General features: G+C 67.3%; 44 protein-coding genes and 1 pseudogene (1 of these 45 cut by a window edge). 23 read left to right on the top strand and 22 right to left on the bottom strand.

What is annotated here, in order from left to right; translation table 11 throughout:
* Together ACFPN1_RS14950 and ACFPN1_RS14945 are read left to right on the top strand one after the other, a co-directional pair.
* Positions 1–178, top strand: partial view of a hypothetical protein gene (locus ACFPN1_RS14950; RefSeq protein WP_386755971.1) — the 3' portion only. Its footprint begins 317 nt before the window's first position; only the last 178 of its 495 coding nucleotides appear in the window; its start codon lies beyond the left edge, outside the window; its stop codon occupies positions 176–178.
* A 258-nt stretch (positions 179–436) separates the two neighbouring features.
* Positions 437–1,780 (top strand): hypothetical protein, encoded by a 1,344-nt coding sequence (locus tag ACFPN1_RS14945; RefSeq protein ID WP_386755970.1) that lies wholly within the window; start codon positions 437–439, stop codon positions 1,778–1,780.
* A 368-nt stretch (positions 1,781–2,148) separates the two neighbouring features.
* Here the strand turns inward: ACFPN1_RS14945 and ACFPN1_RS14940 are convergent, their stop codons facing one another.
* From ACFPN1_RS14940 to ACFPN1_RS14895, 10 genes are all read right to left on the bottom strand, one after another.
* Positions 2,149–3,120 carry a hypothetical protein gene (locus ACFPN1_RS14940; RefSeq protein WP_386755969.1) on the bottom strand — a complete coding sequence of 324 codons (972 nt, stop codon included), beginning with the start codon at positions 3,118–3,120 and terminating at the stop codon, positions 2,149–2,151.
* 198 nt (positions 3,121–3,318) lie between these two features.
* A complete protein-coding gene (locus ACFPN1_RS14935; protein WP_386755967.1) occupies positions 3,319–4,227 on the bottom strand; it encodes a restriction endonuclease in 909 nt (302 codons plus the stop codon).
* A gap of 157 nt (positions 4,228–4,384) precedes the next feature.
* Entirely contained in the window at positions 4,385–7,078 is a 2,694-nt protein-coding gene (gene aceE / locus ACFPN1_RS14930) for a pyruvate dehydrogenase (acetyl-transferring), homodimeric type (RefSeq protein ID WP_386755966.1), read from the bottom strand.
* 211 nt (positions 7,079–7,289) lie between these two features.
* Positions 7,290–7,799: a DUF305 domain-containing protein gene (locus tag ACFPN1_RS14925; RefSeq protein ID WP_386755964.1), complete on the bottom strand. Its 510-nt coding sequence runs from the start codon at positions 7,797–7,799 to the stop codon at positions 7,290–7,292.
* A gap of 92 nt (positions 7,800–7,891) precedes the next feature.
* Positions 7,892–10,201, bottom strand: coding sequence for a heavy metal translocating P-type ATPase (locus ACFPN1_RS14920; RefSeq protein ID WP_417498531.1), 2,310 nt, complete (start codon positions 10,199–10,201; stop codon positions 7,892–7,894).
* A 307-nt stretch (positions 10,202–10,508) separates the two neighbouring features.
* The gene (locus tag ACFPN1_RS14915) at positions 10,509–11,444 is read right to left on the bottom strand and encodes a copper resistance protein B (protein WP_386755963.1); all 936 of its coding nucleotides are present in this window, start codon (positions 11,442–11,444) and stop codon (positions 10,509–10,511) included.
* Positions 11,441–13,336: a copper resistance system multicopper oxidase gene (locus ACFPN1_RS14910; RefSeq protein WP_386755962.1), complete on the bottom strand. Its 1,896-nt coding sequence runs from the start codon at positions 13,334–13,336 to the stop codon at positions 11,441–11,443. The genes ACFPN1_RS14915 and ACFPN1_RS14910 overlap by 4 nt, the downstream gene beginning before the upstream one ends.
* A gap of 113 nt (positions 13,337–13,449) precedes the next feature.
* Positions 13,450–13,905 (bottom strand): CopL family metal-binding regulatory protein, encoded by a 456-nt coding sequence (locus tag ACFPN1_RS14905; RefSeq protein ID WP_386755960.1) that lies wholly within the window; start codon positions 13,903–13,905, stop codon positions 13,450–13,452.
* 181 nt (positions 13,906–14,086) lie between these two features.
* Positions 14,087–14,989: a polysaccharide pyruvyl transferase family protein gene (locus ACFPN1_RS14900; RefSeq protein WP_386755959.1), complete on the bottom strand. Its 903-nt coding sequence runs from the start codon at positions 14,987–14,989 to the stop codon at positions 14,087–14,089.
* A 509-nt stretch (positions 14,990–15,498) separates the two neighbouring features.
* Entirely contained in the window at positions 15,499–17,772 is a 2,274-nt protein-coding gene (locus ACFPN1_RS14895) for an NADP-dependent malic enzyme (RefSeq protein ID WP_386755958.1), read from the bottom strand.
* 650 nt (positions 17,773–18,422) lie between these two features.
* Here ACFPN1_RS14895 and ACFPN1_RS14890 point away from each other — a divergent pair.
* From ACFPN1_RS14890 to ACFPN1_RS14875, 4 genes are read left to right on the top strand one after another with little or no spacing between them, the layout of a single operon-like run.
* Positions 18,423–18,833, top strand: coding sequence for a GntR family transcriptional regulator (locus ACFPN1_RS14890; protein ID WP_386755956.1), 411 nt, complete (start codon positions 18,423–18,425; stop codon positions 18,831–18,833).
* 7 nt (positions 18,834–18,840) lie between these two features.
* Entirely contained in the window at positions 18,841–19,761 is a 921-nt protein-coding gene (locus ACFPN1_RS14885) for an ABC transporter ATP-binding protein (RefSeq protein ID WP_386755955.1), read from the top strand.
* 17 nt (positions 19,762–19,778) lie between these two features.
* Positions 19,779–21,599, top strand: a complete 1,821-nt coding sequence (locus ACFPN1_RS14880) for a hypothetical protein (protein ID WP_386755954.1) — start codon at positions 19,779–19,781, stop codon at positions 21,597–21,599.
* A 20-nt stretch (positions 21,600–21,619) separates the two neighbouring features.
* Positions 21,620–23,749 carry a S9 family peptidase gene (locus tag ACFPN1_RS14875; RefSeq protein WP_386755952.1) on the top strand — a complete coding sequence of 710 codons (2,130 nt, stop codon included), beginning with the start codon at positions 21,620–21,622 and terminating at the stop codon, positions 23,747–23,749.
* Here the strand turns inward: ACFPN1_RS14875 and ACFPN1_RS14870 are convergent.
* Together ACFPN1_RS14870 and rsgA are read right to left on the bottom strand one after the other, a co-directional pair.
* Positions 23,746–25,008, bottom strand: a complete 1,263-nt coding sequence (locus ACFPN1_RS14870) for a flavohemoglobin expression-modulating QEGLA motif protein (protein WP_386755951.1) — start codon at positions 25,006–25,008, stop codon at positions 23,746–23,748. The two genes, ACFPN1_RS14875 and ACFPN1_RS14870, sit on opposite strands and share 4 nt — an antisense overlap.
* Before the next feature lie 451 nt (positions 25,009–25,459).
* Complete coding sequence (gene rsgA / locus ACFPN1_RS14865; protein ID WP_386755950.1) at positions 25,460–26,584, bottom strand: ribosome small subunit-dependent GTPase A; 1,125 nt, start codon at positions 26,582–26,584, stop codon at positions 25,460–25,462.
* Between the two features lie 167 nt (positions 26,585–26,751).
* Between rsgA and ACFPN1_RS14860 the strand changes: the two genes are divergently transcribed.
* From ACFPN1_RS14860 to ACFPN1_RS14850, 3 genes are all read left to right on the top strand, one after another.
* Positions 26,752–28,002, top strand: coding sequence for an aminotransferase class I/II-fold pyridoxal phosphate-dependent enzyme (locus tag ACFPN1_RS14860; RefSeq protein ID WP_386755948.1), 1,251 nt, complete (start codon positions 26,752–26,754; stop codon positions 28,000–28,002).
* Between the two features lie 322 nt (positions 28,003–28,324).
* Complete coding sequence (locus ACFPN1_RS14855; protein WP_386755947.1) at positions 28,325–28,951, top strand: SGNH/GDSL hydrolase family protein; 627 nt, start codon at positions 28,325–28,327, stop codon at positions 28,949–28,951.
* Positions 28,952–28,977: 26 nt separating this feature from the next.
* On the top strand, positions 28,978–29,649 hold the full coding sequence (locus ACFPN1_RS14850; RefSeq protein ID WP_386755996.1) for a methyltransferase domain-containing protein: 672 nt from the start codon (positions 28,978–28,980) through the stop codon (positions 29,647–29,649).
* Positions 29,650–30,712: 1,063 nt separating this feature from the next.
* Here ACFPN1_RS14850 and ACFPN1_RS14845 read toward each other — a convergent pair.
* A pseudogene (locus ACFPN1_RS14845) lies at positions 30,713–31,456 on the bottom strand (polysaccharide deacetylase family protein); the annotation flags it as partial.
* 158 nt (positions 31,457–31,614) lie between these two features.
* Here ACFPN1_RS14845 and grxD point away from each other — a divergent pair.
* Complete coding sequence (grxD, locus tag ACFPN1_RS14840) at positions 31,615–32,544, top strand: Grx4 family monothiol glutaredoxin (RefSeq protein ID WP_386755946.1); 930 nt, start codon at positions 31,615–31,617, stop codon at positions 32,542–32,544.
* A gap of 150 nt (positions 32,545–32,694) precedes the next feature.
* Here the strand turns inward: grxD and ACFPN1_RS14835 are convergent, their stop codons facing one another.
* The 3 genes from ACFPN1_RS14835 to ACFPN1_RS14825 all read right to left on the bottom strand — a co-directional run bounded on the left by ACFPN1_RS14835 (position 32,695) and on the right by ACFPN1_RS14825 (position 34,769).
* Complete coding sequence (locus ACFPN1_RS14835) at positions 32,695–33,270, bottom strand: DUF924 family protein (RefSeq protein WP_386755945.1); 576 nt, start codon at positions 33,268–33,270, stop codon at positions 32,695–32,697.
* Positions 33,245–33,844: a lysozyme inhibitor LprI family protein gene (locus tag ACFPN1_RS14830; RefSeq protein WP_386755943.1), complete on the bottom strand. Its 600-nt coding sequence runs from the start codon at positions 33,842–33,844 to the stop codon at positions 33,245–33,247. Before ACFPN1_RS14830 ends, ACFPN1_RS14835 begins: the two co-directional genes overlap by 26 nt.
* Positions 33,845–33,992: 148 nt before the next feature.
* Positions 33,993–34,769, bottom strand: coding sequence for an AMP nucleosidase (locus ACFPN1_RS14825; protein ID WP_386755942.1), 777 nt, complete (start codon positions 34,767–34,769; stop codon positions 33,993–33,995).
* Positions 34,770–34,936: 167 nt separating this feature from the next.
* Between ACFPN1_RS14825 and ACFPN1_RS14820 the strand changes: the two genes are divergently transcribed.
* Together ACFPN1_RS14820 and ACFPN1_RS14815 are read left to right on the top strand one after the other, a co-directional pair.
* On the top strand, positions 34,937–36,346 hold the full coding sequence (locus ACFPN1_RS14820; protein ID WP_386755941.1) for an amidohydrolase: 1,410 nt from the start codon (positions 34,937–34,939) through the stop codon (positions 36,344–36,346).
* A 62-nt stretch (positions 36,347–36,408) separates the two neighbouring features.
* Positions 36,409–37,713 carry an amidohydrolase family protein gene (locus ACFPN1_RS14815; protein WP_386755994.1) on the top strand — a complete coding sequence of 435 codons (1,305 nt, stop codon included), beginning with the start codon at positions 36,409–36,411 and terminating at the stop codon, positions 37,711–37,713.
* A gap of 1,626 nt (positions 37,714–39,339) precedes the next feature.
* On the opposite strand, the gene ACFPN1_RS14810 is transcribed toward ACFPN1_RS14815, so the two are convergent.
* Entirely contained in the window at positions 39,340–41,043 is a 1,704-nt protein-coding gene (locus ACFPN1_RS14810; RefSeq protein WP_386755940.1) for a GGDEF domain-containing protein, read from the bottom strand.
* A gap of 105 nt (positions 41,044–41,148) precedes the next feature.
* On the opposite strand from ACFPN1_RS14810, the gene ACFPN1_RS14805 reads away from it, so the two are divergent.
* From ACFPN1_RS14805 to ACFPN1_RS14790, 4 genes are all read left to right on the top strand, one after another.
* Positions 41,149–41,544 carry a DUF1761 domain-containing protein gene (locus ACFPN1_RS14805; protein ID WP_386755938.1) on the top strand — a complete coding sequence of 132 codons (396 nt, stop codon included), beginning with the start codon at positions 41,149–41,151 and terminating at the stop codon, positions 41,542–41,544.
* 23 nt (positions 41,545–41,567) lie between these two features.
* Positions 41,568–42,182, top strand: coding sequence for a 2-hydroxychromene-2-carboxylate isomerase (locus tag ACFPN1_RS14800; RefSeq protein WP_386755993.1), 615 nt, complete (start codon positions 41,568–41,570; stop codon positions 42,180–42,182).
* A 98-nt stretch (positions 42,183–42,280) separates the two neighbouring features.
* Positions 42,281–43,228, top strand: coding sequence for a DegV family protein (locus ACFPN1_RS14795; protein WP_386755937.1), 948 nt, complete (start codon positions 42,281–42,283; stop codon positions 43,226–43,228).
* 101 nt (positions 43,229–43,329) lie between these two features.
* Positions 43,330–43,674 carry a hypothetical protein gene (locus tag ACFPN1_RS14790; RefSeq protein ID WP_386755936.1) on the top strand — a complete coding sequence of 115 codons (345 nt, stop codon included), beginning with the start codon at positions 43,330–43,332 and terminating at the stop codon, positions 43,672–43,674.
* Between the two features lie 8 nt (positions 43,675–43,682).
* On the opposite strand, the gene ACFPN1_RS14785 is transcribed toward ACFPN1_RS14790, so the two are convergent.
* Positions 43,683–44,318, bottom strand: a complete 636-nt coding sequence (locus ACFPN1_RS14785; protein ID WP_386755934.1) for a LuxR family transcriptional regulator — start codon at positions 44,316–44,318, stop codon at positions 43,683–43,685.
* Positions 44,319–44,472: 154 nt separating this feature from the next.
* On the opposite strand from ACFPN1_RS14785, the gene ACFPN1_RS14780 reads away from it, so the two are divergent.
* Complete coding sequence (locus ACFPN1_RS14780) at positions 44,473–45,147, top strand: Dph6-related ATP pyrophosphatase (RefSeq protein WP_386755933.1); 675 nt, start codon at positions 44,473–44,475, stop codon at positions 45,145–45,147.
* Positions 45,148–45,163: 16 nt separating this feature from the next.
* Here ACFPN1_RS14780 and ACFPN1_RS14775 read toward each other — a convergent pair whose 3' ends face one another.
* Positions 45,164–45,577, bottom strand: coding sequence for a hypothetical protein (locus ACFPN1_RS14775; protein WP_386755932.1), 414 nt, complete (start codon positions 45,575–45,577; stop codon positions 45,164–45,166).
* Between the two features lie 170 nt (positions 45,578–45,747).
* Between ACFPN1_RS14775 and ACFPN1_RS14770 the strand changes: the two genes are divergently transcribed.
* On the top strand, positions 45,748–46,503 hold the full coding sequence (locus ACFPN1_RS14770) for a tetratricopeptide repeat protein (RefSeq protein ID WP_386755930.1): 756 nt from the start codon (positions 45,748–45,750) through the stop codon (positions 46,501–46,503).
* A 264-nt stretch (positions 46,504–46,767) separates the two neighbouring features.
* Here the strand turns inward: ACFPN1_RS14770 and ACFPN1_RS14765 are convergent, their stop codons facing one another.
* Positions 46,768–48,135, bottom strand: a complete 1,368-nt coding sequence (locus tag ACFPN1_RS14765; RefSeq protein WP_386755929.1) for a glutamate--cysteine ligase — start codon at positions 48,133–48,135, stop codon at positions 46,768–46,770.
* A gap of 294 nt (positions 48,136–48,429) precedes the next feature.
* Here ACFPN1_RS14765 and ACFPN1_RS14760 point away from each other — a divergent pair, with 294 nt between their 5' ends.
* Positions 48,430–50,292, top strand: a complete 1,863-nt coding sequence (locus ACFPN1_RS14760) for a glycoside hydrolase family 13 protein (RefSeq protein WP_386755928.1) — start codon at positions 48,430–48,432, stop codon at positions 50,290–50,292.
* An 80-nt stretch (positions 50,293–50,372) separates the two neighbouring features.
* On the opposite strand, the gene yihA is transcribed toward ACFPN1_RS14760, so the two are convergent.
* Positions 50,373–51,002 (bottom strand): ribosome biogenesis GTP-binding protein YihA/YsxC, encoded by a 630-nt coding sequence (yihA, locus tag ACFPN1_RS14755; protein ID WP_386755926.1) that lies wholly within the window; start codon positions 51,000–51,002, stop codon positions 50,373–50,375.
* A 236-nt stretch (positions 51,003–51,238) separates the two neighbouring features.
* Between yihA and ACFPN1_RS14750 the strand changes: the two genes are divergently transcribed.
* The 4 genes from ACFPN1_RS14750 to ACFPN1_RS14735 all read left to right on the top strand — a co-directional run bounded on the left by ACFPN1_RS14750 (position 51,239) and on the right by ACFPN1_RS14735 (position 54,467).
* Positions 51,239–52,027 (top strand): c-type cytochrome, encoded by a 789-nt coding sequence (locus ACFPN1_RS14750; RefSeq protein ID WP_386755925.1) that lies wholly within the window; start codon positions 51,239–51,241, stop codon positions 52,025–52,027.
* A gap of 118 nt (positions 52,028–52,145) precedes the next feature.
* Positions 52,146–52,841 (top strand): thiol:disulfide interchange protein DsbA/DsbL, encoded by a 696-nt coding sequence (locus ACFPN1_RS14745; protein ID WP_386755992.1) that lies wholly within the window; start codon positions 52,146–52,148, stop codon positions 52,839–52,841.
* A 76-nt stretch (positions 52,842–52,917) separates the two neighbouring features.
* Positions 52,918–53,673: a thiol:disulfide interchange protein DsbA/DsbL gene (locus tag ACFPN1_RS14740; RefSeq protein WP_386755924.1), complete on the top strand. Its 756-nt coding sequence runs from the start codon at positions 52,918–52,920 to the stop codon at positions 53,671–53,673.
* Between the two features lie 53 nt (positions 53,674–53,726).
* On the top strand, positions 53,727–54,467 hold the full coding sequence (locus ACFPN1_RS14735; RefSeq protein ID WP_386755990.1) for an endonuclease/exonuclease/phosphatase family protein: 741 nt from the start codon (positions 53,727–53,729) through the stop codon (positions 54,465–54,467).
* Positions 54,468–54,583: 116 nt separating this feature from the next.
* Here the strand turns inward: ACFPN1_RS14735 and ACFPN1_RS14730 are convergent, their stop codons facing one another.
* Positions 54,584–57,532: a TonB-dependent receptor plug domain-containing protein gene (locus ACFPN1_RS14730; protein ID WP_386755989.1), complete on the bottom strand. Its 2,949-nt coding sequence runs from the start codon at positions 57,530–57,532 to the stop codon at positions 54,584–54,586.
* Positions 57,533–57,671 lie beyond the last annotated feature (139 nt).

The raw sequence follows: 57,671 nt of genomic DNA, 5'->3' as shown, positions 1-57,671 counted from the left end.
CGCGTGCACGGCCACGGCCGCCAACGGTGCGAAGCACAACTATCGCTTCGACATCGCCGGCGCGGCTGCCGCGATCGACTTCGTCAGCCGGGTCTGCGGCGGAAAGTCGAGCGACGGTGAATCGCATGTACTGGATGATTTAAGACTGAGTCCTGAAGAGCTAGCCACACTCAAATAGCCGAAAAGCCGCTGCTCTGCCCCAGCGTTCTCCGGAGAGATGGGACGGCGGGTGATTAATTCCCTTCCGTCCCCTTTTCTTCCCTAAAGTTGAGAACAATGACACCGCCACAACTCATATAGAAGGGTTTCATCTGGATTTTCATGGCCCTATGAAAATCCACCTGAGACCTTTTCCTCGATTAAGTGAACCTGATCCGTTAACTCCACCCGTCGCTAATTGCACACGCGCGACGCATCCAACGAAAAGGGGAAGAAGTTGAAGGATGCTTATGCTGAGTTTCAAACACTTCATCGTGCATGGAAGACTCTTCGTCAGAGCAAGCCGACTGAAACGGACTTCACACCGTTTGGATTGAAGGGAGGGCAAGCCGAAGACTTTGACGCGCTCTTTGATGAATGGGAGACGGCCCTTTCGAATGCCGCCTCAAAGACCAAGACTGCTGGCGCGGACGACAAGGCGTTGGAAACAATCACTGTTTCCATAATCAACCAGCTCAATGGATTGGTCTCAGCCACTCCGAGCAATGGCTATCCATGGCTTATCCAATCGGGCTTCCCTGCGAAGATTTCAGAGTTGAATGTTGCCCTGACGCCGATTCTTGATAGGCGCTTCCGCGTTCGCAAAGCGGTCATTGAAGCCGCTCAAGAGGATCTCAACAACGACATCACCAGGGTTGAAAACGCCGCCCCTCTAGCTGAGAAGTTAGTTGAACAACAGGCGACAATCAGCAAGCAAGCAGGCGATATTGCAATTGCCCTCCAAGCCACCGAAAGCGCCGAGAGCCGAGCGGCTTCCGCTGTTGCCCAGATCGCCCAACATCTCAGCACTGTCCAGCAGACTGCGCAGGATGTCGCCACTTCAAAGGCGACTTATGAGCAAACGGTAAGCGATGCCAATACTTTGCTTGGTGAGGCGAAAGCCAAGCTGGCGACAATCACGGCAGATCGCGAGAATGCCGACAAGCAGATTGTTCGTGGCGGCGAACTTGTTGCAGAAGCCAATGCAAAGATCTCCAAAGCAATCTCTGACCTCAACCGCCAAGGCTTAGCTGGCTCGTTTGATAAAAGTGCTAAGCGGCTCGGGATGGAACGAATCGGCTGGCTACTCGCCTTTGTTGCGGCAATTGTCTATTTGGTGCTGATGGCCAAAGGAACGTTTTCACAAGATGGCGGTGCTTCGGGTTCTTTCGCTGAGCTTTTAAAAGAAGTTGCCGGCACCACCGCCCCGAAACAAGTCGTTCCATTCTGGGAGCGCGTACTTCACTTCATCCCGCTTGCTGCCCCTGGGATCTGGTTAGGGTGGTTTGCCGCCCGAAACGCAAGCCTCACCGCTCGTATCCAGCAGGACTACACCTATAAGGTAGCCACGGCGCAATCGTTTGAAGCTTACAAAAAAGAGGTCGAGGCGGTTGGCGATAAGACGCTCTTCAACCAGTTGCTTGAAACTACTATCCGCAACTTCAGCGACAATCCGATCCGCATTTACGACGGGAAGGGCTTTGAGGGACATCCCTTGGAGTCTCTCAAGTCGCTTCTTGAAGACAAGCACTTCGATAAGCTCGTAAAGCTTATCGAGGCGGCGAAGCCAGGCCTCAAGTAAGGGACTATCGCCAATAGGCGCAATGCACGTCGCCCATGCGTCCCGCCTGACTGACAAGCAAAGGCGTTTGAAAGAAAGGGGTCAGGTTCATTTGCCGTCACAAGCAAATGAACCTGACACCTTTATGCCGGCGCGGCTGCCGCGATCGACTTCGTCAGCCGGGTCTGCGGCGGAAAGTCGAGCGACGGGGAATCGCATGTACTGGATGGTTTAAGACTGAGTCCTGAAGAGCTGGCCACACTCAAATAGCCGAAAGCCGCTGCTCTACCCCTGGGTTCTCCGGAGAGATGGAACGGCGGGTGATTAATTCCCTCCGTCCCCTTTAAAGGCAAGCTCACTACTTGCATCCAAGGGCACTTTGACGCTGGCTACTCATCGTCATCTAGGTACTCGTCATACTCAGGCCCCTCTAGTCCAGAGTCGTCCGCCTCATAGTTTCCGTCAACATAGATTCCAAGGCGCTTTCGCAGCTCTACATGAAAGGAAAGATAGTTCAGCTCGCCAAGGGCCAACATCAGCAGTAGATCCTTGTGTTCATCGAATCGCCTCCTGGCATCCTTCACAAGCATCGGCAAGTTCTTGCCAAAGAAGTCGCTTAAGCGCTTATCTGGATCATTTCCCACTCGAATATCGTGATACCCAAGCAAGTCTTTCTGGGCAGCCAATTTGGCCAGATCGGCTGCACTAAATGGGTAGAGCTGGTTGTATGTTTGGTGCATTAGAACGCCGCACGGCCTGAATACTTCGGAAAACGTTACATAAGGAATTCTTCTAGCGATGAGAACTGGAACCACATCCAACTCCACCGCTCTTCGCAACAGCGGCATGAGCTCATCTCTCTGCGTAGGGTAGATCCACGGCCTCACATTTTTTGCCTCGATTGCAACCCAATCGTTTGCTACCTCAGCGATGAAGTCTACGGGACCATCCGTAAATCGCCCTCCAATCGCTATGGGGGGCTCTATGCGGCTATATGGCGAGGAGTCATCGTGACTATCTAGATCTCTGAAGTCACCGAAGTACTTGTACTTCTCTCGCCGCATAGCTCGAATGATCGCGATTTCTAAAGCCTGGCCTACTCTTTTGTTCACGTGGATGTTGCTGACGGCTTCATGCACTACCAACTGTTCAGCAATGCGGGCATCTACACTCGATGCATTGGCTGTTGAGAGGAAATACCAAGGCAGCCCTCCGCGGGCCATTCTTGAAACGACCCCATCCTTCTCAAGTGCGCGGCGAGCCACGGTCAGATAGACGGGCTCAATTCTTTGATTGGTCGGCCCTGCGTCTGCGATCTTCTGCTCGAGAGTGCGGCCACTTGCGGCAGTGTGGCGCCCCAAGACACTCCGAATTCTGCGTTTGGCAAGCTCTATGCGAGCAAGCACCTTTGGATTGCGAGCCCACCGAGGTCCCTTCGCCACAAAAAGGCCCTCCTTGATTTATATGTATTTAGGAATATGGCTCCCGCCCAATGGCGGATGGCACCAGACCTACTCAACACAAAATTAACAAACCAACAGCTTCACGTAGCGGACCTCTTACAGGGCTACCTTCCTCAACGGGAACAGAATTTCCCCAAGCCTGACTATGGCGTCAACCTTAGCCTTCATAGCGTCAGCAAAGAGCACGCGTCCGCTTAGCACTAGCATCAAATCTTCGCCGGTCATCAGAATGATTCTTGGCATGTCACCCGAGTACTTCTTGATGGCCGCATCATCGAATCCATTGGCCGAAATGAAGAGTCCTCTTGTGCTCTGCGCCTTTCCGCGAATCTTGCCGTCGAATACAGAAAGCTCAGGCTGCTTTGTTGGCTTCTGCGTCCACTTAACTTCAACTAGATAGTCGAATTTCTCGTACTTGAAGTGCCCATCTATTTGTTCGCCAGAAGTTCGAAATGGTCTTCTATGCTCTATCTCACTGAGACTGAGCAACTCAAAGACAATCTGCTCTAATCTGAATCCACGTTGCTGTGGACTGAGCTCGCTCGTAGTTGTCAGCGACAGAAAATCATTGTTCAAGTCCTCGATGCGCTTTACTTGAGCGCGCTGAGACGCGACAGCCTCTTTGTAAGCCGTCTTGGCTTTTTCCTGCTCTCTTCTTCTTATCTCGGCTTCAATTGGGTCGTCCCCAACCATGCCTCTGAATTCTGCCAATAGCTTCTTGGCTTTCCGCTCGTCCAACTGATCACGATCCAGCGGACCGTTTAGGCGATAGAACCCAGATGCTATAGCGCCTATCAAAGCGGAGTTTCCCGCTCGATCTAGCTCGTCGAGCAAAGCCCGCATGAGTTCGTACTTGTTGTATGCATCGCGTGGATACTTACGATGCAGTTGTCTCGGAACGCCGCAGCTTTCGAGAAAGCTATAGAAGCCGTTCCAGTACCAGAAACAGGCTCCGCTAAGCTCCACCATCCGTTCCTTAGCTTCGAAACTTAGCTTCTTGACCATCGCATGAAACCCGAGCGGTTGATGGTTGCACGCGGCTTAGGCTGCGTGCGGCGCGTCCTTCCTACTGTTCTAACAGCCCACCCTACGGCCGCCAATCTAGTCCAATTATTGGCCGCAAAGAAAAGGGCGGCCAATTGGCCGCCCTTTTCTATGACCATCAAACCCCAACCGGATTCGGCTTCTCACTGTCAATCTTGTACTGCTTGATAGCCCTCGCCACATCCTTCCCCGTCATCTTGCCTTCCGCCGCCAGGGCCGCGATGGCGGCGTGGGCGATGTAGTAGCGGTCGACTTCGAAGTGGCGGCGCAGGTTGGCGCGGGTGTCGCTGCGGCCGAAGCCGTCGGTGCCAAGTACGGTGTACTTCATCGGCACGTATTCGCGGATCTGGTTGGCGAAGGCGCGCACGTAATCCGTCGCGGCGATGGCGGGGCCCTGGCGGCCTTCGAGCAGCTGGGTGACGTAGGGCTTGCGCGGGGTCTTGGCTTCCGGGTTCATGCGGTTGAAGCGTTCGGCATCGGCGCCGTCGCGGGCGAGTTCGGTGAAGCTGGGGCAGGACCAGATGTCGGCGGTGACGCCGAAGTCTTTGTCGAGCAGCTCGGCGGCGGCGATGGCTTCGCGCAGGATGGTGCCGGAGCCCATCAGCTGCACGCGCAGTTCGCCCTTCTTGGGCTTGCCGGCGTCCTTGAGCAGGTACATGCCCTTGATGATCCCTTCGGCCGCGCCTTCCGGCATGTCCGGGTGGGCGTAGTTCTCGTTCATCAGTGTGAGGTAGAAGTACTCGTCGCGCTGTTCGGCGAGCATGCGCTGCATGCCGTACTGGACGATGGTCGCGACTTCGAAGCCGAAGGTCGGGTCGTAGGCGCGGCAATTCGGAATCGCGCTGGCGAGCAGGTGGCTGTGGCCGTCTTCGTGCTGCAGGCCTTCGCCGTTCAACGTGGTGCGGCCGGCGGTGGCGCCGAGCAGGAAGCCGCGCGCGCGCATGTCCGCCGCCTGCCAGGCGCTGTCGCCGATGCGCTGGAAGCCGAACATCGAGTAGTAGATGTAGAACGGCAGCATCGGCAGGTCGTTGGTGCTGTAGCTGGTGGCGCAGGCCATCCAGCTGGAGAACGCGCCGCACTCGGTGATGCCTTCCTCCAGCACCTGGCCGGCGGCGTCCTCGCGGTAGTACATCAGCTGGTCGCGGTCGACCGGCTTGTACTTCTGGCCGTGCGGCGCGTAGATGCCGAGCTGGCGGAACATGCCTTCCATGCCGAAGGTGCGCGCTTCGTCGGCGACGATCGGCACGCAGCGCGGGCCGACCTGCTTGTCGCGCAGGATGATGTTGAGCGTCTGCACGAACGACATCGTGGTGCTGATCTCGCGATCGCCGCTGGACTTGAGCAGGCGGTCGAAGGTTTCCAGCGGCGGCACTTCCAGCGTCTGCGTGCTCTTGCGGCGACGCTGCGGCAGGTAGCCGCCGAGGGCCTTGCGGCGCTCGTGCATGTATTCGACTTCCGGCGAGTCCTTGCCGGGGTGGAAGAACGGCACCTGGTGATCGCTCAGCTGCGCGTCGGCGACCGGGATGTTGAAGCGGTCGCGGAAGATCTTGATCTGCTCGTCGTCGAGCTTCTTGGTCTGGTGCGTCGGGTTCAACGCTTCGCCGGCCTGGCCCATGCCGTAGCCCTTCACCGTCTTGGCGAGGATCACGGTGGGCATGCCCTTGGTCTGCATGGCGGCGTGGTAGGCGGCGTAGACCTTGTGCGGATCGTGACCGCCGCGGTTGAGGCGCCAGATGTCGTCGTCGGACATGTTGGCGACCATGGCCTTGGTCTCGGGGTACTTGCCGAAGAAATGCTCGCGCGTGTACGCGCCGCCGAAGGCCTTGCAGTTCTGGTATTCGCCGTCGACGGTTTCCATCATCAGCTTGCGCAGGATGCCCTGCGTGTCGCGGGCGAGCAGCGGATCCCAGTAGCTGCCCCAGATGTTCTTGATGACGTTCCAGCCGGCGCCGCGGAAGACGCCTTCGAGTTCCTGGATGATCTTGCCGTTGCCGCGCACCGGGCCGTCCAGGCGCTGCAGGTTGCAGTTGATGACGAAGACGAGGTTGTCGAGGCCTTCGCGGCCGGCGACGGAGATGGCGCCGAGGGATTCGGGCTCGTCGGTTTCGCCATCGCCCATGAAGCACCAGACCTTGCGGTCGGACTTGGGCATCAGGCCGCGGCCTTCGAGGTACTTCCAGTTGCGCGCCTGGTAGATGGCGCTGATCGGGCCCAGGCCCATGGAGACGGTGGGCGTCTGCCAGTAGTCGGGCATCAGCCACGGGTGCGGGTAGGAGCTGATGCCGCGGCCGTCGACTTCCATGCGGAAGTTGTCGAGCTGGTCTTCGCTGATGCGGCCTTCGAGGAAGCTGCGGGCGTAGATGCCGGGGCTGGAGTGGCCCTGGATGTAGAGGAGATCGCCCGGATGTTCATCGCTCGGGGCGCGCCAGAAGTGGTTGAAGCCGACGTCGTAGAGCGTGGCGGCCGAGGCGAACGAGGCGATGTGGCCGCCGAGGTCGCCGGGCTTGCGGTTGGCGCGCACGACCATGGCGAGCGCGTTCCAGCGGATGATCGAGCGGATGCGCCATTCCATCGCGGCGTCGCCGGGGCTCTTGGCCTCCAGGTGCGCGGGAATGGTGTTGATGTAGTCGGTGGTGGGCTGGAACGGCAGGTGCGCGCCGGCGCGGCGGGTGACTTCGACCATGCCGTCGAGCAGTTGATGGGCGCGGCCGGCGCCTTCGCGGTCGATGACCGCCTGCATGGATTCGATCCACTCGCGGGTTTCGGTGGGATCGGGGTCGTTCTGCAGCAGCTCGTTCAGCCAGTTCGTCATGGGGGCTCCGCGCGGCCCGCTGGCCGGCGCCTTGGATCGTGGGAATTAGAGCCGGGATTCTAGCAAGCGGGGCCGGCCGGGGGCCCGACAGGAAGATGACGAAGCAACTGCTTTGGCAAAGCGGGGCGGTGGCTACGATTTCAGTGGCGCGAAGCGGCCGGTGTGCGCACGGGGTGTGCGCTGGGCGGATGGGGGCGGCCGCGGGCCGCGATCACTTCAGGTGGGACTTCATCAGGTCGATTTCGGCCTGCTGGGACGCCTCGATGTCGCGGCAGAGCTGCTGCAGCCGCGGATCGGTGAGGTGGTTTTCCCGGCACATGAGCAGGGCGCCGGCGTGATGCGGAATCATCGAGCGCAGGAACTGCTGGTCGGTCACCGCCAGTTGCCGGCGGATGCCGGACCAGCACACCAGCATCACCACCAGCGCGGCGACGACGAGGGCGGCGTTGAGCGTCTTGTTGGGATACATCGCGCGCATCAGCACGAGCTCGATGATCGCCATCGGGGCCGCCATCAGGGCGGCCATGTAGATCTGGTTGACGTTGTTGAACACGTTGGCGGGCGTGTCGACCATCGCGTACATCAGCCAGTACATCGCGATGTACGAAAGCACCACCATGCCGAGCAGGCGACGGTAGTGACCGCCATGCGACGCGCCGCCAGCGTGCGGTCCGTCGTGCCCGTGCTGCGCGGTCGAATGCGACTGCTTTGAGCTCGCCATGAGATGGCCTCCCGCCTGCGATAGGAGTCCATCGTGTCGCAGTGGGTGTGGCTGGCTCGTCAAGTCCGCCAGCGACACCGCGCAACGGGGGGTCACGGATCGGGGGTGTAACGGCGGCCCTGCCCCAGCCGCAGCGCATTGCTCACCACCGACACCGAACTCAGGCTCATCGCCAGCGCCGCGATCATCGGGCTCAGCAGCAGTCCGGTCAGCGGGTACAGCACGCCCGCAGCGACCGGCACGCCCAGGGCGTTGTAGAGGAGGGCGAAGCCGAGGTTCTGCTTCATGTTGGCGACGGTGCCTTCGGAGATCGTGCGCGCCTGCACGATGCGGCGCAGGTCGCCCTTCACCAGCGTGACCTGCGCGCTCGACATCGCCACGTCGGTGCCGGTGCCCATGGCGATGCCGACGTCGGCGGCGGCAAGTGCGGGCGCGTCGTTGATGCCGTCGCCGGCCATGGCGACGCGGCGGCCTTCGGCCTGCAGGCGCTGCACCAGCGCGACCTTGTCCTGCGGACGCACTTCGCCGTGCACTTCGTCGATGCCGAGCGTGTACGCGACGGCCTCGGCCGTGGCCTGCGCGTCGCCGGACGCCATCACGATGCGCAAGCCGTCGGCGCGCAGTGCATTGAGTGCGGGCGGCGTGGTCGGCTTGATCGGATCGGCGACGGCGATCGCGCCGGCGAGGCGGCCGTCGACGGCGAGGAACATCACGCTCGCGCCCTGCCGGCGCAGGGGTTCGCTGCGCGCGAGCAGGGGCGCCGGATCGGCGCCGACTTCGGCCATGAGAGCCTGGTTGCCCATCACCAGCGCGCGTCCGCCGACGCGTCCGCGCACGCCACGGCCGGTGATCGAGTCGAAATCGTCCGCGGTTTGCAGGGTGAAGCCGCGGCGTTTCGCTTCGGCGAGGATGGCATCGGCGAGCGGGTGTTCGCTGCCCTGCTCCAGGCTGGCGGCGAGTTGCAGTACTTCGTCGGCATCGAAACCGTCGGCGGCAAGCGCGTCGCGATAGGCCGGGCGGCCTTCGGTGAGCGTGCCGGTCTTGTCGACGATCAGCGTGTCGATGCGACGCAGCTGCTCGATCGCCTCGGCATCGCGGAACAGCACGCCGGCATGCGCGGCGCGGCCGGTGGCGACCATGATCGACATCGGCGTGGCCAGGCCCAGCGCACACGGGCACGCGATGATCAGCACGGACACGGCGTTGAGCACGGCGTAGGTCCACGACGGTTCGGGACCGAACAGGCCCCAGCCGAGCAACGTCGCCACCGCGACGCCGAGCACTGCGAGCACGAACCAGAACGCGACCCGGTCGGCCATGCGCTGCATCGGCGCGCGCGAGCGCTGCGCCTGCGCGACCAGCTGCACGATCTGCGACAACACGGTGGCGGAGCCGATCTGGTCGGCGCGGATCACCAGCGCGCCGGTGCCGTTGAGCGTGGCGCCGATGACCTTCGCGCCGGCTTCCTTCTCCACCGGGATCGGTTCGCCGGTGAGCATGGATTCGTCGATGCTGGAACGGCCTTCGAGCACGGTGCCGTCGACGGGCACCTTCTCGCCGGGACGCACGCGCAGGCGGTCGCCGACGTGGACGTGGTCGAGCGGGATGTCCTCGTCGCTGCCGTCGTCACGAATGCGGCGCGCCGTCTTCGGCGCGAGGCCGAGCAGCGCCTTGATCGCGGCGGAGGTCTTCGAGCGCGCGCGCAGTTCCAGCAGCTGGCCGAGCAGCGTGAGCGAGACGATCACCGCCGCGGCCTCGAAGTACACGCCGACGCGGCCGTGTTCGCGGAATGACTCCGGAAACAGGCCGGGCGCGAGCGTCGCCACCACGCTGTAGCCGAACGCGGCGCCCACGCCGATGCCGATCAGCGTCCACATGTTGGGGCTGCGATTCCTGATCGACCGCGCGCAGCGCTCGAAGAAGGGCCAGCCGGCCCACAGCACGACCGGCGTGCTCAGGGCGAATTCGAGCCAGGTGCGCGTGTCGGTGGCAATGAAACCGATGCGATGGCCGAGCATTGCCAGCGCCAGCACGATCAGCGTGAGCGGCAGCGTCCACCAGAAGCGGCGGGTGAAGTCGCGCAGCTCCGGGTTGTCTTCGTCTTCCAGGCTGGGCATCTCCGGCTCGAGCGCCATGCCGCAGATCGGGCAGGTGCCAGGGCCCGGCTGGCGGATCTGCGGGTGCATCGGGCAGGTGTAGATGGTGCCGGCGGGGAGTGCTTGTGCAGCCGTGGGATGCGTCACTGCGGCATGCGGCGTGGCGTGTGCGGGTTGCGTGCCCGGCGCGTGCAGATAGGTCTGCGGCGCGGCGACGAACTTTTCGCGGCAGCGCGCGGAGCAGAAGTGGTACTCGGTGCCGGCGTGCGTGGCGTGGTGCGGCGTGGTCGCCGGATTCACCGTCATGCCGCAGACGGGGTCGATCGCGGTGGCGTTGTGTGCGGGTGCGGGATGGGCATGGCCGCCGGGCGATGCGTGGCCGTGGGCCTCGTGCGGTTGTCCGGCGTGCTTGTCCTCGTGCGGGCCGTGCGAATGCGGATGCATGCTCATGGGGCGTCTTCCGCGAGTGCGTTTAGTCGGAGTTGGGTCCGGCGTGTGGGTTTAGGGTTGTGGGATGGCATGTTCTGCGAGTGTGACGTGCCCTCACTGCTACAGGACTCGCGTGCGTGGAGAAGGTGGCGCGTAGCGCCCGATGAGGGGCGCGCCTTTGACCTCAGAACCACACCCGCACACCCGCAACGATGCGCGTGTCGTTGACGGCTTCCTCCTCCTCGCGGCGGAAATCCGCGGTACGGCCGAACGACCATTCGCGCACCACGCCGACGTACGGCGCGAACTGACGCGTGACTTCGTAGCGCAAGCGCAACCCGGCCTCCGCCGAACTGACGCCGGAGCCAATGCCGCGACGCGCGTCGTTCCGGCCGTAGGCGTTGAGTTCGACGAGCGGCTGCAGGATCAGGCGGTTGCTGAGCAGCAATTCGTATTCGGCTTCCACGCGCGCGGCGGTCTGACCGCCCTGCCCCACGTACGCCGTCGCTTCGAGCTCGAACTTGTACGGCGCCGTGCCCATCACACCGATCGCGGCGAAGTCCTGCGAGGCGCCGGGCTGGAAGTCGTGGCGCACGCCGGCGACGACATCCCACCAGCGCGCGATCGCGCGACCGTACAGCACTTCGAGGTCGGCGTTGTCGGTGCGGTGTTCGACGCGCTCGCCTTCGCTGCGCAGCCACAGCCTGTTGCGGTCGGTGCCGATCCAGGCCTGGCCTTCCCACTCCAGGCCACGCCCCTCGTCCGCGTCGAAGGCTTCCAGGCGATTGAACTGGACGAACGTGAAGATGCCGTTGTCGTGGACGGGATGGTCCTGCGGCGGCGGTTGCGCGGCGGCGCGGTCGGCGTCGGTGGGCACGGGGATCGGCGTGACCGGTTCGTCCGGTGCGCGCGGCATGGCGTGGTCCATGGCGGCGTGATCGACCGGCGGCGGCGGCATGTGATGCTGCGAATGATCCATCGGCACCGGTTGCGTCTGGTGCTGCGCATTCTCCGTCGGCGTCGATTGCGTCTGATGCTGCGCGTGATCCTGCGCAACGACATCGAATGACAGCAGCAGCGCGGCGGCGAGCGGAGCGCGCGCGAGGAGGTTCGTCTTCATTCGTCGACCCTCACCGTGCGCATCATTCCCGCTTCCATGTGGTAGAGCAGATGGCAGTGGTACGCCCAGCTGCCGAGTGCGTCGGCGCGCACGCGGTAGCTGCGGCGGCTGCCGGGCGGCATGTCGATGGTGTGCTTGCGGACGAGGAAGTTGCCGTGCTCGTCCTCGAGGTCGCTCCACATGCCGTGCAAGTGGATCGGGTGGGTCATCATCGTGTCGTTGACCAGCACGATGCGCAGGCGTTCGCCGTAGTTGAAGCGCAGCGGTTCGACCTCCGAGAACTTCTGGCCGTTGAAGCCCCAGGCGAAGCGTTCCATGTGGCCGGTGAGGTGCAGTTCGATGTCGCGGCCGGGATCGCGGCCGTCGGGATCGTCGAAGGTGCTCTTCAGCATCGAATAGCTCAGCACGGTGCGGCCGTTGTCGCGCAGGCCGATGCCGGGATCGTCGAGCTTCGGCACCGGTGCCATGGTCTGCATGTCGACCAGCGGGTTGCCGGTCTCGCTGGCGGGATGCGTCTGCATGCCGCCGCCTGCGTGTCCCGCGTGTGCGTTGGACGTCGTCTGCGCGTGTGCGTCGTGCTGCATGCCCGCCATCTGCATGTTGGCGCCGCAGCCGCCTTCCATGCCTTTCATCTGCGCCATGTCGTGGGCATCGCTCTTGCCCATGCTCGCGCCGCAACCGCCTTCCATGCCCTTCATGCCGGACATGGCGTGGCCCATGCCACCGTGGCCCATGTCGGCCATGGTCAGCAGCGGGCGTGGATCGACCGCCGGCACTGGTGCACGCAATCCCTCGCGCACGGCGAGCGTGCCGCTGACGTAGCCGGTGCGGCCCAGGTCCTGGGCGAAGATGGTGAAGGCGTCCTGCCCCGTCGGTTCGACGATGACGTCGAAGGTTTCGGCGGTGGCGATGCGGAATTCGTCGACGGTCACCGGGTGCACGTACTGGCCGTCGGCGGCGACCACGGTCATCTTCAGGCCGGGGATGCGCACGTCGAAATGCGTCATCGACGAGCCGTTGATGAAACGCAGGCGCACCTTCTCGCCGGAACGGAACAGCGCGGTCCAGTTGCCCAACGACGTCGTGCCGTTCATCAGGTAGGTGTAGGTGTTCGCGTTGACATCGGACAGGTCGGTCGGCGACATGCGCATCGCGCCCCACATCCTGCGGTCGTCGAGCGTGGCCGCCAGGCCGTTGCGTTGCGCGTCGCGGACGAAGTCGCCGACGGTGCGCTGGTAGTAGTTGTCGTACATCGACATCTTCTTCAGTCGCGCGAACAGCGCCGCCGGATCCAGGTCGGTCCAGTCTGAGAGCAGCACCACGTAATCGCGGTCGCAGGCGAAGGGCTCGGGCTCGAGCGGATCGATGATCAGCGGGCCGTACAGGCCGACCTGCTCCTGGAACATCGAATGGCTGTGGTACCAGTACGTACCGCCCTGCTTCACGGTGAAGCGGTAGTGGTAGGTCTCGCCGCGATGGATGCCGGCGAAGCTCAGGCCAGGCACGCCGTCCATGTTTGCGGGCAGGACGATGCCGTGCCAGTGGATCGAGGTTTCGTGGCCGTGGATCGATCCGGGCGGCAGCGCGTTGGTGACGCGCAGGTTCACCGTGGTGCCTTCGCGCCAGCGCAGCAGCGGCGCGGGAAGGGAACCGTTGACGGTGATCGCGGTGCGCGTGCGGCCGGTGAAGTTCATCGGCGTCTCGCCGATGGTGAGGTCGAACTCGGTGCCGGACAGCACATTGGGATAGCCGGCGGACTTCAGCGCCCAACCTGCTTTGGGCCACAGGCCGAGGCCGGCGATCGCGCCGCCTGCGGCGAGGCCCTGGACGAAGCGGCGGCGCGACGGCTGCGACAGTGCGCCGGCTTCGCGGCCGAATGCATCAGAGGACATGGAAACTCCGTGGATCGATGGGTCGCGACGGCGTGCGTCGCGCGGGCGTACGCAGCGACGGCGTGGTCGTCGCATGCGCAGGCGAAAGGGCGCCGGGGGCGCGAGTTGACCGCTTAGCCGATGGGAGGTCGGATCGGATGCGGCAGCGCCGGCGCGGCATGGCCGGGCGCGAGCGCGCGCACGCTGCGTTGATGATCGGGCGCGACGTCGGGAATCCGCAGCGCGGGCACGCCGACCTGGGCGATATGCACGCAGGCGCAGCGGCAGGTGCCGGATTTGCAGCAGTCGGGGGTGTGTTTGGGCTTGGTGGGTTGAGGGGTGTTTGCGGCCGGAGCGTGCTGCATCGGGATGCCGTGCATCGATGCGTCGCCCGGCATCGCGGCGGCCATTGCATCGTGGTGGCCGTGGCAGGGCATGGCCTCGGTCGCGGCGCCTTGCGCGGCTTCGGTCGCCGCTGGGTTGGTGTGTTGCGCCATCGGCAGTTGCGCCGCTGCAGCCGCCGCCGCGGTCCCGTTCAGGACGAGGCAGAGGCTGAGCAACAGGCGCAGCAGGACGGAGCCGATCGACATGGGCGTACTTTAACGGTGGTGCGCCGCGCGGAGGTTAACGGACGGGCGGGGGCAGGGCAGCTCGCTGCGTTCGCCTCCTCATTCGACCTGGTGGCGCTCGCTCCCCCTCATAGGCTCTTCGGGCATCTTCTCCCCGCGAGCAGGGAGAAGAGAAAACGCTGGCGCGCCGAGCGCCGAGCGCTCAGCCGGCAAAGGTCAGCCCGTGCTCCGCGGCGAAGCGTGCGCAGGCCTCGCGCATCCGCGCCTGTTGCCGCGCGCGCACGGCGGGATCGCTGAGCACGTACGAACCGGTTTCGCCCGCGATGTTGATCAGGTCCTGGCGCACGCGTTCGATATCCGACGCGTTGGCCGCGCGGATCGGGCGCAGGTGGTTGCGTTCGTCGGGGCCGCCGACCCAGCGGGTGAGGAAATTGCCGATCGCCTTGGCGGTGGACAGTTCGCGCTTGAGTTCGACGTGGACCTCGGCGGTGTGCAGCTTCATGCCGAGCGTGTCGAGCCAGTCCTGCCATTTGAAATCGTTGAAGCGCCGCGCCAGCACGGTCGCGCGCCACGGCACGCCGAGGGCGTCGGCGAAGATCGCGCCATGCAGCGATTCGGTCAGCACGCGTTCGCAGCTGGCGATGGCATCGGCGACCGCTTGCGGCGACTGGCGCGGATCGATCGGATACAAGCCCGCATCACGCGCCAGCGTGTCCCAGTCGAAGCTGTCGTAGCTCTTGTGGTGCGGGACCAGGCCGATGCGAGCTTGGACCGGCGCGCGTTCGCGCTGCAGCGGCGGCCACAGCACGGCGGCATCGCCGAGGCCGAGTGCGGGATCGAGGTGACACTTCTTCGCGGTGCCGGGGCCGCGCACCCAGTACACCTTCCACTCGCTGCCCAGTTGCGGCGTACCGCGGTAGCCGCAGCCGGAACCGAGCACGACCTTGGGGCCTTCGGGCTGGGTGCCGCCGAGGATGGTGCCGACGCCGTAGAGCCAGGTGTCCGGGTGCTTCGTTTCCAGGTCGGGAAACAGCGCGGGCCACAGTTCGACGTTGAGGTCGTCGCCGAAGTTGCCGTGCGGGAGTTTGCAGTATTTCAGGCGCATGGGTGGGCAAGGATCAGGGGGGTGGCCCGGGTTGCAGCCCGGGTAAGCGAAGCGCACCCGGGGTGTTTGCGACAGCAGCGTCGCTGGATGACCGGACATTCGTCCGTTGAAGGCCGCGGGGATGACGAGCAACAACAACACACAGCGGTAAGGGCAACGGCAACGGGAACGGGAACGGCAACGGCAACGGGAACGGGAACGGGAACGGGAACGGCAAAGGCAAAGGCAAAGGCAAAGTCACTGGATTCCCGCTTTCGCGGGAATGACGAGCAAAACCAACGGCAACGGCGAGAGTCACTGGATTCCCGCTTTCGCGGGAATGACGAGCAAAACCAACGGCAACGGCAATGGCGAGAGTCACTGGATTCCCGCTTTTGCGGGAATGACGAGCAAAACCAACGGCAACGGCAACAACGAGAGTCACTGGATTCCCGCTTTCGCGGGAATGACGAGCAAAAGCAAGGTGAACATCACCCGGGTGCGGCCTTCGGCCTTACCCGGGCTACGGCCTACTTCCGCGCGGCGCGGATCTGCGCGTCCACCGCGGCGATCGCGGTCATGTTGACCACGCGGCGCGGGGTCGAGGCCGGGGTGAGGATGTGCGCGGGCTTGTCCAGGCCCATCAGGATCGGGCCGATGGCGACGCCGTCGGTCATCACGCGGACCATGTTGTAGGTGATGTTGGCCGCGTCGAGGTTGGGCATCACGAACAGGTTGGCGCGGCCCCTGAGCGTGGAGTTCGGGAAGATGCGCGAGCGCAGCTCCTCGTCCCACGCGGTGTCGGCCATCATCTCGCCGTCGACCTCGAGCTTGGGCACGCGCTGGCGGATGATCTGGTAGGCCTTGCGCATCTTCGCGGCGGACACGTTGTCGTGGCTGCCGAAGTTGGAGTGCGACAGCAGCGCGACCTTGGGCTCGACGCCGAACAGCTTGAGGCGGTAGGTCGCCTGCAGCGTGGCTTCGGCGATCTGCTCGGCGGACGGATCCAGCTGCACGTGGGTGTCGAGGAAGAACCACACGCCCTGGTCGTTGATCACGCCGGTCATCGCGGCGGTGCCGGTCACGCCCTTCTCGAAGTCGAACACGCTGCGCAGGTAGCCGAGCTTCTTGTGGAAGCGGCCAACCAGGCCGCAGATCATCGCATCGGCTTCGCCGCGCTCGACCATCAGCGTCGCGATCAGCGTCGGGCGCGAACGCAGCAGGTTCTTCGCCGCCGCCGGGGTGACGCCGCGGCGCTCGGTGATGGCGTGGTACTGCTGCCAGTACTCGTCGAACCGCGGATCGGAATTGATGTTGGTGAGTTCGAAGTCGACACCCGCCTTCATGCGCAGGCCCAGGCGCGCGATGCGCTGCTCGATGACTTCGGGGCGGCCGATCAGGATCGGGAACGCGAGCTGCTCGTCGATCACCGTCTGCACCGCGCGCAGCACGGTTTCCTCTTCGCCTTCGGCATAGACCACGCGCTTGCGGTCGGCGCGGGCGCGGTCGTACACCGGCTTCATCAGCAGGCCCGTGCGATAGATGAACTGGCCGAGCTTCTCCTCGTACGCCTTCATGTCGAGGATCGGGCGCGTGGCCATGCCCGAATCCATCGCCGCGCGCGCCACCGCCGGCGCGAGCATGGTGAGCAGGCGCGGATCGAACGGGCGCGGGATCAGGTACTCGGGGCCGAAGCTGGGGATCTCTCCGCCGTAGGCACCGGCCAGGTCCGAGGATTCCATGCGCGCCAGCTGCGCGATCGCGCGCACGCAGGCGAGCTTCATCGCCTCGTTGATTTCCGTCGCGCCCACGTCGAGCGCGCCGCGGAAGATGTAGGGGAAGCACAGCGCGTTGTTGACCTGGTTCGGATAGTCCGAACGGCCGGTGGCGATGATGCAGTCCGGGCGCACCTTCTTGGCGTCTTCCGGAAGAATTTCCGGATACGGATTGGCGAGCGCGAGGATGATCGGCTTGTCGGCCATCGTCGCGACCATCTCCGGCTTGAGCACGCCGCCGGCGGACAGGCCGAGGAACACGTCGGCGCCGGCGACGATGTCGGCCAGCGTGCGCTTGTCGGTGTCGCGCGCGTAGCGCTGCTTGTCCGGATCCATGTGGCCGCGGCCGGTGTAGAGCACGCCTTCGCGGTCGAAGGCCAGGATGTTCTCCGGCTTCATGCCCAGCGCGACGAGCATGTCGAGGCAGGCGATGCCGGCCGCGCCGGCGCCGGCGGTGGCCAGCTTCACCTCGCCGATCTTCTTGCCGACCACTTCCAGCGCGTTGAGCACGGCGGCGCCAACAATGATCGCGGTACCGTGCTGGTCGTCGTGGAACACCGGGATGTTCATCCGCTCGCGCAGCTTGCGTTCGACGATGAAGCACTCCGGCGCCTTGATGTCCTCGAGGTTGATGCCCCCGAAGGTGGGCTCCAGGCTGGCGATGATCTCGACCAGCTTGTCGGGGTCCTTTTCGTCGACCTCGATGTCGAACACGTCGATGCCGGCGAACTTCTGGAACAGCACGCCCTTGCCTTCCATGACCGGCTTGCCGGCCAGCGGACCGATGTCGCCCAGGCCGAGCACGGCGGTGCCGTTGGAGATCACCGCGACCAGGTTGCCGCGCGCGGTGTAGTCGGAGGCGAGCCTGGGGTCGTTGGCGATTTCCTCGCAGGCATAGGCGACGCCCGGCGAATACGCGAGCGCGAGGTCGCGCTGGGTGACCATCGGCTTGGTGGCGGTGACCTTGATCTTCCCGCGCGGTTCCAGGCGGTGGTAGTCGAGGGCGGCTTGCTTCAGGTCGTCGGACATCGCTCGGCGGGAATTCGGCAGGGTTTGGGATTGTAGCCGCCCGGTTCGGGCGGTTTCGTGGCTGCGGCCGCGTTGCGCGAAGCCGGACGCCGGGTTTGCTGCTGGTCGCTTGACGAGCTGTTCTCCCCCTTCCCGCCGCTGGGCGAGCTGCTCCCCCTCTCCCCATCGCAGGGCGATGACGAGCTGCCCCTCTCCCCGTCGCAGGGCGAGCTGCGCCCCTCTCCCGCCGCTGGCGAGCTGCTCCCCACTCCCCGCCGATGGCGAGCTGCCCCCTCTCCCGCCGATGACGAGCTGCCCCCCTCTCCCCGTCGCAGGGCGGCGGGGAGAGGGTGCCCGAAGGGCGGGTGAGGGGGCGAGCGCAGCGAGCGCTTTCGCGGTCGCCTGATTCGCAAGGAGCGACGTCCTGCTCGCTGCGCTCGCGCCCCTCATCACCCCTTCGGGGAGCTTCTCCCCGCGACGCGGGGAGAAGCCAACGGCAACAGGCAACGGCAACAGGCAACAGGCAACGGCAACAGGCAACGGCAACGGCACTCGCAATCGTGGGTTTCGTCGCGCCCTGTCCCGGTTTCGTCGCCACGGGCCTTGACGCCGGCGCGATGTTCATACTGTACTAGTTCACATAGTACAGCTAGCCCGCACAGGAGTCCCGCATGGCCCGCACCCAGGCCCTGATGATCCAGATCGCCACCGGCGATTCCCGACCGATCAGTCGCCAGATCGTCGATGCGATCCGGATGAAGATCGCCACCGCCGAGCTGCAGCCCGGCGCGCAGCTGCCCAGCGTGCGCGGCCTCGCCCAGCAGCTGACGATCAATCCCAACACCGTCGCCAAGGCCTATGCCGAACTCACCAGCGACGGCTGGCTCGAGTCGCGCCAGGGCCTGGGCCTGTACGTGGCCACGCCGCGCCAGCGCCTGAGCGATGCCGAGCGCGAACGCCGCCTCGACGACGCGATCCAGCGCTTCGTCCATGAAGTGGTCGCCCTCGATTACCCCCCCGCGCAGGCGCACGAACGCCTGGGCCGCGAACTGCGCGCGCTGACGCCGAAGAAGACCGCCTGAGGTTTCCATGTCCGACCATTCCGACTACGTCATCGAGACCGTCGGGCTGAGCAAGCGCTACGGCCGCAAGCTCGCCCTCGACCAGCTCGATCTGCGCATTCCGCGCGGCCGCATCCACGCGATCGTCGGCGCCAACGGCGCGGGCAAGTCGACGCTGTTCCGCGTGCTGCTCGGCTTCCTGCCGCCGAGCGCGGGCACCGCGCGCATCCTCGGCCGCGACAGCGCGGCGCTGACGCCCGCCGATCGCGCGCGCATCGGTTTCGTCAACGAGGAACACACCCTGCCCGGCTGGCTGCGCGTGTCCGCGGTGATCGCCGCGCAGCGACGCCTGTACCCGCGCTGGGACCAGCGCGCGTTCGACGAGGTGATCAGCCACTACCACGTGCTGCCGGAGCAGAAGGTCGGTCAGCTCTCGCGCGGCGAACGCGCCGGACTGAACCTGGCGCTGGCGCTGGCGCAGCGGCCGGAACTGCTGGTGCTCGACGAGCCGACGCTGGGCCTGGATGTCGTGGCCAAGCGCGCGTTCCTGGAATCGCTGATGTACAGCAACGCGGCCGACGACTGCACGGTGATCTATTGCTCGCACCAGATGGAGGAGATCGAGCGCGTCGCCGACAACCTGATCATCCTCGAGCGCGGCCGGCTCAAGCACATGTCGGCGCCCGACGACTTCTGCGCGCGCGTCACCCACTGGGTCGCCGACATCCCGTTCAAGGGGCCCGAGCCGCAGCGCATTCCGGGGCTGCTGCAACTGCAGCGCCTGGACGGGTTGCACCACTACCTGGTGCTGGACCAGGACGCGCAGTTCGAACAGTTCCTGCGCGCCTGCGGCGCGCGCTCGGTGCAGAGCATGCCGGTGAGCCTGGACCGTGCGGTCAACAGCTTCCTGGCGAAGAACCACGCGGCGCCCGCGGGCACGCAGGCCTGAGACGAAGGGGAATCACGATGATCGAATTGTTCAAGGCCGAGCTGCTGCGCTTCCGCACCTGGTGCCTCGCCGCCGCGGCGCTGCACGCCGTCGTGCTCGGTTTCCTCAGCCGCCTGGTCGACCTGGCGCAGCAGCCGATGCAGGTCTACCAGATCTTCGCCTCGGTCTACGCGGTGGCTGGCGCTCTGCTGGGGCTGTACCAGATGGGCAGCTACCGCCGGCCCAACCACTGGCTCAACCTGCTGCATCGCCCGTTGCACCGGCTGCGCATCGCCGCATCGCTATGCGGCGCGGGCGGCGTGGTGCTGCTGGTCGCGATCGCGTTGCCGATCGCGCTGATCGCGCTGTACCAGGAAGCGCTGACCGCGCGTGTGGTCGACCTGCGCCACTGGCTGATGCCGCTGGCCAGCCTGCTCATCGCCGCGTGCGGCTATCTCGCCGGGGCCTACGCGATGCTCGCGGGACGCCGCTACGCCTGGACCGTCGCGGTGCTGCCGGCACTGCTGATGATGGCGCGGGCGCAGGGACCGGCGGCGCTCGCATTGCAGGCGACGGTGCTGTTGGCGCTGGCCGGACTGTTGGCGATCGCGTTCAAGCCGGATCTCGATGCGCCGCCGCGGCGCACGGCCGCGGTCATCGTGGCGGCGCTGCCGGTGCAGGTCGGCCTGTACTTCCTGGTGTGGATGCTGGGCTTCGGCGTCGAGTTCGGCTGGACGATGGCGGGCACGCATCCGCTCGACACGCCGGTGCCGCCGGCCGGCGGCGCCATCGAAGCGAACCAGGCCGAGGGCAAGGATCTGCTGCTCGCCGGCATCGCCGCCAGCCGCGATCGCGATGCGCCGCTGTGGCGCGAGCAGATCGCCCTGTCGGACGTGACCACGCGCTGGCCGTTGCGCAACCTGCCGCGACGCAACGAGCTGGGCAACATCGCGCCGATGGAACTGGACGACACCGGGCACCGCGTGCGCTGGGTGTTCAGTCATGACCGCATGCGCTTCATCGGCTACAGCCTGCTCGACCGGCGCGCGCGCGGCGAACTCGGGCTGGGCACGGGCAACGCCGCGTTTCCCGATCCGACGCTGGAGTACATGGGCGGCTTCCTGTTGAGCGCGAACGGCGCCTACCAGTTCGATGCCGAGCAGCAGCGCATCTTCCAGCGCATCCGCCTGCCGCAGGGCGAGGTGTTCGCCGATCCGCCCGATCGCGCCGGCGAGAACATCGTGGCTCAGAGCAATCGCGCGCTGTACGTGTATCCGGGCCGCGAAGCCGCCAACACCCTGGATCGGCTGCAGCCGCTGCTGCGCGTGCCCCTGCCGGGACCGGTCGGCAACCTCGGCCGCGTCGACCTGGTCGAGCTGCTCGACGGCTACCTGGTCTCGTTCACCTACACCTGGGGCGTGTGGTCCGGCGAATTCACCGCGCCGTACCAGCAGGTCGTGCATGTCGGCGCCGATGGCCGCGTGCACGAGGTCGCGCGGCGCGCGCTGGCGATCGATCTGCCGGAGGCGTACACGGCGCGGATCTGGTGGCTCTCGCCGGCACTGCGCACGCTGTGCCTGGCCGCGCAGGATCTGTACGCCGGCGACGATCCGCTGCGCGTGCAGATGCCGGTGCAGTGGTCGCGCAGCACCGTGCTGCTCGCGCTGACGCTGTGCGCACTCTCGTTGCTGGCGGCGTTGGCGCTCGGCCGGCGCAAGGGCCTGGCGGGTGCTGCGTACTGGAGCTGGGTGGCGCTGTGCGGCGTGGTCGGCGTACCGGCCCTGCTGAGCCTGTGGCTGATGTATCCGTGGCGCGAGCAGGTCGACGCGCTGCCGCTGGCACCGCCCGTCGCCGCGTGACAGCGAGGAAGACTCGACGAATGAAGACTTCATCCCTGTTCGTGCCGACACCGGCGATGCACGCGCGCTGGTTGCGCCTTCTGACTGCGGTCGTCCTCGTCGTCGCCGGCCCGCTGGCGCATGCGGACACGGATGCCGACACGCTGCGTGCCGCGGTCGCCGTTGAACGTTCGCGTCCTCCAGCGGCGCTGCAGCCGCGCGCGGCCTTCCTGGATGCGCGCCCGCTCAGCGCGGTGACGTTGTCGCCCGACGGCCGCCACGTCGCCTACCTGCGCGAGCAGGCGTCGTCGCGCAGCCTGTGGCTGTTGCCGACGGCGGGCGGTGCGCCGCGCAACCTGTTGCCGCGCACCGAGGCTAACCAGTTGCGCTGGTCGCGTGACGGTCGCTGGTTGTTCGTCATCGGGCGCACCTCGCTGGCCACCCTTCCAATGCACGGTGTCGGTGGCATTCGCATTCCCCTCAACGGCGTCGAGCGCCGCACCGTGGTCCAGCTCGACCCGTCGCAACCGGCCGCGGTGGTGCTGCGCGAACGCGTGCGCGCCGGCAACCACGAGCGCTGGCGCCTGGTGCGCATGGACGCGCAGGGCCGGCGCACGCTGCTGCGCGAGGACCCGTTCTGGGTCCACGATGTCGCCTTCGATGCGCGCGGCCGGATCGCGGCGGTGACGCGCTTCGATGGCGAACGCAACGCCATTCTGCGGGCCATGCCCGACGGCACGCTGCACATGCTGCGGCTGCTCGATGCCATGGACCGGATAACGCTGCTCGGCTTCGATGCCGCCGGCGACCTGATCGTGCGCGGCCGGCTCGACCGCGATCTGCAGGGCGTGCTGCGCCTGGATGCCCACGGCGCGCCGCATGTCGTGCACGCCGATCCGCGCGGCGAAGCCGACCTCGACGAGCTCGAACTGGATCCGGCGACGCTGCAACCGGCGATCGCCAGCTATCGCAGCACGGTCGCGGCCAGTTACGGCATCGGCGACGCGCAGCCGCACGTGGATGCACTCAGGCGCCGCTTCCCCGGCCGCGACCTCGCGATCAGCATCGGCCGAGGTCCCGCCGCCTGCTGGCTGGTGTCCGAGCGCGCGAGCACCCTGCGCGATCCGCGCTGGCACCTGTACGACCCGCGCAGCGGGCGCACGCGCCGCATCCTGGAGCGCGACGCCGGCCTGCGCGCGCCGCTGCCCGAAGCAGCGCTCGCGCGCAAGATTCCTTTCGCCTATCGGGCGTCCGACGGCATGCGCGTACGCGGCTTCCTGCTGGTGCCGCCGGGCATCGATCCGGCGCGCGCACCGCTGGTGGCCGACGTGCATGGCGGCCCGATCAACCATTTCGATTCCGGCTACGACGCGATGGGACAGTTGCTCGCCAATCGCGGCTACGTGGTGTTCGAATCGAATTTCCGCGGCTCCACCGGTCACGGTCGCGACTACATGCTCGCCGCGCGCGGCGACTTCGGGAACGGCCGCGTGCAGCAGGACATCGTGGACGGCGTGCGCTACCTGCTCGTGCAGGGCATCGGCGATGCGCAGCGCGTCGGCATCGCCGGCCATTCCTTCGGCGGCTACTCGACCCTGCAGGGGGTGACCTTCGCGCCGGATCTGTTCAAGGTCGGGGTCGCCGGCGCGCCACCGGCGGATTTCGCCTGGTCGATGCAGTGGCTGGTCGAATCGGGCGACCAGGGCGCGCGCAAGAACGGGTCGCTGTTGGCGATGCTGCGCGAGCTGTCCGTCGATCCCTACGATGCGGCGACCTACACGCGGCTGCACGCGCAATCGCCGCTGGTCAACGCCGGCAGACTGCAGCGGCCGGTGCTGCTGCTCGCCGGCGGCGCCGATCGCGTCGTGGCGATCCGCGAAGTGATCCACTACGCCGCCGTGCTCAAGCGCCTGGGCAAGAGCGTGAGCCTGTACGTGGAACCGCAGGGCGGCCATTCGCCGACCGATCCGCTGCCGCGCGAGGCCTACGTCTACCTCACCGAGGCGATGCTGCATGGAACGCTCGGTGGCGCCGCGCCCGAACCACCGAACTCTGCATTGCGCGACTACCTGCGCCGCAACTTGCGGCTGGACGCCGCCGGCCTGTTGCGTACCGAACGCGGGGCGGCGCGGCCGCCCTCCACTGCCGCGCGCTACGCCGCGAGTCGCTAGACCTCGAAGAAGTCCTCGTCCTTGGCCACCGCGTCCAGGCGGATGCGGTTGGCGAACAGCGAGAAGGCGAGCATCCCCGCCAGGCCGTTGGCGCGCACGATCCACTTCGGCAGCCAGCGCGGCGGCACCAGCACGCCGTGGTCGAACAGGGGCTCCAGCCGTTGCACGTCGCCCAGGGTCATCTTCCCCGCGAACAGGCGCCGGCACAGCAGCAGCTTGCGCTGGCGCAGGGCCCAGCGGAAGAACGTGTGCACGCTGATCAGGCCGCGCAGGTACACGGTGTCCTTGGTGAAGGCGGCGCCGCCGGTCGGCGGCACGCCGCGGAACACGCGCTGCGCCGAGGTGAAGCTGTCGGCATCGCTCTGCCCGGCCTCGCGGAAGTAGTGGAACACCTGCAGGAAGTCGGCGCCGTCCAGCGCCATCGCCACCGCCTCGATGCGCAGGCTGATGCGCTTCATGCGCTCGATGTCGATCGAGCCGGTGATCTGCTCGGCGAATACCGCGAGCCCTTCCTGCGTCGCGGTGGTGCGCGGCGAGGACAACGCCAGGCTCTGCAGGTGCGGCTGCTCGCGGCCGTTGAGCGCGGTGAGCGAATGCACGAAGGCCTCGTGCTCGATCAGCTGGTGGCGGTCGTAGTCGCTGAAGGCGGCGCCGTGGCGCAGGCGGATGCGCGTGGCGCCGGCGGCGGCCTTGGCGATCAGGTCGGGGTCGAGCACCACTTCGATCACGCGCTGGTCGAAGAAGTCGTCGAGCGCGGATTGCAGCTGCAGCTGCAGTGCGGTGGCGGAGATGGCGACGGTCTCGGCGGGCGAGAGCAGCTCGCGGTCGAGTTCGTTGGCGATGTCGATGAAGTGGTGCGCGGCTTCGCGCGTGCTGGGGCCGTTGCCGGGCAAGGGTTCATCGGGGCGGCCGAACAGTCGGATCGAGTGCTCGGTCACCGTGGGCGTGCCCAGGCACTCGAGCAGTTCGGCGGCCATCGACCAGCTGCGCGCGGACTCGCACAGGTAGTGGCCGATGGGATGCCCGGGGTCGGCCTCGCGCACGATCGCATCGAGTTCGCGTCGTTCCTCGCTGAAGTCGTACTTCGGGTAGGCGATCACCGGCATCGCGTAGCGGCCCTGCGCGGCGGCGGCGAGGAACTGCTGCTGCACGCTGGCCGGCCAGCTCACCTGCGAGAGCAGGCGGATGCCCTTCACAGCCTTGACCAGACGCGCGTCGAGTGCGGCGTGGTGGGCGATGTCGGGGGTGAGCTCGGTCATGGGGTTGCGGCTCCACGGTGGGCGGGTGGGTGGCCTGGAGGTGAGGGAGGGTCGAGCTTCCCGGCTAGACGGTTATAACGCCGCGAGGGCGGGCCCTCGACTTCGTCATTCCTGCGGGCGCCCGCCCCGACCGCGTCATTCCCGTGAGGCCCTGGACTTCGTCATTCCCGCTAGGGCTCGCCCGCCTTCGTCATTCCCGCGGCCTTTCCCCGGACGAATGTCCGGTCAAGCGGGCCCTCGACTTCGTCATTCCCGCGAAAGCGGGAATCCAGTGTCTTTGGTTTTTGCCTTCGCCATTGCGGCCTTCACAAATAACAGCAACGGCAACAGCAAAGACGCTGGATTCCCGCTTTCGCGGGAATGACGAGCAAAAGCGAAAAGCAAAGTCACTGGATTCCCGCTTTCGCGGGAATGACGAGCGAGAGCGGAACGACGGGTGGTAGCGGCGGCCTCAATGCCGCCCATACTTCTCATCCAGCCGCTTGTTCAGCGCCTTGCCCTGCACCTTCTCTTCCTGCTTCTGCACGCGGCGGTTGGCGGCCTTGTTCGCGGCGGAGGCGACTTCGTCGCTGAGCTTGAGGAAGTTGGCGAAGCGTTGCGGATCGAGCCGGCCGGCTTCGATCGCCGCGCGCACGGCACACCCGGGTTCCTTCTGGTGTTTGCAGTCGCGGAAGCGGCACGCTTCGGCCAGCGTCTCGATGTCGCTGAAGTTCTCGGCGACGTCTTCCTCGCCGGTGGGCTTGAGTTCGCGCATGCCCGGTGTGTCGATCAGGCAGGCGCCGGAAGGCAGCGGAATCAGCGCGCGGTAGGTCGTGGTGTGGCGGCCGCGCGAATCGTGTTCGCGCACCTCGCCGGTTTTCATCTTCTCGATACCCAGCAGCGTGTTGGTGAGCGTCGACTTGCCGGCACCGGAGGAGCCCACCAGCACCGCGGTGTGGCCGGGCTGCAGCCAAGGCAGGAGCGCGGCCACGCTGTCGCGGTCCTTGGCATTGACTGCGCGCACGGCGACGTCCTGCGCGGCCAGTTCGAGCACGCCGACCGCGGCGGCGCTGTCGGTCGCGGCGATGTCGGACTTGGTCAGCACCACCACCGGTTCGGCGCCGCCGCTGCGCACCAGCAGCAGGTAGCGCTCGATGCGGCGCGGGTTGAAGTCGGCGTCCAGGCCGCAGACGACGAAGACGGTGTCGACGTTCGCGGCGATGAGCTGCTGCTTGTAGTGCTCGCCGGCGGCGGCGCGCTTGATGGCGGTGCGGCGCGGCAGCAACTCGACGATCTTCGCGTGCGCGGTCGAACTGCCTTCGATCAGCACCCAGTCGCCGACCGCCGGGCGTTCCTCCGGGGCGCTGGCGCCCTTGCGATAGGTTGCCGGGCGCTGCCATTCGGGCAGGGATTCGACCGCGAAACTCCGCTCCGGGCCGTCGGCGACGATGTAGCCGCTGCGGTGCTGTTCGACCACCCGGGCGGGACGGGCATGGGGCCGCAACACGAGCGCCTCGCGCCATGCGGGCTCCACCGGCAGGCCGTCGTCGGCCAGCGGCCAGCCGATGGCCTGCAGGGCAGCGAGTTCGGGGCTCAAGCCGGGGCGCGGAGGTGGGGCATGGGCGGATTCTAGCCGCGCCATTGCAGGCCGCGACCGCGCGGGCGCGAAGGGAAGCGTTTCCAGTGGCGCAACCCGCCGCGCGTTCGCTGAATCGGGCGTTCTTTTCCGCTAGTCTGGCCCGCCCACCGCGATGCGCCGCACCGATGTCCCAGCCCCCCGTGAAGACCCGCGAACGCCTGTCCGAAGTCCGTTACGAAATCCGCGGGGAGCTGGCCCGCCGCGCCCGTGAGCTCGAGGCCCAGGGTCGCAAGCAGATCAAGCTCAACATCGGCAATCCGGGCGCGTTCGGCTTCCGCGCGCCCGAACACCTGCAGCGCGCGATCGCCGGGCGCATCGAACAGACCGATCCCTACACCCACCAGCAGGGCCTGCCGGCCGCGCGCGAGGCCATCGCCGCCTTCCACCGCCAGCGCGGCACGCCCAACGCCGCGCCCGAGCGCGTGTTCGTCGGCAACGGCGTGAGCGAACTGATCGACCTGTCGCTGCGCGCGCTGCTCAACCCGGGCGACGAAGTGTTGCTGCCCTCGCCCGACTATCCGCTGTGGAGCGCGGCGACCATCCTCAACGACGGTCGCCCGGTGTATTACCAGTGCAAGCCGGAAAACGGCTTCGTGCCGAGCCCTGAAGAAATCGAAGCGCTGGTATCGCCGCGCACCCGCGCGATCGTGCTGATCAACCCGAACAACCCGACCGGCGCCGCGTATCCGCGCGAGCTGCTGGAGCAGATCGTCGCCGTCGCGCAGCGCCACCGGTTGCTGCTGATGTGCGACGAGATCTACGACTCGATCCTGTACGACGACGCGACGTTCACCCCGGTCGCGCCGATCGCCGGCGACCTGCCATGCCTCTCCTTCGGCGGCCTGTCGAAGGTGCACCGCGCCTGCGGCTGGCGCGTGGGCTGGGCGGTGCTCAGCGGCGATCCGCTCGCCAGCGGCGACCTGCACCACGCGATGGACCTGCTCGGCGCGCTGCGCCTGTGCGCGAACGTGCCAGGGCAATTCGCGATCGAGGCCGCGCTCAACGGCGAGGACACCATCACCCCGCTGTGCGTGCCGGGCGGGCGCCTGTACGAAGCGCGCCGCGCGGTGGCCGAAAGCGTGGCCGCGAGCCGGCACCTGGACCTGGTCACGCCGGCGGGCGCGCTGTACGCCTTCCCGGCGGTGACCGGCGACGCCGCGATCGGATTCGACGACCACCGCTTCGCGCTGGAACTGCTGGAAACCGAGGACGTGCTGGTGGTACCCGGTTCGAGCTTCAACGTGCCCTACCGCAACCATTTCCGCGTCACGCTGCTGCCGCAGCCGGACGATCTGCGCGAGGTGTTCCGTCGTATCGAGCGCGTGCTGGATCGGTATGCGGAGCGGAATCGGGCGGAGCGGGCGGCGGTGGCTTGAGGGCAGGGGTCAATCGCGCGGGCTTGCAGGCGGCGACTTTCTGACGGAATCAGGCTCGCCGCCGCGTTTTGGCGCTGATCTTGTTTTTGGCTTGCCTTCGCTCGTCATTCCCGCGGCTTTGCACGGACGAATGTCCGGTCAAGCGGGGCTCTCAGCGGACGAACGTCCGATCATCCGGTTTCTTTCCTGCAAATCGCGCGACGGCAAAGACAAGAGCAAAAGACAAAGACACCGGACTCCCGCTCTCGCGGGAATGACGAGCAAGAAATCCCCGTCAAACCGGCGTGACGCGGCGGGCCGGGGGCCGCCCTACAATGCCGCCATGGACGCGCCCAACGACACCCTGACCTACCTCGCGCTCGGCGACAGCTACACCATCGGCGAGAGCGTGCCCGAAGACGGACGCTGGCCGGTGCAGCTGGCGCGCGCGTTGCGCGAGGAAGGCATTGCGCTCGCCGATCCGCGCATCATCGCGACGACCGGCTGGACCACCGACGAACTCGAATGGGGCATCGACGCGGTCGAACCGGTCGGCACCTACGACTTCGTCTCGCTATTGATCGGCGTCAACAACCAGTATCGCAACCGCAGCGCGGTGGCTTACGGCGGCGAGTTCCACACGCTGCTGCAGCGCGCGATCCGCTACGCGCGCGGGCGCGCCGACCGGGTGCTGGTGCTGTCCATTCCCGACTGGGGCGTGAGTCCGTTCGCCGCGAACGACAAGCGCGATGCGGCCACGATCGCGCGCGAGATCGACGCCTTCAACGCCGCCGCGCAGCAGGTGTGCGCGAAAGAAGGCGTGGCCTTCGTCGACATCACCCCGATCTCGCGCGAGCGCGGCGCCGAGGCCGAGATGATCGCCACCGACGGGCTGCATCCGTCCGGGGCGATGTACACGCTGTGGTCGCAGGCCGCGTTGCCGGTCGCGCGGCAGCTGCTTTCGCGATGAGCGACGCCCTGGCAGCGACGCGGCCACTGCCGCGCGGACAGGTGCGCGCGATTGCGCAGGCGTTTGCGCCCGCGCGCCCGCTCGGCAGCCGCTGGGACTACTGGTACACGCGCAGCAAGCTCGCCAGCGATCCGCTGTATCCGGGCGTATGCGCGGCGCTGCGCGGCACGACCGCGCCGCTGCTCGACCTCGGCTGCGGCCTCGGCCTGCTCGCGCACGCGTTGCGGGCGCAGGGCATCGCGTTGCCGTATCGCGGGGTCGACAACGATGCCGGCAAGATCGCGCGCGCCGGTCGCGCCGCCGCGCGCGCAGGACTGGCGGACACCGGCTTCGCGACGATGGATCTGGCCCGCGAATATCCGTCGCACCGCGGCAGCGTCGCGCTGCTGGACGTGCTGCAGTTCATTCCGCCGGAAGCGCAGGCACGCGCACTGGATGCGGCGATCGCCATGCTGGTGCCGGGCGCGAAGCTGGTGATCCGCACCGGCCTGGCCGACGGCAGCGGACGCGCGCACGTGACCCGCGCGGTCGACGTGATGTCGCGGATGCTCGGCTGGATGAACGCCGGTCCCTCGCGCTATCCCGATGCCGATGCGCTGCGTGCGCGCTTCGCCGCGGCCGGCCTGCAGGCGGAATTCACGCCGCTGTACGGCGGCACGCCGTTCAACAACTGGCGGGTGGTGGCGACGAAGCCGTAAGCGCGCCTTGCCAGAGGGGGTGAGGAAAGGCTCCGGCGAACACGATGTTTTCTCCGTTTGTCTCCCGGCGGCTGCTTCGTTGTTGCGCTTCGTTGTTGCGCTTCGTTGCTGCGCTTCGTTGTTGCGCTTCGTTGTTGCGCTTCGTTGTTGCGCTTCGTTGCGCCTCGCCGTTGCTTCCCCTTCTCCCCGCCCCAGCGGGGAGAAGGTGCCCCGAAGGGGCGGATGAGGGGCGCTTTTCGCGAGCTGGCGACGGCCCCTCACCCTGCACCGCTGCGCGGCCCGGTCCCTCTCCCCGCAAGCGGGGCGAGGGGGATGATTGCCGCCGCATGCATAAGCGTGTCATGCCGGGGGTGATGAGGAAGGCCCATGTTGCGCCTTGTTTTGGCGCTTCGTTGTTGCTTCCCCTTCTCCCCGCCCCAGCGGGGAGAAGGTGCCCCGAAGGGGCGGATGAGGGGCGCTTTTCGCGAGCTGGCGACGTCCCCTCACCCTGCGCCGCTGCGCGGCGCGGTCCCTCTCCCCGCAAGCGGGGCGAGGGGGATGATTGCCGCCGCATGCATAAGCGCGTCATGCCGGGGCGGTGAGGAAGGCCCATGTTGCGCCTTGTTTTGGCGCTTCGTTGCTGCTTCCCCTTCTCCCCGCCCCAGCGGGGAGAAGGTGCCCCGAAGGGGCGGATGAGGGGCGCTTTTCGCGAGCTGGCGACGTCCCCTCACCCTGCGCCGCTGCGCGGCGCGGTCCCTCTCCCCGCAAGCGGGGCGAGGGGGATGATTGCCGCCGCATGCATAAGCGCGTCATGCCGGGGCGGTGAGGAAGGCCCATGTTGCGCCTTGTTTTGGCGCTTCGTTGCGCCTCGCCGTTGCTTCCCCTTCTCCCCGCCCCAGCGGGGAGAAGGTGCCCCGAAGGGGCGGATGAGGGGCGCTTTTCGCGAGCTGGCGACGTCCCCTCACCCTGCGCCGCTGCGCGGCGCGGTCCCTGTCCCCGCAAGTGGGGCGAGGGAAATGGTTCCGGCGTCCGGCCGATACTCCGGCACCTGCCCTTCGATGTCTTCCGGCAGCACGGTGCGGTAGCCCAACGCTTCCAGGCGTTGCAGCAGCAGCGCCACCGTCTCGACATTGCGCCCGTGCTTCGCGCCCTCGTGCAGCAGCACGATCGCACCCGGGGCGAGATCGCGCTCGATCCGCGCCACCACGGTCTCCGGATCGGCAGCCAGCGCATCGAAACCACGCGCGCTCCAGGCCACGCGTGCCAGTCCGTGCGCACGCAACGGCGCGGCGACGAAGGGATTGGCCATGCCCACCACCGCGCGGAACCAGCGCGGCGCCACGCCCGTGATCGCCGCGAGCGTGGCCTGGCCCTGCGCGATCTGTTCGCGCATGCGGCGCGGCCCCAGCGCCCAGAACCACGCCTGCGGATGACCCTGGCTGTGGTTGCCCACGCCGTGGCCGCGACGCACGATCTCGCGCACCAGTTCCGGATGCCGCTGCGCGCGGTCGCCCACGACGAAGAACGTCGCGCGCGCACCGTAGCGATCGAGCAGGTCGAGGATCGCCGGCGTATCCACCGACGGCCCGTCGTCGATGGTCAGCCACACCCGCGGCTCGCGCAGCGGCAGGCGCCGCAGCACCGGGCTGAACACGCGCGAATCCGCCTTCAGCGTGCCCCACCACACCGGGACGTGCGACAGCAGCATCGCCGGCAGGCCCCAGGGCCAGCCCCAGCGCCACCACACGGCGACCACGGCGACCTGCGACAGGACGAACCAGACGATCCACACGTGCGGATGGCGGGGCGGACGGTGCAATGCGGACATGGGCGCGATGATGCCCGTCCGCCACGGCGCGCCACAACACGACCGCGCAGGCGCCGCGCGCGCGATCGCCGTGCCGGGACGCCCCTGGCCGATGCATTCGCGTCCGGGCACCGGCAGCGGCGTAAAATTCGCACCCTCCCCCGCTTCCGGTATTCCCCATGTCCCTCGATCCCGCGCTGCGTTCGCGCATCGAATCCCTGCTGCAGGCGAACCGCGTCGTGCTGTTCATGAAGGGCGAGCCGCGCGCGCCGCAATGCGGCTTCTCCGCGCGCGCCGTGGCGGCGCTGTCGTCGCTCGATGTGGACTACTCACACGTGGACGTGCTCGCCGACCCGGAGATCCGCGAAGGCATCAAGCTCTACGGCGACTGGCCGACGATCCCGCAGCTGTATGTCGGCGGCGATCTGGTCGGCGGCAGCGACATCATCGAGCAGATGGTGAACTCGGGCGAGCTGCACGGCCTGCTCGGCCTGCCCGCGCCCGACCGCACGCCACCCGCGATCACCATCACGCCCGCCGCTGCGGCGATGCTGCGCGAGGCGCTGGCCAACGCCGGCGAGGGCTACGCGCTGCAGGTGGCGATCGACGCGCGCTACGACGCCAGGCTGCAACTGGCGCCGGTCGACGGCAATGCCATCGCGGCGGAGCATGACGACCTGCGCGTGCAGTTCGACATGGCCAGCGCGCGGCGCGCGCAGGGCATGCGCATCGACTGGGTCGACGACGAGCGTGGACGCGGCCTGACCATCGACAATCCGAATGCCCCGCCGAAGGTGAAGCCGCTCTCGCCGGCCGAAGCGAATGCGCGCGCCGCGGCGGGTTCGCTCACTCTTGTCGACGTGCGCCCCGCGGACGAACGCGCGCTGGCCGCGGTGAACGTGCCGTTCTCGGTGTTCGACGGCGACGGCCTGGCGCATCTGGAGAACTTGCCGAAGGACACGCCGCTGGCCTTCCTGTGCCACCACGGCGGACGCAGCGCGCAGGCGGCGCAGCATTTCCGTGGATTGGGTTTCCGCGACGTGGCCAATGTCGAAGGCGGCATCGAGGCGTGGGCGCTGGAGGCGGATCCGCACGTGCCGCGGTATTGAGCGCGGGCGAGGAAGAGCCGCTCGCAACGCTCGCCCCTCATCTGCCCGTTGGACATCTTCTCCCCGCAAGCGGGGAGAAGAACAAAGCACATTCTTTCGCGGTGCGCCGGGCGCTTTCGCCGTGCGCGGTGCCTAGCGCCGCGGGACTGCCTATCCCGAGAATCCGCCTTCGGCCAGGAACGCGCGTTCCTCGGTCGTGCTGTCGCGGCCCAGCGCCGCGTTGCGATGCGGGAAGCGGCCGAAGCGCTGGATGATGTCGTAATGCAGCTGCGCCCAGCGCGCGCTGTCGCCGGGCAGGCGGGCGAACAGTTCGAGCGAGCGCTCCTGGTCCGCCATCGCCTCGGAATGCTCGAAGGGCAGGTAGAAGAACGGACGCAGCGCGACGTCGACCTGCGTATCCAGTCCCAGCGTCAGTGCGCGCGACGCGTAGTGCCGCGCCAGCCCGTCCGTGGCGTAGGCATGCGCGCTGCGCCGGAACACGTTGCGCGGGATCTGGTCGAGCAGCAGCACCAGCGCGAGCGCGCCCTCGGCATCGCCCAGCCAGTGCTCGAATTCGCGCCGCGCCGCGAGCAGGTGCGCCTCGAGGAAGCCATTGCGGCATTCGTTGTCGAAGGCCTCGTCGCTGGCGAACCAGCGCGCGGGACCGGCCTCGCGCCAGAAGCCGACCACCGTGGCGGGCGTGACGTTCATGCGCGCTCCTTCAATCGTTCGCGTCGGCATCGTCATCGGAACCGGCATCCGGATCCTCGTCGCCGAGCTGGGTTTCGAGTTCGGCGATCCACGCCGCGGTGATGCTCTCCAGCGTCACCGCGTGGATCAGCGGCTGGATCGCGCCGCCAGAATACGACTGCGCGATGAAGCGCGCGTAGCGCTCGCGGAACGCCAGCCAGGCCAGATGCACCTGCTCGAACGCGGCGAGGTCCGCGCCATCGAGCTGCTTGCGCAGATGCGCCACGGCATCGTCCAGACGCGCGTCCACGCGCTGGAAATCGGCAACCGCCTGCACCGCGAAGTCGTCATGCGCGAGCAGCGAGTCGCTGCGCCGCGCGACTTCGCCGGCCTGGCTGACATAGCGGCCGGCAATCTTCACCGCGGCCTCGGCCTTGCCGATCAGGCGATTCTCGAACTGACGCAGTTCCTCCAGGCTGGTGCTGGCCTGCTCCAGCCCCTGCTTCAGGTTGAGCAGCTTCTGGTTGCGCTCGATCGCCTCGGTGGTCCGGCGCCGTTCCACGCGCCGCTGGATGAAGTACAGGCCCCAGGTGATCGCGGCGCCGATCAGCAGGTAGACGATCTTTTCCATGCCTCTTCCCTCTTGAGGACGCAGTGTGCGGGAGGGGGGTCGCAGGGGGTGCGACGGGGGGTGAAGCGGGAACGGGGAAGCAAAAGCCTTTGCCCTCGCTTCCCCGTTCCCCGTTCCCTGTTCCCGCTTTCATTCCCCCCGCATAGCCTTACTCATCAAACCGCAGATGCCGCACCGACTTGCCATGGCGCCGGACCAGCCGCAGCGCCTCGATGCCGACCTGGATGTGGTTGTCGACGAATTCGGCGCTGACGCGGGCATCGGACGCTTCGGTCTTCACGCCTTCGGGAATCATCGGCTGGTCCGACACCAGCAGCAGCGCGCCGCAGGGAATGTGATTGGCGAAGCCGGCGGCGAACACCGTCGCGGTTTCCATGTCGATCGCCATGCAGCGCAGCTTGCGCAGGTATTCCTTGAAGTTCTCGTCGTGCTCCCAGACGCGGCGGTTGGTGGTGTAGACGGTGCCGGTCCAGTAGTCGTGGCCGAGGTCGCGGATCATGGTCGACACCGCGCGTTGCAGGGCGAACGCGGGCAGCGCCGGCACTTCGGGCATCAGGTAATCGTTGGAGGTGCCTTCGCCGCGGATCGCCGCGATCGGCAGGATCAGGTCGCCGAGCTGGTTCTTCTTCTTCAGTCCGCCGCACTTGCCCAGGAACAGCACCGCCTTGGGCATGATCGCGCTGAGCAGGTCCATCATCGTCGCGGCATTGGGGCTGCCCATGCCGAAGTTGATCATGGTGATGCCGTCGGCGGTGGCGCTGGGCATCGGGCGGTCCAGCCCGACCACCTGCGCGCCGGTGAGACGCGCGAAGGTGTGCAGGTAGCCGCCGAAATTGGTCAGCAGGATGTGTTCGCCGAACTGGTCCAGCGGCACGCCGGTGTAACGCGGCAGCCAGTTGTCGACGATCTGTTCTTTGTCCTTCATGCGCGGGGAGTCGTCCGTTCCGGGGTCGCGACAGGATACGGCGGCGTGCGGGCGCTTTGCCGACCCGGCCGTTTCACGCGTCGCGCCGCGCGGCATGACCATAGTCACGTTGGCGCTGCCCCGGGCTTGGGGCTACGGTGCCGGTCTGGTTCCAAGGGGAAACGCGCATGCTCAAGCCAGTTGCCGCCGCGTTCGCGGTGGTCCTGATCGCCGGATGCACCACGACCGGCCAGACCCGGGAGACGCCGCCGAGCGCGGCCGCGGCCCGGCAAAGCTTCACCGACGATCCGTATCCGAGCACCTACCGGGCGATCGCCTCGGCACCGGTGCTGATCCAGCACGCAACCGTGCTCGATGGCACCGGTCGCCGCCTGGACGATGCGGACGTGTTGCTGCGCGACGGCAAGGTCGTCGCCGTCGGCAACGACGTGCAGGCGCCGGCCGATGCAGTCCGCGTCGACGGCACCGGCAAGTGGGTGACGCCCGGCGTGATCGACGTGCACTCGCACCTGGGCGTGTATCCGAGCCCGGGCATGAAGGCGCACGCCGACGGCAACGAGGCGACCTCGCCGGTGACGCCGAACGTGTGGGCCGAGCATTCGGTGTGGCCGCAGGATCCCGGCTTCGCCGCGGCGCTCGCCGGCGGCATCACCTCGCTGCAGGTGCTGCCGGGTTCGGCCAACCTGATCGGCGGCCGCGGCGTCACGTTGAAGAACGTGCCGGCGACGACCTACCAGGCGATGAAGTTCCCCGGCGCACCGTGGGGCCTGAAGATGGCCTGCGGCGAGAATCCAAAGCGCGTGTACGGCCAGAAGGGCGGTCCGTCCACGCGCATGGCCAACGTCGCCGGTTACCGCGCCGCCTTCATCGATGCGGCCGAGTACATGAAGAAGCGCAAGGGCAATGGCGCCGATTCGAACAAGGACAGCGGCGGCAAGCGCGACCTCAAGCTCGACACGCTCGCCGGCGTGATCGATGGCGACATCCGCGTGCACATCCACTGCTACCGCGCCGACGAGATGGCGACGATGCTCGACCTGGCGAAGGAATTCGGCTTCAAGGTCGCGGCCTTCCACCACGGCGTGGAGGCCTACAAGCTCGCCGACCGCCTCGCCGGCGAGGGCGTGTGCGCCGCGCTGTGGGCCGACTGGTGGGGCTTCAAGATGGAAGCCTTCGACGGCATCCAGGAGAACCTCGCCCTGGTCGATCGTCCCGCCAACAGTTGCGCGATCGTGCATTCGGATTCCGAGGAAGGCATCCAGCGCCTAAACCAGGAAGCCGCGAAGGTGATGGCACACGCCAAGCTCGCCGGCATCGACATCGCGCCCGAGCATGCGATCCAGTGGCTGACGCAGAACGCGGCCAAGGCGTTGGGCATCCTCGACCGCACCGGCACGCTGGAGCCGGGCAAGATGGCCGACGTGGTGCTGTGGAACGGCAATCCCTTCAGCGTGTATGCGCAGGCCGAACAGGTGTACATCGACGGCGCACGTGTCTACGACCGCCACGATCCCACGCACCAGCCGCGTTCGGACTTCCTGCTGGGACAGGGCACGGTGATGGGAGGTGTGCGATGAGCCGTCGTTTTGCATTTGCGCTTGCGCGTCGCTTCCGCGCCAACGGGACGCCGATGACCGGGATGACGAAGGCGGTGCTGCGGGCGTCCGTGATCGCGGCGGGCATCGCGTTGGCACTGCCGGCGTTCGCACAAAACATCCTGATCCGCCACGCCACCGTGCACACCGCGACCGCGCAGGGCACGCTGCGCAACGCCGACGTGCTGGTGAGCGGCGGCGTGATCCGCGCGGTCGGTACCGATCTGTCCGCGGCCGCGAACACCCAGGTCATCGACGCGCAGGGCCGGCCGCTGACGCCGACGCTGTTCGGCGGCATCAGCGAGATCGGCCTGGAGGAAGTCTCCGGCGAGAAGAGCACCGTCGATGCGGCGGTCGGCCTCGGCGCCGGCACCAAGCAGATGACGGTGCGGCCGGAATTCGACGTCACCCTCGCCTACAACCCGGATTCGGTGCTGGTTCCGGTCGAACGCATCGAAGGCATCGGCTGGACGTTGCTGGGCGCGAACACCACCGACGGCGGCTCGATCATCGGCGGCCAGGGCGGCGTGATGCGCCTGGACGGCAGCCCGGATCCGATCGGACCGCGCGTGCTGTTCGTCAACCTCGGCAGCGATGCCGCGGAGCTGAGCGGCAATTCGCGCGCAGCGCAGTGGATGCTGCTGGACCAGCTGATCGACGAAGTGCGCGGGCGCATCGCGCCGGATTCGAACATGGCGCTGCTGACGCCGGCCGGTCGCGCGGCGCTGGCGAAGTACCTCGACGGCGGCGGTCGCGTCGTGGTCGGCGTGCATCGCGCCGCCGACATCCGTCAGCTGCTGCGCTGGTCGGCGAAGCATCACCTGCGCATCGCGATCGCGGGCGGCTCCGAGGCATGGAAGCTCGCGCCGCAACTCGCCGCGGCCAAGGTGCCGGTGTTCGTCAATCCGCTCGCCAACCTGCCGGCCAACTTCGACGAGATCAACGCGACGATGGAGAACGCCGCGCGCCTGCGTGCGGCCGGCGTCGCGGTGAGTTTCGCGCAGGAAGGCGATGCCTCGCACAACGCGCGCAAGATCCGCCAGCTCGCCGGCAACGCGGTGGCCAACGGCCTGCCGTGGGAAGACGGTTTGGCCGGCCTCACGCGCGTGCCGGCCGAAACCTTCGGCGTCGGCGACAGCCTCGGCACGATCGCGGTGGGCAAGCGCGCCGACCTGGTGCTGTGGAGCGGCGATCCGCTGGAAGTGAACACGGTGGCGTTGCAGGTATGGATGGATGGCCGCGCGATCCCGATGCGCAGCCGCCAGACCGAACTGCGCGACCGCTACCTGCGCCCGGCCACGCCGGCCGAGGCGGGCGGGATGCCACGGGCGTATTCGCAGGGCGAGTGATCGTCGCGAACTAAATGATGCAAGAGAAGCCCGCCGGATGGCGGGCTTCGCTTTGAAGCAACAACAAGATCAAAGGCTTTCGCCCCTGCGGGGCGAGTTACTTTTCTTTGCTTGCCCAAAGAAAAGATAACCAAAAGAAAGGGCACCCCGGAGCTACGCGCCCGTCGCGCTGCGCGCAACGGGTCCGCGGACGGGCCGGGGTTTTTCGACAGGACATCCCTGTCCTGTCGAAAAACGCGCGGCATCCCTGCCGCGCGCCCTGCGGGCCTGATCCGTCCCGCCCGCCGCTGCGCTACAGGGCCCCGACAAGTTCAACGGCAACGGCAAAGAGCACGATCAAGGGCAAGAGCAAGAGCCAACCGCGTAGGCCAATCGTCATCGCATTTCGCGTTTTTGGCAGTGTTGCAGTTTCGCGTGGGGCATGACGTCGCTTCTCTTCGTCCATCGGTGCGCGAACGCGTGGATGCCGCTTTGCATTTTCGTCATGCGTTTATTGGATTTTCGAAAGGCAGGCCGCGGTTCGGCTGAGAAGAGACGGCTTCGGGCACACGAGGCGTCCGAGTTCGGTGAACACCCCCGGCGCGATGATCTCGCGCATCGGCGTGGACGACGCCCGCGGAGTGAATCCTTTTGGCCTTTGAAGCTCGATGCTTTTCAGCTCGTCATCCCGCGGAAGCGTGGATCCAGTGACTCGCTTTTGACATCCCTTCCGGGTGGGCATGGAACCGAAGGCGAGGCGCTGCAGCGATTGGTTTTTTCGACGCACGGGAGCAAAGACACGGGATCCGCGCCTTCGCGGGGATGACGAACGAAATGCGATGACGATTGGCCTAACGCGGTTGGCTCTTGCTCTTGCTCTCGCTCTTGCTCTTGCTCTTGCTCTTGCTCTCGCTCTCGCTCTTGCTCTTGATCGTGCTCTTTGCCGTTGACGTTGAACTTGTCGGGGCCCCGTAGCGCAGCGGCGGGCGGGACGGATCAGGCCCGCAGGGCGCGCGGCAGGGATGCCGCGCGTTTTTCGACAGGACAGGGATGTCCTGTCGAAAAACCCCGGCCCGTCCGCGGACCCGTTGCGCGCAGCGCGACGGGCGCGTAGCTCCGGGGTGCCCTTTCTTTTGGTTATCTTTTCTTTGGGCAAGCAAAGAAAAGTAACTCGCCCCGCAGGGGCGAAAGCCTTTGATCTTGTTGTTGTTTCAAAGTCTCAAAGCCTCAAAAGCAAAGTCACTGGATCCCCGCTTTCGCGGGGATGACGAGCAGAAGCAGAGCAAAGAAAAGGCAAAGCAGAAGCAAAAGCAAAAGCAAAAGCAAAGGCACTGGATTCCCGCGTTCGCGGGGATGACGAGCAGAAGAAGCAAAGACAAAGCAAGCAGAAGCAAAAGCAAAGTCACTGGGTCCCCGCCTTCGCGGGGATGACGAACAGAAGCAGAGCAAAGACAAAGCAAGCAGAAGCAAAAGCAAAGACACTGGATTTCCGCTTCCGCGGGAATGACGGGGAAGAGATCTTCGCTAACGGAAGCGACGGCAAAACCAGAGGCGCCGCCCCGTTCCCGCGGCCCTTCGCCAGAGCCATCACGACCCGGACACGCTTGCCGCACGCGCCAACTTCCCCAACGTCGCGCCGGGCAAGGCCTACGGCATCACCGCACTCCGCCGCTCCGCCGCATCGCGACTGTCCAGTACCACCACCCGATTGCGCCCCTCGTGCTTGGCGCGATACATCGCCTCGTCCGCACGCTGCAGCAGCGAGGACGTGCCGTCCATCGTCTGGCACTCCACCACGCCAATGCTCAGGGTCAGCGCGACGGGCGCGCCCTGCACCACCGCGCAGCGCGCCTCGACCTGCTGGCGGATCCGTTCGGCCAGGTCGCGCGCGTGACGGCGCGCCGCGTCCGGCAGCAGCAGCAGGAACTCCTCGCCGCCGATGCGCCCCAGCTTCTGTTCGGGCTGCATCTGCGCACGGATCGCCTCGGTGACCGCGCACAGGCAGGCATCGCCGATGGCATGACCGTGCGTGTCGTTGATGCGCTTGAAGTGGTCGAGGTCGAGGAACAGCACCGACAGCGGCAACCGGCGATGCCGGCTTTCGACGATGGCGCGGTCGAGCCTGCGCATCATGCCGGCGCGGTTGAGCACGCGTGTGAGCGCGTCGTGCTCGGCATCCTGCTGCGCGGCGTCGCGCTCTCGCTGGAACGTGCGCATGCGGTGCGCCAGCCCCAGTACCAGCACTACCGCGGAGAATGCCTGCGTCAGCGGCAGGCCGTATTCCAGCCAGGGATGCAGCGGTTGCCCGGCGCCGAGTTGCAGCGCGCGCGCCGTGGTCACCAGCACCAGCGGCACCCAGGCGATCAGCACGAAGCCGGCATGGCGTCCACCGCGCAGCCACACTGCCGAGAGCGTGACGATCGCCAGCGCGTTGCCCAGCAGCAACAGGCCGTTGCCGAGCGGCGGGAACCAGGCGTCATGCGCGGCGCCCGGCAGCAGGCCCGACACCACCAGCGCGAGCAGCAGCAACGCGGGCAAGGCCGCGCCCGCCAGCCACAGCGCGCGGCTGAGCCGCGGCGCGCGCGGGCGCAGCTCGGCGAAGTCGAGCAGGAAGTACACCGTGACGATCGTCGAACTGGTGGCGACGAACCAGATGCCTTCGGGGCCGAACCGCGCCAGCCACGAGAACAGCCCCAGCGCGTAGGCGTCGCCGTAGGCCAGCAACACGTACAGCATCTGCAGCGCCATCGTCGCGGCGAACAGCAGGTACACGCGCTCGCGCAATTGCAGCCAGAACAGCAGCGCCACCAGCGACACGCCGATCAGGATCCCCAGGCACAGCCACAGCACGCGCACGTGGCCGTAGTCCTCGATCGCGTAATCGCGCGCGGAACGCACCGCGACCTGCAGCGGATAGCGCGCGTCCTCCACGCCGACGTACACCGGCTGCGCGGTGTCGGGCCAGGGAAAGGCGAGCGCGCGGCGCGAGTGGCCGCTGTCGTGGTCGACGGTGAAGATCGACTCGCGCTGCGGCCGGTAGTGCGGCGGCGCGAGCACGGTCAGGCGCGCGCTGTAGGGGTGGTAGACCAGCAGCAGGCGCGCGTCCGGCGTCGGCGATGCATGCACGCGCCACCAGCCGCGGCCCGGGCGCGCGCCGGCCAGCTGGTGCGGCTGCGCGGTCGGGGTCCAGGCGGTTTCGGGCTGGGCGGGGATGGCTTCCGGGGTGTCCGGCGGATCGACCTGCAGGCGTTCGATCCGCGCGACGCCATTGCCGACAGGCGAGGCCGCGACGCCGGCCGGTACCAGCGCCAGCCCCGCCGCCAGGCACATCGCCAGCCACGCTGCCCTCATGCCCCGCCTCCACTGGCTGCGGGGGCAGTGTCCGCCCGGGCGGATGACACCGCAACCCTGCGCCGGCATATGCTCGCGTCTCGCATCGGAGATTCGGGGAATCGCATGTCGATGGAGATCAACTGGCTGGCCGTCGTCGTCGCGGCCGTTTCCGCATTCGTGCTCGGCGGCCTCTGGTACGGGCCGCTGTTCAAGCACGCCTGGTGCCGCGAGGCCGGCATCGACCCGAACGCGGCCCCGCGGCATCCGGCGCGCGTGTTCGGCAGCGCCTTCGTGCTCGCGCTGGTCGCCGCCTTCGCCTTCGCCGTCCTGCTCGGTCCGGATCCGGCGCTGCCCCTGGCCGTGCACCACGGCGCGCTGGTCGGCTTCGCCTTCGTCGCCACCAGCTTCGGCATCAACTACGCCTTCGCCGGACGCAGCCTGAAGCTGTGGCTGATCGACGGCGGCTATCACCTGCTGCAGTTCGTGCTGTACGGCGTGATCCTGGGTCTGTGGCATTGAGCGAGGTCGACACCATGCACGCCATGCCGATCCGCTGGTACTTCGACTTCATCTCGCCCTTCTCCTACCTGCACTGGCAGAAGGTGAAGATGCTGCCCGAAGCGGTGACGCCGGTGCCGATCGTGTTCGGTGCGGTGCTCGCGGCCTGCGGGCAGAAGGGCCCGGCGGAAATCCCCGGCAAGCGCGAATTCACCTACCGGCACGTGCTGTGGCAGGCGCGCCAGGAAGGCGTCGCGCTGCGCTTCCCGCCGGCGCATCCGTTCAATCCGCTGGCGGCCTTGCGCCTGTGCGTGGCCGCCGGCGCGAGCGCGCGGGCGGTCGATGCGCTGTTCGACTGGATCTGGAAGGAAGGGCGCGCCGCGGACAGCAGCGAGGCCCTTGCCCCGGTTGCAGCCGCGCTCGGCATCGATGCGGCGGCGGCACAGGGCGAAGAAGCGAAGGCGCGCCTGCGCGCCAACACGGAGGCGGCGATCGCCGCCGGCGTGTACGGCGTGCCGACGCTGGCCTTCGGCGACCAGCTGTTCTGGGGCAACGACGCCCACGACTTCGCGCTTGCTGCGTTGCGCAATCCGGCGCTGCTGGACGACCCCGAAATGCAGCGCGTGGCCACGCTGCCGGTGGGCGTGCAGCGGCGCTGAAGCGCCACGATGCGCATCGCCCGTCGTGGGCGAAACCCTGTGCGGCGGCGTATGCTGCGCGCACGTTGGTCAAAAAAGCGCCGCCACAGGGGGCCTGAATGCGCATCGGGATCGTCGTCGACTCGCCGTGCGACCTGCCGGAGAACTACCTGCAGGCGCACAACATCTCCATCCTCCCGACCACCGTGCGCATGGGCTCGGCGGTGCTGGAGGACTACCGCAATCCCGAGGCGGCGCTGCAGTTCCTGCAAACCCATCTGGCCGAACGCGGCTGGGAAGCGGAAAGCAGCCCGTTCTCGGTCGAGCAGATCCGCGAGCTGTTCCTGAGCAAGCTGGTCATCGACTACGACTTCGTCTTCTGCCTGACCATCACCAAGACGCGCAGCCAGATCTTCGACAACGCGCAGCAGGCCAGCTTCGCCATCCTCAACGAGTACAAGGGACCGCGCATGGCGGCGGGCAACAATTCGCCCTTCGCGTTACGCGTGATCGACACCCAGAACCTGTTCGCCGCGCAGGGCATCCTCGCGGTGGAAGCCGTGCGCCTGCGCGCGGCCGGCGAAGGCACGCCGAAGATGCGTGCGCGCCTGGAGAACCTCGCGCTGCACACGCAGGGCTTCCTGATCCCGCGCGACCTCAACTACATGCGCGAGCGCACCCGCATCCGCGGCGACCGCAGCGTGAGCTTCCTCGCCGCCAAGCTCGGCACCGCCTTCGACATCAAGCCGATCCTGCACTGCAACCGCGGCGAAACCGGGCCGGTGGGCAAGGTCAAGAATTTCGACAACGCCGCGCAGAAGCTGTTCGAACACGCGGTCTCGCGCATCGAGAAGCGCGAACTGATGACACCGACGATGTGCGTGAGCTACGGCGGCGTGCTCGAGGAACTGCGCGAACTGCCCGGCTATGCGACGCTGCGCCAGGCCTGCGTGGTCAACAACATCGAGCTGTTCGAAACGGTGATGAGCCTCACCAGCATGGTCAACATCGGCAAGGGCGGTCTGGCGCTGGGCTACGCCGCGGAGACCGCCCGGATCGAGTTGTAGCGAGCGACCCGCGCAGTAAATTCGCTGCAGCGGTCGTGTTCACGTACGGAAGATAGCCGCCGGCCTAAGCTGCAGTCCGGCGTCACCACAGGGATATCCGGATGGCCACGCGTTACTACATCAGCCTGCCCGAACCCACCCGCGCGCGCGGCCCCGATCCGGCGCTGGCCTTCAACGCGCACGGCGCCGAGGAATTCGCCGCGCAACTGCAGGAGGCGCTGCGCACGCCAGCCTTGTTCGAACGCTGGCGCAAGCGCCAGGAAGATCCCGACGGTGTCGATCCGTCCTATGGCGCGATCGATCCGGACGCCTCGGTGCAGGGCCGGCAGGACGACCTGCACGTGGTGCTGGTGGTGACCAGCACGATTCCCGGCAACGTGCTCAAGCACCGGCTGCGCCTGCTCGCCGGCAGCGGCTGGGAACTGCGCGACGTCACCGCCGCCTGATCCGGCGCCTAGGAAACGGGCTCGTCGACCGTCGCCTTGCTGCGATCGTCGGGGCGATGCAGCGCGAGCAGCGCGACGCGGCCGCTGATGCCCTCGCGCTCGAAGACCTGGTGCAGATGGCTCTTCACCGTTTCCGGGCTGATGCCGAGGCGTCGTCCGATCTGCTTGTTGCTCATGCCCAGCGCGGCCCAGTGCACGATCTCGCGCTGGCGTTCGGTGAGATGACCCAGGTTGTGGACCGGCGCGGGTGCGCGCCGCTCGGCGGCCAATGCACGCGTGAGCAGGCCGCTGTCGACGGCGAACAATCCGGCTTCCACGGCGCGCAGGGCGCGCAACAGCACATCCGGACTCGCCAGCTTCTCGAGGCAGCCGCTGGCGCCCAGGCGGGCGCAGCTGCGCAGGCTGCTCACGTCCGGATGGCGATAGCAGTAGATGCGCGGCGACTGGCTGTCGGTGGGCATGCGCGCGGTGCGCAGATCGTCGCCATCCAGGAGCCAGACCGCCTGCCGCGTCGAGGGCGCGGGCAGCGAGTCGACGGTGAAGACACCGCACCACTCCAGCTCGCCGCGCGGCGCGAGCACGCGTTGCAGATGCGCCGCCCAGCGCCGGTCGCGACCAAATGCTAGGACCGGCAGACCCGGCATGGATCCTCCCCCGACGCGCGCGGATGCACCTGTAAGGGGGGTAACGGCCGGGGACCGGGGAAACGGCCACCCATGTGGGGAAGCGGCCGTGCGGGACCCGCTGCACAAGCGGCCGCATGCACGGACCGCGGCGGCGGGCCGGTAAGCTGCACCCATGACCCCCATCCTCCTGTCCTGGAGCGGCGGCAAGGACGCGGCCTGGACGCTCCACGTGCTGCGCAGCCGTCCCCATGTCACCGTCGTCGGCCTGCTGACCACCGTCACCGAGGGCTACGAGCGCATCGCCATGCACGGCATTCGCCGCGGCATCCTTCTCGCGCAGGCGCAGGCCACCGGACTGCCGCTGATCGAGACGCGCATCCCGCAGCAGTGCGACAACGCGCGTTACGAAGCTGCCTTCGCCGCCGCGCTGGTGCAGGCGCAGGAGCGCTGGCCGGGGCTGGAGACGATCGCATTCGGCGATCTGTTCCTGGAAGACGTGCGCGCCTGGCGCGAGGCGCTGTGCGCGCGGCTGGGCTGGCGCATCGAGACGCCGCTGTTCGGCGCGGATACTAAGGCGCTCGCCCGGGACATGATCGCCGGCGGCCTGCGCGCCACGCTGTGCTGCGTCGACACCACGCAACTCGATGGTGGATTCAGTGGGCGCGAGTTCGATGCCTCGCTGCTCGCCGAACTGCCTGAAGTGGTCGATCCCTGCGGCGAGCGCGGCGAATTCCACACCTGCGTGCACGCCGGGCCGATGTTTTCGCACCCGCTCGCCCTGCGTCAGGGCGAGCGGGTGCTGCGCGAGGACCGCTTCGCCTACGTCGATCTGGAACCGGCGGATTGAGCGGTCGGGCCGTGATTCAACGCGGTTGCGGCACGCAGTGGTCGACATCCATCAGGAAGCCGGGCGCGCACTGGTCGCTGCTGCGCACGCTGGTGCGACACAGGCCGCTGACCGGTTCGCAACCGTAGCCCGAGGCCGCGCAGTCGTTGCGCGCACCGGCGCTGTTGACGCTGAGCGTCGGCGTTTCGCAATAGGCATGCACCAGGCTCCCGCCCTTGCGCGTCCACTCCGCCAGCTGCGATTGCAGGCGCGCGTTCTCGTCGCGCAACTGCCGGTTTTTCTCGCGTTCCTTTTCCCACTGCTGCCGGTAGTCGATCTGGATGGCGCCGACGTTCGGCGCGACCATCGGCTTGACCGTCGTGACGTTCTGCGCGGACAGCGGCGCCGACGCCAGCACGGCGAGCAGCGCCCAGCAGGTAATGCGCTTCATGGATTCTCCCCGTAAGCCGCCCCTCCGGCGGCAGGGCAGGATAGCTAGGACCGTGTCCGTCAGCCATGCCGGCGCCGTGCGTCCCGCCGCATCGGCAGTGCACCGCGGACCGGCGCGTTGGCTACACTTCCGCCGCGGCGCCGCCGGCGCATCACCAGGGAATCTCCGCCATGCCGATCCTCGGCCTCGGCCTGCACGTCATCGTCGCCATTTTCTTCGCCATGCACGCGATCCGCAGCGGGCAGGACCGCTACTGGCTCATGATCCTGTTCGCGTTCCCGGGCGTTGGCAGCCTGGTCTACGCGCTGATGATCTGGTTGCCCTCGATGCGCCACACCCGCCACGGCCATGCGTTCGTGCGTGGCGTGAAGCAGGTGCTCGATCCGACCCGCGAACTGCGCGCCGCGCAGGAGGCCTTCGAAGACGCGGCCACTACCGACAATCGCCTGCGCCTGGCCGATGCCCTGTTCGCCGCCGGCCGCGCCTCCGAAGCCGTGCCGCAGTACCAGGGCGCGCTGCGCGGCATTCACAGCGACGATCCGGACATCCAGGTGCGCCTGGCCCGCGCGCTGCTGGAATCCGGCCACGCCACGGCGGCACGCGAACTGCTCGACGAGGTGATCCGCAAGCGTCCCGATTTCCGTTCGCAGGACGGCCACATCATCTACGCACGCGCCGTCGCCGCGGAAGGCAATCGCGCGAAGGCACGCGAGGAATTCGAAACCCTGATCGGCTACGCCAGCGGCTTCGAAGCGCACGTGCGCTACGCCGAAGTGCTGCAGGGCTGGGGCGAGACCGAGAAGGCGCGCGCCGTATGCGAGCAGGTGCTGACGCGTGCGAAGCGCATGCCAGGCTTCGCCCGGCGGCTCAACAAGCCGGAACTGGACCGGCTGAAGCAGCTGTCGGCGGTGCTGGCGAAGGGTTGAGGGTGCGGGGCTTCATCACGGCCCCTCATCCTGCCCGCTGCGCGATTGCGCAACGCCGTCCTTCTCCCCCAAGCGGGGCGAGGGGGATGCTTTCTTTCTCCGCTCAAGCGGGGCGAGGGGGTGCTTTCCTTCTCCCCGCGTGTGGGGAGAAGGTCGAAGCGGCGATCAGCCGTTGAGGGCGAAGCGCCGGATGAGGGGCGCGAGCGCAGCGAGCGGCGGTTTGCTTTTCGACGCGAAGCAACCGCAAAAGAAATGCAGCGCCGATCAGTACGCAAACTCGCGAAACACCCGATCGATATCGCCCTGCCACGCGCCCTGGAACAGCGCGAGCTTGCGTTCGGCCGGCGTCTCGTTGGCCTCGGCGAATTCGATCAGCGGTTCGAGGAAACGGCTTTCGTCGGCGCCGTTGCGGTTAAGACGCGCGCGGCGCTGCAATCCTGCGGCGGAAATCTTCAGCGCTTCCAGGGCCAGATCGCGCACGCTGCCGCCGCCGCGGAACGGCAGCTTGAGTGCGTGCTTCGGCACGCCATCGCGCAACGCGTTGCGTTCGGCGAGGGTGAAGTCCTTGACCAGGTCCCAGGCCGCATCCAGCGCGGCATCGTCGTACAGCAGGCCGACCCAGAACGCCGGCAACGCGCACAGCCGGTTCCACGGACCGCCGTCGGCGCCGCGCATCTCCAGATACTTCTTCAGGCGCACTTCCGGGAACGCGGTGGTCATGTGGTCGGACCAGTCGCGCAGCGTCGGCAGCACGCCGGGCAGCACGTCGAGTTCGCCACGCAGGAACTTGCGGAACGACTTGCCGCTCGCGTCGACGTACTCGCCATCGCGGTAGGAGAAGTACATCGGCACGTCGAGCAGGTAATCGACATAGCGCTCGAAACCGAAGCCGTCCTCGAACACGAAGTCGAGCATGCCGGTGCGATCCGGATCGGTGTCGGTCCAGATGTGCGAGCGATACGAGAGATAGCCGTTGGGCTTGCCTTCGGCGAAGGGCGAGTCGGCGAACAGCGCGGTCGCGATCGGCTGCAGCGCCAGCGACACGCGGAACTTCTTCACCATGTCGGCTTCGTCGCTGAAGTCGAGGTTGACCTGCACGGTGCAGGTGCGGGTCATCATGTCCAGGCCGAGGTCGCCGCGCGTGGGCATGTAGGCGCGCATGATCCTGTAGCGGCCCTTGGGCATCCACGGCATGTCCTCGCGCTTCCACTTGGGCTGGAAGCCCATGCCGAGGAAACCGAGCTGCAATTCCTCCGCGACCGTCTTCACCTCGGCGAGGTGTTCGTTGGTCTCGCGGCAGGTTTCGTGGATGTTTTCCAGCGGCGCCCCGGACAGTTCCAGCTGGCCGGCCGGCTCCAGCGTGACCGAAGCGCCGTCGCGGGTCAGCGCGATGGTACGGCCGTGTTCCTGCACGGGCTGCCAGCCGAAACGGGTGAGCCCGGTGAGCAGCGCCTCGATGCCGCGCTCGCCATCGAAGGTGGGCGGGCGCAGGTCGTCGAGACGGAAGCCGAACTTCTCGTGCTCGGTACCGATGCGCCAGTCCGCACGCGGCCTGGCGCCACCGGCGATGTATTCGACCAGTTGGGCGCGATCGGTGATCGGCGACTCGGCGACGTTGCTCGGGCTCGACATGGGGTGCCGTCTTCTTCCGTATCCCTGGGGCGAAGGCGATATGGGGCCGTGCCCTCGCCATCGCAATCCACGCAGCATAGCCCTTCGCCATGACGCGATTGTCGGCCCGGCCGCCGCGACTGTGTTCCAGCATTGGCGTCGCCGCTCCGGCCTCGATGCGGATGCGGGACGCAGCGGCGACGAAACGAACCGCTGCGCTGACTACGTTTTCATCGCCGTTACGTCACCGGCGACGCGCGCGCCACTGCATAGAATCGATCCCGCGCCGCACGGGCGCGTCGCCGGGGAATCGGCATGAGGCAATGGTTCGCGCTGTGCCTGGCGCTGTTGTTCACGACCAGCGCCGCTGCGCGTGGTTATGCGATCCAGCACCTGGAACCGGCCAACTGGTGGGTCGGCATGCAGCACGATCGCGTCGAGCTGCTGGTGCATGGTCCGGGCATCGCCGCGTTGCAGCCGCGCGTGGACTGGCCCGGCGTCGCCGTCGCCGATGTCGCCCGGGTCGAGAACGCCAACTATCTGTTCGTCACGCTGGCGATCGCGGCGGACGCGAAGCCGGGTCGCTTCCCCATCGACTTCATGGAAGGCGAACGCATCGCCGTGCGCCACGACTGGGCACTGGAAGCGCGCGAAGCGGGTTCGGCGCAGCGGCACGGTTTCGATGCGTCCGACGCGATCTACCTGGTCACGCCCGACCGCTTCGCCAACGCGGATCCGGGCAACGACAGCGCGCCGGGGATGCAGGAACACGGCAATCGCGCCGATCCCAACGGCCGCCACGGCGGCGACATCACCGGCCTGCGCCAGCATCTGGATTACATCGCCGGCCTGGGCTTCACCCAGATCTGGCCGACGCCGTTGCTGGAGAACAACCAGCCCGCGTACTCGTACCACGGCTACGCGATCACCGACCTGTACCGCACCGATCCGCGCTTCGGCAGCAACGAGGATTACCGCGCGCTGTCGCGCGAAGCACGCGCGCATGGCCTGGGGCTGATCATGGACGTGGTGCTCAATCACGTCGGTTCGCAGCACTGGTGGTTGCGCGATCCGCCGACGCGCGACTGGTTCAATCACCCCTATTTCGATCGCGCCGACCGTTTCGTCGAGACCAATCATCGCCGCACCACGGTGCAGGATCCGCATGCCGCACCGGCGGACAAGGCGTTGTTTACCGATGGCTGGTTCGTGAAAGCGATGCCGGATCTCAACCAGCGCAATCCGCACCTGGCGCGCTACCTGATCCAGAACACGCTGTGGTGGATCGAATACGCGGGGCTGTCGGGCATCCGCGAGGACACCTTCGGCTATGCCGACGCCGATTTCCTCAGTGCCTGGGGCGCGGCCGTACTCGCCGAATACCCCGACTTCGCCATGGTCGGCGAGGAATGGAGTGCGAACCCCGCGATCGTCGCGCACTGGCAGCGGGGCAAGGTCAATCCGGACGGCCACGTGCCGCACATGCCGAGCATGATGGATTTCCCGCTGCACATCGCCTTGCGCACGGCGCTGCTGCAGCCCGAAGGCGGGGATTACGGCTGGGTCGGGCTGTACGAGATGCTGGCGAACGACTTCCTGTATCCGGATCCGGATCGGCTGGTCGTGTTTGCGGAGAATCACGACACGCCGCGCGCGCTGGCGCATTTCAACGGTGACATCGCGCTGTGGAAGCTGGCTATCGCCTGGATCGCGACCGTGCGCGGTACGCCGCAGTTCTACTACGGCTCGGAAGTGCTGCTGCAGGGGCCGCGCGAACGCAACGACGGCGAACTGCGCGCCGACATGCCCGGCGGCTGGGCCGGCGATGCGCGCGATGCCTTCACCGGCACGGGCCTGACCGACGCGCAACGCGACGCGCAGGATTACGTGCGCGCGCTGTTCAACTGGCGCAAGCGCACGCCGGTCGTGCAGCACGGCAAGCTGCAGCACTTCGCGCCGGAAAACGGCGTCTACGTGTACTTCCGTTACGACGGCAAGGACACGGTGATGGTGGCCTTGAACAGGAATCCGGAAGCCACGCCACTGGCGCTGGACCGCTTAGGCGATTTCATCGGCAAGGACAGCCGGGCGCGCGATGCGCTGACCGGGAAGGCGGTGACGCTCGGCACGGCGCTGTCGTTGCCCGGCACGTCGGCGACGATCCTCGAAATCGAGTGACCACGGCAGGCGGGCCCTGGCCCGCCATCGTCGCGTGCGAGTCTCCTGACGGCGGGCCAAGGCCCGCCCCTACCTGCGGCTCAGAGTTCCAGCCAGCGCCCCAGCACCGCGCGCGCCTCGTCCACGCCCTGCTTCGATTCGCCCGAGAAGGTCTGCACGCTCACGGTGTCGCCGAAGGCGCGCGACAGTTCCATGCGCACGGCCTGCAGGGTGTTCGCGGCGGCGCCGCGGCTGAGCTTGTCGGCCTTGGTCAGCAGCACGTGCGCGGGGAGGTCGCGGCGCACCGCGTAGCCCAGCATCTGCCGGTCGTAATCCTTGAGCGGATGACGGATGTCCATCACCACCACCAGGCCACGCAGCGCCTGCCGGGTGGCGAAGTAGCTTTCGATGAAGGCCTGCCAGTGCGCCTGCAGGTCCTGCGGGACCTTGGCATAGCCGTAGCCGGGCAGGTCGACCAGGTATTTGTCGCCCGGCGGGTTGGCGCCGGTGGGGGCGAAGTCGAAGAACACCAGCTGCTGGGTCCGGCCCGGGGTCTTGGAGACCCGGGCCAGGGCGTTCTGCTGGCAGATCGCATTCAGGGCGCTGGACTTGCCGGCATTGGAGCGGCCGGCGAAGGCGACCTCGAAGCCGCCGTCGGCCGGGAGTTGCCGGGGATTGTGCGCCGACAGCAGGTAGCGGGCGCGGACGAAGGGGTTGGGAGGGCTGGCCATGGCTACAGGATCGCATGGTCGCCGCGGCGATCCCGAGGCCGCGCCTCCGGGCGCGCGACCGCGGCCCGACGCCGGCGCCGCGATCCGCGCCCACGGAGCCGGCGCAGCGACGCCCGCCGGGACCGGCTCGCGTTGACCGTCCCGCGCCCCGCAACGATAATTTCGCGGTTTCGTCCTTCGACAAGCCCGGCAGAAAGCGGGCCGACGGACTCGTCCCAGTTCTGGAGCCCAGCCTCATGCGCCACGCCCGCGTCCTCGGCCTCGTCGGCCTCACTGCAGTCGCAGTGGGTGCTGCAGCCGTCGCCTTCGCCCAAGCCACGGTCACCCCGGTGCCGGACAACGCAGCCGTGCAGACCGCGCCGCTGGTCGAGAAGCCGGCGACCTGGGGCGATGCCAAGGCCGGCGCCGCCAAGGCCGGCACCTGCGCCGCGTGCCACGGCCTCGACGGCAACCCGACCGATCCGCAGTACCCGCGCCTGGCCGGCATGCCCGAGCGCTACATCGCCCACCAGATCGCCCTGTTCAAGAGCGGCGAGCGCAACACCGGCATGGCCGCGGTGATGAAGCCGTTCGCCGACCAGCTGACCGCGCAGGACGCCCGCGACCTGGGCGCGCACTTCGCGATGCAGAAGGCCGCCTCCGGCGTCGCCGACGACACCGTGATCACCGCCGGCCCGAACAAGGACAGGAAGTTCTTCGAAGTCGGCCAGCAGCTGTTCCGCAGCGGCGACCAGGCCCGCGGCATCCCGGCGTGCATGGCCTGCCACGGCCCGGTCGGCGCCGGCAATCCGGGCCCGGCCTACCCGGCCGTCGCCGGCCAGCAGGCCGCCTACGTGCAGCGCCGCCTGGAGGAATACCGCGCCGGCACCACCACGCAGAAGGATCCGCACCTGTTCAACGTGATGGCCACGATCGCCGGCAAGCTCACCGACGAGGAAATCGGCTCGCTCGCCAGCTACGTGCAGGGCCTGCACCCGCGCGCCGACGAGGTCGCCGCGGAAACCGCCCAGGCCAGCGCGCGCTGAACCCGGCGCCACGCGCACGGTCACAGACCGGCACGCTGTTGTTCAATACGCCGACCGTGCCCGCCACGGTCGGCGTTTTCATTTCCGCCCCTGCTTTCGACGAAGGATCCCCATGACCCTGCGCCTGTTCGCCTCGTGCCTGAGCCTGCTGCTGTTCGCCCTGCCTGCCGCGGCGCAGACGGGACCGATGTCCGAAGCGGCGATCGACAAGGCGGTCGATGCCGTGCTCAATGCGCCGCGGTCCGCGACCGAAGGGATCGACTACGAAGTGATCGAGGACGCCGCGCCCTACGAACCGGTCGCCGGCCGGATCGAGGTGGTGGAGGTCTTCGGCTACACCTGCCCGCACTGCGCGCATTTCGAACCCGCGGTGGAAGCCTGGAAGGACCGGCTGCCGAAGGACGTGAAGTTCACCCCGGTGCCGGCGCCCTTCGGCGGCTACTGGACGCCGTACGCGCGGGCGTATTTCGCCGCGAAGGCGCTGGGCATCCTCGATCGTTCGCACGAAGCGGTGTTCCGCGCGCTGCACGAGGAAGGCACCCTGCCGCGCAATCCGACCGACGACGAGCTCGCCGCCTTCTACGTGCGCTTCGGCGTGCAGCCGACGCACTTCATCGCGACGCTCAACGGCGCGGCCGTCGATGCGCAGATGGAAAAGGCCGAGGCCTTCGTGCGCCGCACCGGCGTGGAAGGCACGCCGACCCTCATCGTGGCCGGCAAGTACCGGGTCACCGCCGGGCCGAAGGACGCGCTGCGCGTGGTCGACCAGCTGGTCGCGCGCGAACGCGCCGCGGCCCGGGCGCGCGGGCGCTGACGCGCCGGTTCGCCTGCCGCCGCTATCCTGCCGCCGTACCTGGTCCACCCCACTCCGTTCCGCGAGAAGCACCGCGATGAGCCTGCGTTCCGTCCCGTTCCTGTCCGTCCTCTGCCTGTTCGTGCTCTTCCTCGCCACGGCCTGCACCAACGAAACCGCAGCCCCAGCGACGACGCATGCCGAAGCGCCGGCCGCGACCGCGTCCCGCCCCGTCGCCGCCGAACCCGCGCCCGCCGCCACGCCCGACGTGCCCACCGGTCCGGCGCCGGTCGCCGGCATCGACTACGCCGAAATCCCCGACGGCCACCGCTACGGCGCCGCGGACGACCGCATCGAGGTCGTGGAAGTCTTCAGCTACACCTGCCCGCACTGCGCGCGCTTCGAGCCGCTGCTGCTCGAATGGCGCGCGCGGCAACCGGCCGACGTGCAGTTCGTGCCCGTCGCCGGCCCGTTCGGCGCGAACCCGGAACCGTTCGTGCGCGCGTTCTACGCCGCCGAATCGCTGGGCGTGCGCGCCCGCACCCACGAGTCCGTGTTCGATGCGCTGCACGTGAGCGGCCGGCTCGATCCGATGCGCGCCACGCCGCAGACGATCGCCGCCTTGTACGCACAGGCCGGCGTCGATCCGGCACAGTTCGTCGTGGCCATGGGCAGCCCGGCCACCAACGACGCGATCCGGCATGCCACCGACTTCATCATCCGGTCCGGTGTCGACGGCACGCCCGCGATCGTCGTCGACGGCAAGTACCGCGTCACCGGCAAGACCATGGAAGACATGCTGCGCATCGCCACGCATCTCGTCGCCCGGGAGCGCGCGGCGCGCGGCGGCTGAGCCGTCGCCACGGCGGTGACATGCAGGCCCATCCGGACCATCGCCGGCTCAAGCTGCTCAGCGCCAACATCCAGGCCGGCTCGAGCACGCGCCGCTACAGCGACTACGCCGTGCGCAGCTGGTCGCACGTGCTGCCGATGGGCAACAAGCGGCTGAGCCTGGACGCGATCGCGCAGCTCGCCGGCGAACACGACATCGTCGGCCTCAACGAAAGCGATCCGGGCAGCCTGCGTTCGGGTTTCACCAACCAGACCCACTACCTCGCCCAGCGCGGCGGCTTCCACTACTGGAGCCACCAGCCCAACCGGCGCGTCGGCGGCGTGGCCTCCAGCGCCAACGGCCTGCTGAGCAAGCTGGAGCCGGTGGAAGTCATCGACCATTCCCTGCCCGGCCGCATCGCCGGCCGCGGCGTGCTGCTCGCGCGCTTCGGCGACGAGGCCGATTCGCTCACCATCGCCATCGCTCATCTCTCGCTCGGCGCGCAATCGCGTGCGTCACAGCTGGCCTTCATCGCCGAGCTGCTGCACGACCACCCGCACGCGGTGCTGATGGGCGACTTCAACTGCGACATCGACCGACCGGAAATGGCCACGCTGTTCCGGCGCACGCGCCTGCAGCCGCCCGCGCATGTGGTGCCGACCTTTCCGAGCTGGCGTCCGCAGCGCGCGATCGACCACATCCTGCTCGGCGACGGTCTGACCCGCCACCACGCGCGCGCGCTGCCGGCGGCGCAATCGGACCACCTCGCGCTGTCGCTGGAACTCGACGTCCCGGCCAGCGCAATCCGCAGCTGATCGCGGCCGAATCGCAGGCGCAGACATCGCAGTCCCGGCGCCATCGACGCATGGCGCACAAAAGAAAACGGCCGGTGGCGAACCACCGGCCGTTTCGTTTAACCACTACCGATCGCTTAGAAGCGGTAGTCGGCGCTGACGTACCAGAACGAGCCCGGCAGGTCGTAGGTGCCCGCGTCGTAACCGTTGAGCGAGCAGGTCAGGCACACCGGCGGTTCCTTGCCGAAGATGTTGTTGACGCCCAGCGACAACTTCAGGCCGTCCAGGGTGAAGGCGTTCTTCCAGCCCACCTGCAGGTCGTGGTAGGTGGTGGAACCCAGGTCGTTGAACTCGACGCCGCCCATGCAGCCCGGAGCCTCGGCGACCGGCACGTTGCTGCAGGCTTCCTTGACCGAGCTGATGTAGCGCGACGTCCAGCTGACGTCCCAGTCGCCCTTGCTCCAGCCGACCTGGAGGTTGGTCTGCCACTCGGGGATGGCGCTGTCGTTGACTTCGACACCTTCCTCACGCTGCGACTTGAAGCCGTCGACATCCACCGCTTCGTACTTGAACACGGTGGTGGCCTGCAGCCCCGCGGTCAGGCGACCCCAGCCCCATTCCGGGCTGCGCCAGTTGACCTTGACGTCCATGCCGTCGGTCTTGATGGTGCCCAGGTTGTCGAGGAAGTTGTTCGGCGGGTTGAGGTTGCCGCTGGGACCACGCGAGAACACCGCGCAGCTCGGCGACGAAGTCGGCAGGCCGCCGGCGGCGAGGCAGGACTCCAGCAGCGCCTGCAGGTCGCGCGCCTGGATGGCGCCGTCGACTTCATGGTTGTAGTAACTCAGTTCGAAGTCGAGCTTGTCCGACCACGACAGGCCTTCGGCCCAGCTCGGGCTGTACACCATGCCGACGGTGTAGCTGTCGGACTCTTCCGGCTGCAGGTCCGGATTACCGCCGGTGAAGGTGGTGATCTGCGTGTTGGCCTGCTCGAAGCCGTTGGGCACGCCCTGTGCACGGCACGCGGTTTCCAGCGGCGTGGTGTTCAGACCGTCGGAAGCGTCGACCACCAGGGTACCGGTCGGACCGCACGGATCCACCAGCGTCGCGCCGAACTGGGTCAGGCCGTACAGCTCGCCCAGGTTCGGGGCGCGGAAGCCTTCCGAGTAGGTGCCGCGGAACACCAGGTCTTCGACCGGCTGCCAGCGGAAGCCGACCTTGCCGGTGGTCGCGTCGCCGAAGGTCGAGTAGTCGGAGTAGCGCACCGCCGCGTTGAGTTCCAGCGAGGCCAGCACGGGGAAGTTCGCTTCCGCGTAGATTTCGTCGACCTTGTAGTCGGCGGAAACGGCGGCCGCGAAGGAATCCTGCGATTCGCCGGTACGGCGCAGCGGATCGGGGTTGAACTCGCCGCGGTACTTGCGGTGTTCCACGCCCGCGGCGAAGCCCGCAGTGCGGTCGCCGATGTTGAACAGGTCGCCGGTGATGTTGGCCTGCAGCAGGTCCAGCGTCTGCTTGCTGGCGTCGATCTGCTCCGTGCGGATCCAGTCGATCATCTCCTGCGTCATCGGACGGCCCTGGCCGCCGAACAGGTCGAGCGGCACGCAGCCCGGCACCAGCGCGCACACGGCGGGATCACCCAGCGCGAGCTTGATCTTGGCCACGTTGTAGCCGTTGAAGAAGTGCTGCTGCGCCTTGTTCTCGGAATGGACGCCGTTCACGTCCCAGCTGAACGAGTGCTCGCCGACGGCGAACGTGCCATCCAGGCCCAGGTTGAAGTAGCTGGTATCTACGTCCTGGTTGAAGATGCGCGGACCGACTTCGACCGGACGGCGCGTGACCCAGCCGAAGTTGCTCGCCGGATCCAGGGTGATGCCGAACGGGTTGTACGGGTTGTCGGCATGGACGATGACCGTGTCGGCGATGCCGCCGGTGCCGGCGAACGGGCCGACGAAGATCGGCTCCGGCGCAGCCTGGTTGGTCGACGTACGGTTGTTGTACATCGCCTTGGCGTGCAGGCGGACGTTGTCGGTCAGGTCGTAGTTGAGGCTGGTGAACAGCGCCTTGCGCTTGCTCGGCGTCAGCAGCAGGTTGTACGGCGCGAAGTTGAAGCGGTCGGCACCGCTGAAGTTGTGGTACGTGCCGCCCGTGGGATCGTTGGGGTCCCACGCCGGCGTGGTGGTGCCGTCGTTGAGCGTGAGGTCGAACCACATCTCGCCGGCCGGATCGCAGAAGCCGTACTGGGTGGGATCGGCGATCGACGGATCGCAGAAGGTGTAGCGGCCCTGCGGCGTGCCGGAGCTGCCGCCGCGCAGGCCCGTGCCCGGCGTCGGGAACGAGGACTGCTCCCAGCTGCCCGAGCTGATCTTCTTCTGCTCGTAGTAGCTCGCGCCGAACACGGCATTGAAGCGCTCGCCGCCGCCGCCGAGAGTCACCGAGGCCTCGGTGGTCTCGCCGCCGTCCTCGTACTCGCCGTAGTAGGCGTGCGCTTCGGCACCGTCGAAGTTGCGGCGGGTGATGATGTTGACCACGCCGGCGATGGCGTCGGAGCCGTAGATCGCCGAGGCGCCGTCTTCGAGCACTTCGACGCGTTCGACGATCGCCAGCGGAATCGTGTTGACGTCGGCGCTGCCGCTCACGCCCGAGGCAGAGGATTCGTTGACCCAGCGGATGCCATCGACCAGCACCAGCACGCGCTTGGAGCCGAGATTGCGCAGGTCGACCTGCGCGGAACCCGCGCCGATGCCGCCGCCGTCATTGGGGTAACCGAAGTTGCCCGACGAGTTGAACTTGGCGTTGAGCGCCTGGCCGCTCGCGGTGAGCTGCTGCAGGATTTCGCCGACGGTCTGCACGCCGGTCTTCTCGAGCTTCTGCCGGTCGAGGATGAAGACGGGCTGCGAGGTGACGAGGTTCGACTGCTTGATGCGCGAACCGGTCACCGTCACGGTATCGAGCGTGGTCGCATTGGCCTGATCGGCCGGGGGTGCGTCCTGAGCCGCGGCGACGTTCGAAGCGAACGCGGCCGGCAGGCTCAGGAGCAGGGACAGCTGGATGGCTTTCGCCAACCTCTGGGGGCGCAGCGACTTCATGATTCTCTCTCCTGGAATTCTTATGAATGCTGTAGCGGGCACGCGGGGGCGCTGTCGGGGTCCTGCGGACAGCGCCGTCGAGTTGTAAACAATTAGTGAATCCGCCACAAGCGGAAAGAAGTCACGCCCTTTCCGGCAAAAC

Source organism: Lysobacter yangpyeongensis (assembly GCF_042655745.1).
Taxonomy (GTDB): domain Bacteria; phylum Pseudomonadota; class Gammaproteobacteria; order Xanthomonadales; family Xanthomonadaceae; genus Agrilutibacter; species Agrilutibacter yangpyeongensis.
This window is presented reverse-complemented; position numbering and strand designations above follow the sequence as displayed.

What these genes read in the sequence shown, in the direction of transcription:
- ACFPN1_RS14935 (WP_386755967.1), bottom strand. Translation starts at nt 4,227, where the DNA reads ATGGTCAAGAAGCTAAGTTTCGAAGCTAAGGAACGGATGGTGGAGCTT.
- aceE (WP_386755966.1), bottom strand. Translation starts at nt 7,078, where the DNA reads ATGACGAACTGGCTGAACGAGCTGCTGCAGAACGACCCCGATCCCACC.
- ACFPN1_RS14925 (WP_386755964.1), bottom strand. Translation starts at nt 7,799, where the DNA reads ATGGCGAGCTCAAAGCAGTCGCATTCGACCGCGCAGCACGGGCACGAC.
- ACFPN1_RS14920 (WP_417498531.1), bottom strand. Translation starts at nt 10,201, where the DNA reads ATGACGGTGAATCCGGCGACCACGCCGCACCACGCCACGCACGCCGGC.
- ACFPN1_RS14915 (WP_386755963.1), bottom strand. Translation starts at nt 11,444, where the DNA reads ATGAAGACGAACCTCCTCGCGCGCGCTCCGCTCGCCGCCGCGCTGCTG.
- ACFPN1_RS14910 (WP_386755962.1), bottom strand. Translation starts at nt 13,336, where the DNA reads ATGTCCTCTGATGCATTCGGCCGCGAAGCCGGCGCACTGTCGCAGCCG.
- ACFPN1_RS14905 (WP_386755960.1), bottom strand. Translation starts at nt 13,905, where the DNA reads ATGTCGATCGGCTCCGTCCTGCTGCGCCTGTTGCTCAGCCTCTGCCTC.
- ACFPN1_RS14900 (WP_386755959.1), bottom strand. Translation starts at nt 14,989, where the DNA reads ATGCGCCTGAAATACTGCAAACTCCCGCACGGCAACTTCGGCGACGAC.
- ACFPN1_RS14895 (WP_386755958.1), bottom strand. Translation starts at nt 17,772, where the DNA reads ATGTCCGACGACCTGAAGCAAGCCGCCCTCGACTACCACCGCCTGGAA.
- ACFPN1_RS14890 (WP_386755956.1), top strand. Translation starts at nt 18,423, where the DNA reads ATGGCCCGCACCCAGGCCCTGATGATCCAGATCGCCACCGGCGATTCC.
- ACFPN1_RS14885 (WP_386755955.1), top strand. Translation starts at nt 18,841, where the DNA reads ATGTCCGACCATTCCGACTACGTCATCGAGACCGTCGGGCTGAGCAAG.
- ACFPN1_RS14880 (WP_386755954.1), top strand. Translation starts at nt 19,779, where the DNA reads ATGATCGAATTGTTCAAGGCCGAGCTGCTGCGCTTCCGCACCTGGTGC.
- ACFPN1_RS14875 (WP_386755952.1), top strand. Translation starts at nt 21,620, where the DNA reads ATGAAGACTTCATCCCTGTTCGTGCCGACACCGGCGATGCACGCGCGC.
- ACFPN1_RS14870 (WP_386755951.1), bottom strand. Translation starts at nt 25,008, where the DNA reads ATGACCGAGCTCACCCCCGACATCGCCCACCACGCCGCACTCGACGCG.
- ACFPN1_RS14860 (WP_386755948.1), top strand. Translation starts at nt 26,752, where the DNA reads ATGTCCCAGCCCCCCGTGAAGACCCGCGAACGCCTGTCCGAAGTCCGT.
- ACFPN1_RS14855 (WP_386755947.1), top strand. Translation starts at nt 28,325, where the DNA reads ATGGACGCGCCCAACGACACCCTGACCTACCTCGCGCTCGGCGACAGC.
- grxD (WP_386755946.1), top strand. Translation starts at nt 31,615, where the DNA reads ATGTCCCTCGATCCCGCGCTGCGTTCGCGCATCGAATCCCTGCTGCAG.
- ACFPN1_RS14835 (WP_386755945.1), bottom strand. Translation starts at nt 33,270, where the DNA reads ATGACGATGCCGACGCGAACGATTGAAGGAGCGCGCATGAACGTCACG.
- ACFPN1_RS14830 (WP_386755943.1), bottom strand. Translation starts at nt 33,844, where the DNA reads ATGGAAAAGATCGTCTACCTGCTGATCGGCGCCGCGATCACCTGGGGC.
- ACFPN1_RS14825 (WP_386755942.1), bottom strand. Translation starts at nt 34,769, where the DNA reads ATGAAGGACAAAGAACAGATCGTCGACAACTGGCTGCCGCGTTACACC.
- ACFPN1_RS14820 (WP_386755941.1), top strand. Translation starts at nt 34,937, where the DNA reads ATGCTCAAGCCAGTTGCCGCCGCGTTCGCGGTGGTCCTGATCGCCGGA.
- ACFPN1_RS14815 (WP_386755994.1), top strand. Translation starts at nt 36,409, where the DNA reads ATGACGAAGGCGGTGCTGCGGGCGTCCGTGATCGCGGCGGGCATCGCG.
- ACFPN1_RS14810 (WP_386755940.1), bottom strand. Translation starts at nt 41,043, where the DNA reads ATGAGGGCAGCGTGGCTGGCGATGTGCCTGGCGGCGGGGCTGGCGCTG.
- ACFPN1_RS14805 (WP_386755938.1), top strand. Translation starts at nt 41,149, where the DNA reads ATGTCGATGGAGATCAACTGGCTGGCCGTCGTCGTCGCGGCCGTTTCC.
- ACFPN1_RS14800 (WP_386755993.1), top strand. Translation starts at nt 41,568, where the DNA reads ATGCCGATCCGCTGGTACTTCGACTTCATCTCGCCCTTCTCCTACCTG.
- ACFPN1_RS14795 (WP_386755937.1), top strand. Translation starts at nt 42,281, where the DNA reads ATGCGCATCGGGATCGTCGTCGACTCGCCGTGCGACCTGCCGGAGAAC.
- ACFPN1_RS14790 (WP_386755936.1), top strand. Translation starts at nt 43,330, where the DNA reads ATGGCCACGCGTTACTACATCAGCCTGCCCGAACCCACCCGCGCGCGC.
- ACFPN1_RS14785 (WP_386755934.1), bottom strand. Translation starts at nt 44,318, where the DNA reads ATGCCGGGTCTGCCGGTCCTAGCATTTGGTCGCGACCGGCGCTGGGCG.
- ACFPN1_RS14780 (WP_386755933.1), top strand. Translation starts at nt 44,473, where the DNA reads ATGACCCCCATCCTCCTGTCCTGGAGCGGCGGCAAGGACGCGGCCTGG.
- ACFPN1_RS14775 (WP_386755932.1), bottom strand. Translation starts at nt 45,577, where the DNA reads ATGAAGCGCATTACCTGCTGGGCGCTGCTCGCCGTGCTGGCGTCGGCG.
- ACFPN1_RS14770 (WP_386755930.1), top strand. Translation starts at nt 45,748, where the DNA reads ATGCCGATCCTCGGCCTCGGCCTGCACGTCATCGTCGCCATTTTCTTC.
- ACFPN1_RS14765 (WP_386755929.1), bottom strand. Translation starts at nt 48,135, where the DNA reads ATGTCGAGCCCGAGCAACGTCGCCGAGTCGCCGATCACCGATCGCGCC.
- ACFPN1_RS14760 (WP_386755928.1), top strand. Translation starts at nt 48,430, where the DNA reads ATGAGGCAATGGTTCGCGCTGTGCCTGGCGCTGTTGTTCACGACCAGC.
- yihA (WP_386755926.1), bottom strand. Translation starts at nt 51,002, where the DNA reads ATGGCCAGCCCTCCCAACCCCTTCGTCCGCGCCCGCTACCTGCTGTCG.
- ACFPN1_RS14750 (WP_386755925.1), top strand. Translation starts at nt 51,239, where the DNA reads ATGCGCCACGCCCGCGTCCTCGGCCTCGTCGGCCTCACTGCAGTCGCA.
- ACFPN1_RS14740 (WP_386755924.1), top strand. Translation starts at nt 52,918, where the DNA reads ATGAGCCTGCGTTCCGTCCCGTTCCTGTCCGTCCTCTGCCTGTTCGTG.